The following is a 41,528-nucleotide window of genomic DNA, read 5'->3' on the forward strand; positions in this document are numbered from 1 at the left end:
TGAGTTTTTTTACAATACCGTCAAATCCTTTTTCTGCTAAGTTTTTATAGCTTTTAGGAAGATATCCTTTTTTTGCTCCTTTCGCAAATGCGTAAACAAACATCTCAGAACCTGAAGCTTCAAGATAATTTCCTTTTTTATTTCCAGCATCTGTAACTTGATACCATAATCCTGATTTATCTTGATATTTTGCCACAGCTTTCGAAATGTCATTCAAATATTGAATCAGTTCTTTTCTTTTTGGATGGTCTTTTGGCATATAATCTAAAACATCTACCAAAGCCATCATATACCAGCCAATAGATCGAGACCAAAAATTAGGTGAAGTTCCCGTTTCTTTATTCGCCCAATCCATTTTTTTGCTTTCATCCCAAGCATGAAAAAGAAGTCCTGTTTTTGGGTCTAAAGTATGCTGGTGAACCTGCTCAAACTGTTTTGCAATATCGTCGAAACCCTTTCCTTGTTCAAACTCAGCTGTGTAATGCGCATAAAAAGGAGTTCCCATATACAAACCATCCAACCACATTTGATTTGGATAAATCTTCTTGTGCCAAAATCCTCCCGAATTTGTTCTCGGATGCGTTTCTAATTGTTTTCTTAAAAGCTGCATCGCTTTAAGGTAACGTTCATCTTTTGTCTGTTTATAAACTTCAAAAAGCCCTTTACCAGCATTTATATAATCAATATTATAATCTTCTAATTTATAGTTTAGAATATCACCAGAACTGTTTATCGCTGTTTCATAATACTCTTTAACGTAATTGAAATAAATCGGATTATTTGTTTTATTGTATAAATTCTCAAAAGCAGTCATCACAAGACCTAGCTTATAATCCCATTTTGGTTTTTCGTTATTATCGATCTGCCAAGCTTTTGGATCACGTTTCATAATAGAAAGAGCCATTCTTTCAGACCACTTCAAATCTTTAGAAATAGCAATTGTTTTTTCTTGAGCCGTTACATTCAAAAATGAAAATAACAGACATCCCATCGCAATCAGTGAACCAAAATATTTTTTCTTTCTATCCATTATTAAACATTTATTTATCTGTTATGAAATTGAACAAAATATAATTTCAACACATAGAAACATAGATTTTATTGTTCTGCGTTTAAGATTACCAAAAAAGCAAGCTTTAACACATAGTCTATGTGTATTATTCTAAGTGAAACGCCTTTAGTAAATTCCTAAAAACTATGTTTCTATGTGTTTAAAAAATTCCATCAAACCATTTTTATTTATCCAATTCGATTGCACTTAATAAAAATGCTCCCAAACCTATTGCACCGTTATCTTTTGTTTTTGAAGCTAAATAATAACTGTTTGTTCCATCGCGGAATGGTTTTCCACCCAAACCTACATTTGATGAAACATTTAAAACATTTACTTCTCCCTTTTTATCTACTTTCACAAATTCTTTTACAAAACTGTCAAATGATTTTTTGGCTGTTGATTTATAGCTTGACGCTAAATAACCTTTATTCGCTCCTTTTGCAAAAGCATAAATAATCATTCCAGAAGCTGATGGTTCTACGTAATTTCCGTACAATTCTGGTTTATCAGCAACTTGATACCAAAGCCCATTTTCACTTTTAACCTGATTCACATTTTTTGCAATCTGATTCAAATACTCTACCAAAACTTTGTGCTTTGGATGTGATTTCGGAAAATAATCTAACGTTTCGACCAAAGCCACCATGTACCAACCAATTCCTCTCCCCCAGATTGTTGGCGAAGTTCCCGTTTGTTTATCAGCCCACGCAATCTCTTTACTTTCATCCCAAGCTTGGTAAACCAAACCTGTTTTTTTATCTACAATGTGGTTTTGAACCAATTCAAATTGTTTCGCAATATCATCCAGATTTTTTCCTTTTTCGTATTTAACGGTAAATTGCGCATAAAAAGGTTCTGCCATGTACAAACCGTCAATCCACATTTGATTTGGATAAATCTGTTTGTGCCAAAATCCTCCACTTGGTGTTCTCGGCTGGCTTTCTAACTGATTTCTCAGTTGTCCGAGAATCTTCTGATAGCGAGAATCTTTTGTTATATCATATAAATTAAACAACAGTTTTCCTGGATTCAAACAATCGATATTGTATTCTTTAATATCATATTTTTTAATATTTCCCGTACTATCAATCATTCCATCAACATATTCTTTGATGTAATTCAGGTATTTTTTATTGTTTGTTTTTTGATATAATTTCTCAAAACCAGATAATACAAAACCCATTTTATAATCCCATTTTGGCTTTTCATTTCCATCAAGCTGCCAAGCATTTGGATATTTATTTAAAATAGAAAGTGCTGTTCGTTCTGACCATTTTAAGTCGTACGGAATTACGCTGTTTTCCACATCGGCTTGATTTTGCGTGCTAACTTTATGAGTGTCATTCTGCGCATTTACGGCAGTTAAACCCGCGAAAAATAAAATTGCCGTGGCGATTCTTGCTTTCATTTTTGTATTCTAAATTATTTAAAAATTTTATCTAAAAATTGTACGCTGTACGAAATTGTCTGTGTAAACCAAGGATCGTAAAACCAAAATGAATGAGGCGAATCTGGAATGGTTTGCACTTCATTGTAGATTTTATAATTGTTCAAAATCTTGATCATGTCATCTCTTCCTGCATGAAATCTCGGAATACTGCTGCAGATGTATAAAACGGGCGGCGTATTTTTGTCCGTATTGCTTAATGCCGAAGCGTTTTTCCAATTCTCAGGTATTTCATCTGATTTTCCTCCTAACCAAAAAGCTGCCATATCTCCTTCTGAAGATTCTGGATGTTTGAATGCTAAAACTCCGTCAACATCTATTATCGCGTGAACTTTTGACGAAGATTTGCTTTTAAAATTTTTATCTTCAAAAAGCGGATTATTATTTGTTGTACCAATCAAAGCTGCCATTTGCCCTCCTGAAGAGCAGCCTAAAACTGCAATTTTGTTTGGATCTACATTAAATTTTGCCGCATTATCTTTAATAAATTTTATCGCATTCTTCACATCAATAACGCCTTCTGGATATTTTGCCTCTAATGATAATCTGTATTCGATTGCAAAACAAGAATAGCCTTTTGCAGCAATTTCTTTCCCTATAAACTGCATTTGACTTTTATTTCCTGATCTCCAACCTCCTCCGTGGATCATAATTACGGCAGGATTTTTTTTCTTTTTTGTATTGACAAAAGCATCAAAATGCAAAGCACGATCTTTTTGATTGTAAGCTACATCGAACGTTTCTTTAACCTCTGGATTGGCTTTTACTTCTGGAATTGTAATAAAGGGATATTTCTTAACTAATTTAGTATAAGTACTTTTTATAGTATACGAAGTATCAACCTTGTATTGCTGGCTTTGCATTACAATGACATTAAAAAACAATACTAAGATTAATTTAAATTTTCGCATTTTAAATTTTCATTTTTTAGTTAAGAAAGGAGTTCGACTTATAGTCAAACTCCTTTTTAACTACTTCAAAAAACATAGTTCTCAAAAAACTAACAAATTACTAATAACCAGGATTCTGAGGAAAATCTTTGTTTTGGTTTAAATCCAAAACTGTTTGAGGTATTGGTCTTAAAATTTTTTGTTTACCATCAATACCAACAAAATTTGCTTCTTTTATTTTATAGTTATGAGCTGAAGCTCTAGCAACCAAAGTTCCAGTACGTTTCAAATCAAACCAGCGTTTGTATTCACCTAATAATTCTCTACCTCTTTCGTCTAAGATATAGTCGATATTAAATTGAGCTAAAGTCGCATTAGCAACACCTGCTCTTCTTCTTACTTCATTTAAACGGTCTAATCCAGTTTGTGGATTTCCTGCTTTTAAATAAGCTTCAGCAGCTACCAGATAAGTTTCTCCAAGTCTAGAAACAATAATGTCTCTTGTGCTTACAGGTCCAGTGCTTGATGGCGTAGTCGGATCTGGATCATCAAATTTCTTAACTGGAATAGTATAACAATCTAAGTTTTTGATTAATGTATGTGCAGCAGAATATTCTCCCCATGGATGATAAACAAACGTCGAAGCTAATCTAGAAGCATTTGTTGTCATGTAAGTAGCTTTATCTGCAGATGTATACCATTTTGGCTCATAAAAATGTCTCACTTTTAAAGTCGAAGGATTTGAACTTCTGTAATACGGATAATATAAAATAGTTTTTGTTACTCCGTTTGTTGTTTCAGGTCCTTCTACAATTTCTGTCATAAAAGTTGCATTCCATCTTGCATCGCCTTTTTCGTATAAACCTAAAGCATAATCAGTTGGACACAAATTATAGCTTCTTAATGGAGCTCCTGTTTCAGCACCTCCTAAATATGAACTGAAATAGTAAAACTGGTTGTTACCCAATTTTGTTGGATCTGTACTTGTTGACGCTTTATCGTATTGAACAGAGAAAATAGTTTCTGCATTTAAATCGTTTCCAGGTTTAAATAACTGATCGAATGCAATAGCTAAAGTCTGACCTCCAATTGCAGCATCAGCATAAGTGGCAGCTTTTGAAAAATCATCTGGTTTTGCAAAACTTTCGTATCCTCTTGTTAAATATACTTTTGCCAATAAATCATTTACTGCTCTTTTGTTTACTTTCCCAGCTGTACTGTAAGCGGCAGTTCCAACATTCGCTAAAGCGAAATCTAAATCGGCAATGATTTGCGTGTATACTTCTTCGGCACTATTTCTTGTGAAAGATAAAACCGGAGTTGTAATATTATCTAAAACAATCGGCACACCACCATACGTTTGCACTAATAAGAAATAAGCATTTGCTCTTAAAAAACGTGCTTCACCAACAAGTGTATTTATGTTTGATGTTTGTTCTGTAACTGTAGAATAATATACGGTCTTGTTTACTGCTTGAATTTGCTGGTAGCAAGAATTGTACAAATCTGCAACGTTGTCTGAAGAAGGAATCAAAAGTGTATATTGACTTAATCCTGCTGGTTCCGGAGTTCTTCCTTCAGCATACATATCTGTTCCTGCTTCAAAAAGCCACGGATTTCCTCCGTAAATTCCTTTTAACCAAGCATAATTTGTATTTACCAATAACTGAAATCCTGTTGCTGTTTTGTATGTTCCATCTGCCGGTACAAATGAGCGGCTATCTTCTTCAATATATTCACTGCATGAACTTACAGATGCAGCAATTATTCCTAGCATTACTATTATTTTTTTCATTTGAATATCTTTATTAAAATTTAACACTTAATCCTAATTGTGTAGTTACTGCAGCTGGACGGTTTACTCCAAAAGCAGAACCTGCCCATTCTGGATCGTAACCATCAAAATCTGTAAACACAAACGGATCTAGAACGTTTACATAAATTCTGAAATTAGAAATTTTTAATTTTTTCAATAATTCAGAATCTAAAGTGTAACCTAAAGATATATTTTTGATTTTCACATAAGAAACATCTCTGTAGTAACCAAATAAAGAAGTCCAATAAGCTCCTGCACCTGTTGCAACTGGTCCTGGTCTTGGGTTTGTAGTGTTAGCATTTGCCTCGATTCCAGCACCGTTGGTTGGAATAAAGTAATCCATTGCTAATTTTTGACGTCCTCTATCACTTACATCGGCAAAGTTTTGGTGGAAAGTACTTAGAACTGTTTGTCCTTGGCTTGTTAAAACTGAGAAATTAAAATCAAATTGCCCAACAGTAAGTTTTGAGTACAAACTTCCTTGCCATTCTGGATTTGGATTTCCAATAACAGTTCTATCGTCTTGGTTAAATTTACCATCTCCATTTAAATCTTTTGGTCTTGCTTGTCCAGGAGCCATTCCGTAAGATGCTGCCTGAGCTGCTTCGCTTTCTTGCCAAACTCCGTCATAAACATAATTGTAGTTCGGATTTAATGGCGCTCCAAGAATTAATTTATTACCAATATCACTTACTTTATCTTGATTGTAAATTGACTCTAATTTGTTTACGTTTTTAGTAAACGTAAAAGTAGTTTCCCAAGTTACCTTTCCAGATTTAATGTTTTTCGTAGTTAATAAAGCCTCGATACCTTTATTACTTACAGAACCAACGTTTGCAAATGTATTTTTCCATCCTGATTCTGCTGGCAATTGTTGTTTGTAAATTAAATTATCTGATAATCTATCATATACATCAACAGTACCTGTAATTCTGTTGTTTAAGAATCCGAAGTCAATACCTAAATTGTATTCTCTTGTTTTCTCCCAAGTTAAATTTGGATTAGCTAAATTCTCTGACTGCCATCCTGGAACCACATTTGGACCCGCAGCGTAAAATGTCTGCTGGTTTAATAATGCTTGAGAAGTATAAGGTGCTACGTTGTCGTTTCCTGTGTAACCAATACTTGCACGTAGTTTTAAATCTGAAACAACTTTGCTGTTTGCTAAAAATGATTCTTTGCTCAATTTCCATCCTAAAGCCAATGATGGAAAACTTTCCCATTTATTGCCTTCAGATAATACAGATGAACCATCCCATCTTGTAGAAGCTGTAATCAAATATTTGTCTTTAAATCCGTAGTTTATACGTACTGCATACGAGTTCAAAGTATTTTTTGCATAAGCAGATTTGATTACATAGCTCGTTTGTGCTCCAGAACCCATGTTGTCAGTTCCAACATCAAAAGGCTGATTATTAGAATATAAGTATGAACTTTCATCTGTATTTGAATACAAACTTTGTAATAATAATACGCTAACATCGTGAACTTCATTAAAAGTATGTTTCAAATCAACTTGATTATCCCAAGTATAGTTGAAGTTGTTTATGTTTTCTAAAGTAGCTGAATTTTTTCCGTTTAATGTTACCCCAGCATTTGTTTGTGCCGTGTAAGCTTTAGAATTTTGTGTATCCATAATTCCTGCCGCAAATGTCGTTTTGAATGAAAGCCATTTTAGCGGTTGATATTGGAAATAGGCATTTCCTACTGTTTGCCATGTTTTTTCTGTTTGAGAAGAATTAGCAATTTCCATTAAAGGATTCACAGTAGACGTTTTGTTGATTGCCCAATCATTATTAGGATAAGTCAATTTTCCTGGCAAGAAAAATAAAGTTCCAACTTTCTCATTTCCTTGTGCATCAATAGCCCATGGAGACATAAGCGGACTTAATCTGAAAGCATCTTGCATGGCTAAATCACTTCCTAATTGATTGTCTAATCTTGCAATTGTAACGTTTACTCCTGTAGAAAATTTGTCGTTTATTTTATGATTCAATCCTAATTTAAACGAATATTTATCTGTCGCATCATTTTCAATAAGTCCGCGATCGCTCTGAATTCCGAATCCTAAGTTATAGCTTAAGCCAGAATCTGCACGTCCTGAAATATTTAAATAATTATTCTCTGTCATTCCTGATCGAAGTACAGCATCATACCAGTCAAAATTGTAACCGCTGTTTGCACGAGAAACTAATAACGGGCTTTGATTTCCTGCCAAAGTAGCCAATTGCGCTGGAGTTTGTGTAAGAGGCGTTGCGCTCATGTAAGCAACTTGGTGAAATTTCCACCACTCTTCTCCTGTCATCATTTTTGGCAATCTAGTTGCTATTTTATTTCCGTAAGAAGTATCAAAAGTTACGCTGATACCTGCTTTTGCACTAGTACCACTTTTTGTTGTAACGATAATAACCCCGTTTGATCCTCTAGAACCGTAAATAGCTGCAGATGAAGCATCTTTTAAAACGTCCATTCTCGCAATATCCTGTGGATTTAAGAAATCAATTCCATCCATAGGAACACCATCTACAACATATAATGGAGAAGATCCCACTACGTTTGGATTGCTAGAATCTGCAATTAGAGAGTTATTTCCTCTAATTACCACTTTAAATCCGTCTCCTGCACGTCCTGATGAAGATGAAATCTGAACCCCTGGTGTACTACCTTGAATAGCTTCTAATGCATTTGTTGTATTTCTTTCTGTAATTGTAGCCGCGCTGATCGTACTAACCGATCCCGTAAGGTCTGTCTTTTTTACAGAACCATATCCTACAACAACAACTTCGTTTAATGAATTTGATTGTTCAGCAAGACTAACATTGATTTTTGTTTTTCCAGCTACACTAACTTCTTGTGACTGAAATCCTAAATAGCTTATTACTAAAATAGCCTTACTATTTGATACGTTAATTTTGAAACTTCCCTCAAAGTCTGTTGAAGTTCCGTTTTTAGTTCCCTTTTCATTAATGTTTACCCCTGGCAGCGACATTCCAGTCGCATCGGTAATCTTCCCTTCAATTGTGGTTGACTGTGCATTTATAGTACTGCACAGCAAAAAATTCAGGAAAAAGAAAAATACAAACCCGTATTTATCTTTTTTCTCAGATAATTGTTTAATACTCATGTGGTTTAAAGTTTGGTTAATTGATAGTGTTTTTAATTCTTAATAGATTCTACTTTTTTCTCATTGATATAGGTGTTTACAAAATTTATGTTTTTTACGTTTTTTAATAAATAGACAGAATCTACCTTCTGAATTTTTACATTTTTCAAAGTAATATTCTCAACTGGAGACTCCTTATAACCTTCTGCCCAAACGCTGTATTTTCCGCCGTTTTTCACAGTTACATTCTCTAAACTTACATTTCTAATGACCGGAATAAAATTTCCTGTCTGAGATCCGTACACATTGTAAAACATGTTTAGTTTCAAAACACATTCTTTCACCGTTCCCACTTCTAGATTTCTCACATAGATATTCTCAATCACTCCGCCTCTTTTCGAATTGGTTTTGATACGAATGGCACGATCCAAATGCGGACTATCCATTACACAATTTTCTACAAAAACATTATTCACTCCTGCAGAAATTTCGCTTCCAATAACAACACCGCCGTGACCATCAACCATTTTACAGTTTTGAACAATGATATTTTTACTTGGTATTGCAACTCTTCTTCCGTCGCCATCACGTCCCGCTTTTATTGCGATACAATCGTCTCCCGTATTGAAAGTGCAGTTTTTGATTAAAATGTTTTGCGAATATTCTGGATCACAACCATCATTATTGGGACCGTGGCTGTTCACTGTCACTCCATCAATAATCATGTTGTTTGTTTTTATTGGATGTAAAATCCAAAAAGGAGAATTAATGATTGTTACATCTTTTACTAAAGCTGTGTTACATTCAAAAAATTCAATAAAGTTGGGTCTTAAATAACGTCCTTCACCAAAAACTCTTTCTGATACTGGAATCCCTTTTTCGGCCATATCAACCAAAACTTCACGATTCGTTGGATCATTTTGAGATGGAATCCCTTTTTTCCAGCCATAATCTTTTCCGCCAGACCAAATCCACCAATTAGTGCTATCTGCTTGACCGTTTAAAGTTCCTTTTCCTGTAACTGCTATATTGGTTTTGTTTTTTGCGTAAATAAGCGGTGAATAGTTCATTACTTCTGTTCCTTCCCAAGAAGTATGAACAATAGGATAATCTTTTGGATTTAAACTGAAAAGAATCTCTGCATGATCGTCTAAATGCAGATTTACATTACTTTCTAAATGAATTGCTCCAGTTAAATATTTTCCATTTGGCACCAAAACTTTTCCTCCTCCATTTTTTGCGCACTCTTGAATTGCTTTTTGGAAAGCCAAAGTGTTTAACATTTTACCGTCTGCAACAGCGCCAAAATCATTAATATTATACGTTTTATTCTGAAAGTTTGTTTTTGGAAGGTTTTTCACCGTTAATTCCATCGTTTTCCACGGATCATTTTCAGCTATAGCTGTAATTTTTTTCGAGCATGATATAGTCAAAATTACTATCATGCTTAAAAAAACAATTGATTTAAACGCTATACTCTTATTTGTAATCATTTGAGTGGAATTTCTAGTTGAACTGGATGAAAACGGCAATAATTATGTAATCGATTACACGAAAGTAGAAAAAATGTTCTACTAGACCAAATTAATTTAGAAAAAAATTATATATTTAATTTTTATTACAAAAATTAATTACATTTAATGCAAAAAATTAGATAATTTATTATCATTGTAGAATCTAAAACGTTTGAGTTTTTAGATATGGTAATCGATAACAATTTTTATTACATAATGAAAAAAAATGTACTTTTGTCTAAAAATAATCCGATAAACTTTTTTTGAATGAGTGAAAAAGTAACTATTTACGATATTGCCGAAAAATTAAACATCACAGCTGCAACTGTTTCCAGAGCGTTAAACAATAATCCTAAAATAAAGGAAGCGACGCGCGAATTGGTTATTAAAACTGCCGCTGCGATGAATTACAAGCAAAACAAATTGGCACTAGCTTTAAAGAGCGGTCGAAGTAATAATATCGGAGTTATTGTACCGCGTATTGACAGCAACTTTTTTGCTTCAGTTATTCGAGGAATCGAAGAAGAGCTTTATCCACATGGCTATCAAGTAATTATCTGTCAGACACACGAAAGCATTAAAAGAGAAAATGAAAACCTTCATACATTAGTAGATGCACAGGTTGACGGAATTATGATGTCGGTTACGGGTATTTCAGATGAAAACGATAGCGCTTTCAGAAATGTATTAGAAAAAAATGTACCTCTGATATTTTTTGATAGAAGCAAACATATTGATGGCGTAAGTTCTGTCACCATTAATGACTTTAAAGGTGGTTATTTAGCAACTAAACATTTGATTGACGAAGGCTGCCGACATATTGCACACCTTTCAGGAGATCAATCTTTAGACATCTTTAAAAACAGGTTTTTAGGCTACAAACAAGCCTTATTAGATAACGGATTGGAATTTAAAGAAGAATATGTTATTCATGTAAAAAGTAGCGTTGAAGCTGGAAAAGAAGCAACTAACACATTACTGGCTTTAGCAACTCCACCAGACGCCATATTTTCTTCAAGTGATTTCGCTGCTTTAGGCGCAATTCAGGAACTTCAAAACAGAAATATCAGTATTCCAAATGAGTTTTGCGTAGCAGGTTTCAGTAATGAGCCTTTTACCAAATTTATGGAATTATCTATCACCTCTGTAGATCAGTCGCCATTAGAAATGGGAAAAATGTCTGCTCGCGTTTTCTTAGAACAAGTAGACAAAACAGATACCATTAAAATCGAGAAAAAGGTCGTCCTTGCACCAGAATTACACATTCGTAAATCTTCTACAAGAACCAATTTCTAGCAAATAAAAGATATTTTTTAACCATATAAGTTATATAAGCTCATTTAATCGTGAGCTTATTTTTTTTGCCCTAAACACAAATATGTCGCTCCTCTGGAGCTTTTTTTTCGAATGTCTATTTTGTTGGCTATAAATATTTAGCTCCGCTGGAGCTTTTATCTTAATTATAACATATCGATAAAAAAGAAAAGACGCATTACTGTGCGTCCTTCATATAAACCTTTCTTACTTTGTCCCTTTGTAACTTTGACCCTAAAAAAATTAAATGAACTTATATAACTTATATGGTTCAAAAAAAAGACGCACTAGTGTGCGTCTCTCCATATAAACCTTTGTTACTTTGTCTCTTTGTAACTTTGAACCTAAAAATTTAAAGCGAAACTCCTCTTTTCCAAGGAATAAAATCGTTTTGATTTAAAATCGCAGCTTTAGTTTTTACCGTACCGCTAGCAATATCGATAATAGTTTCAAGCATATCATCAGCCATTTCTTCGATAGATTTTTCACCTTTGATGATTCCTCCAGTGTCAATATCGATAATATCAGACATTTTTGCGGCCAACTCAGAGTTAGAAGATATTTTTACTACTGGCGCAATTGGATTTCCTGTAGGAGTTCCTAAACCTGTTGTAAACAATACCATATTCGCTCCTGAACCTACCATTGCAGTTGTACATTCTACATCGTTTCCTGGCGTACATAGTAATGTTAATCCTGGCTCGTTAATATATTCACCGTAATCGTAAACACCTGCAATTGGAGATGTTCCTCCTTTTTTAGCTGCTCCTGCAGATTTCATAGCATCAGTAATCAAACCGTCTTTGATGTTACCTGGAGAAGGATTCATGTCAAATCCTGAACCAGCATCAACAACTGTTTTTTCGTACCATTTCATCAAATCTAAGAAACGTTTTCCGTCTTCGTCATCAACGCAACGATTTACTAATTCTTGCTCAACACCACATAATTCAGGGAACTCAGAAAGAATTGTCGTTCCTCCTAATGCTGCCAATTTATCAGACAATACTCCTAAAGTTGGGTTTGCAGAAATTCCAGAGAATCCGTCAGATCCACCGCACTCTAAACCAATTCTTAATTTAGATAATGGAGCTGGTTCTCTCTTAATTTCGTTTGCTTTTTTAATGGCTTCAAAAGTATCTTTTACCACACTGCTCAACATCGTTTCAATTGTTCCGATAGATTGTTGATCGTAAATTAAAACAGGCTTTTTACTGTCTGGATTAATTGCATCTAAAGCTTCTTTGAAAATTGAAATCTGAAGATTTTGACATCCTAAACTCAATACCGTTGCTCCAGCTACGTTTGGATTGTTCACATAACCCGCCAAAAGTTTCGCTAAACTATGAGAATCCTGACGAATTCCACCGCAACCACCTTGGTGTGTAATGAATTTAACTTCAATATTATTGAACAAGTTAGCGTCGTTTGAAGCTTCTTGATTTCCTGCTCCACCTGTTTCTGATTTCACTAAAGAACGTAACAATAATTGATAATCGTTTTCTTTAGGTTTCATCAACTCTTTCTCAAAAATATCTTTTAAGATTTCGATGTTTCTGTTTTCACAAAAAACCAATGGAAAAAACAACCAAACATTTTCTGTTCCAACCTGTCCATCTTCTCTGTGATAGCCCTGCCACGTTCTATCTTTCCATTTATCTACATTTGGAGCTGTCCAGCCAATAGTTTCAGTTTTACCTGTAACTTTATCACTCTCGTGTTTTACGTTTGCAGTAGAAAGCAATCCTCCTTTTTCGATTCTTGCACTCGCCTTACCAACTAAAACACCATACATAATGATTCTGTCTCCTACATTAAAAGGAACCATTGCAATCTTATGTTTCATTTTCACATCAGACTCAACAGCAATTGATTGTCCTTCAAAATCAATCACTTCGCCAGCTGACAGATTCACTAAAGCCACCGCTACGTTATCTGTAGGATGAACTTTTATTAATTTTTTCTGCGTTGCCATAATTAACCTTTGTTCTTTGTTCTTTTTGTTTTTTTATATTTTAAACAGTTGAGTAAAATTATATTTCGTCGATTTTACTCAACCTCATAAATTTAAATCTGCTTTGATCTGTATAAATCTGCGTGAAAAAATCGACGCGCAAAAAATATTTCACGCAGATTTTAAAAGATTTTAGCAGATCAAATTGGATTTTTATTATTGATTCAATTGCTTTTTCTTATTTTATTCTTTCTTGAAACTTAGCAAAACCAGTTTCAATTCCGTTTGAATCTATTTCTTCTAAAGCAATTGTAATCGCTCTTGTTAATCCTGGAATTTCAGTTAAATCTTCATCCCAGAATGATTTGTTTTGTAATGTTAAACGAGCGATTTTCTCGTAGTCGTCAGATTTCCAAAGTCCGTTGAAAAATGTTGTAATATCTTCACCATCTTTAACAGGTAAACTTTGATCATTCCAAGTTCCTTTATAGAAACGAATTAAACTCGCAAATGAAAAAGTCAAATTAACAGGTAGTTTTTTATTAACCTTAATATATCCTAATAAACTAGGCAAAACTCTTACTTTGAATTTCGATACAGAATTTAATGCAATATCTGCAAGTGCATGTTTGATAAATGGATTTTTAAATCGGTCCATTACTTCCTCAGAATAGGCCGTAATTTCATTTTTGTCCATATCAAGAGTTTCACTAATTTCACTAATAACACTATTTACAAATTTTCCGGTAAAATCTCCGTTAACAGTTTCCATTACCAATTTATTACCATGCAAAAGTGAAAAAGGAACCATTGCCGTATGCGCACCGTTTAAAATACGAACTTTAATCATTTTAAAAGGACGTATATCATCAACGATTTTTACATTCAAATCTGTTTTGTGAAAAGGCAATTTTGCCTTTAAATCATCTCCACCTTCAATAGCCCAAAGGAAAAAAGGTTCAGCCGCAACAATTAAATTGTCCGCATAATCTAATTTACTATTGTATTCTTCAATTTCAGCTCTTGGATATCCAGGAACAATTCTGTCAACCAAAGTACTATGATAGGTACAAGCATCTGATACCCAAGTTTTAAATGCATCTTCTAATTTCCATAAATCAACATATTGTAAAATATATTTTTTAAGTGTTTCAGAGTTATAATCAATTAATTCGCAAGGAATTATTGTAACTCCTTTAGAAGCATCTCCATTAAAATGTTTAAATCTTTCATATAATAAAACCGTCAATTTTGCAGGAAATGACACTGGCGGCTGCATCTCTGGAGTATCACTTTCAATAAATTCAATTCCAGCTTCTGTAGTATTAGAAACAATAAACTGAAGTTCTTCTTCTTTAGCTAAAGCCAAATAATTTGTAAATTCAGTATATGGGTTTACCGTTTTTACGATATTATCAATTAACTCAATATCTTGTATCTTTTCACCTTTTTTAATTCCGTTCATAAACAAGGTATAAAGACCGTCCTGATCATTAATCATATTTACCATACCGTCTTTCAAAGGTTGAACTATTGCAATACCGGCATTAAAATCAACTTCTTTATTTAGTCTGTAAAAAGCATAATCAACAAAGGCTCTTAAAAAGTTACCTTCTCCAAACTGAACTACCTTAATTGGCTGTAACTTTTCTAATCCTGTATTTATTCTATTTAATTTTTTCATTTTGAATTCTAAGTTAGTTGCGTTATAAATAACCATTTATAAACCTTATTTCTTCATTTCTGCCTTTAAAATTGTAAAAGAAACATCACACTCGATTGGGTAAAATAAAATCTGCTGTGAGGAATGGCGGACTCATTTTTCAAGCGTAATGCTCTATTACAATCTCTAAAAATCTAAAAAAAACTTATAAAACAAGGAGTTTGGCATGATTACTCCTTAATCTATTTTCTAATATCTTTTATAATGTCAAGAACCTGTTTCACTTTTGCAGTCAGGCCATCAAAGTCTTTACTGTCTAATATATCTTTTGAGATTAATTGCGAACCCAGACCAACACAAGTTGCGCCAGCATTCAGCCAAGAACTCAAACTTTCTACCGTTGGATAAACGCCGCCTGTAGGCATAATGTTTGTCCAAGGACATGGACCTTTTATTGCTTTAATAAATTCTGGTCCGTAAGTATCAGCTGGAAATAATTTTACGATTTCGCAACCTAATTCTTCTGCTCTTGCAATCTCTGTCAAAGTACCACAACCTGGCGACCAAAGCACTTTTCTTCGGTTACAAGCTATAGCTATATCTTCTCTAAAAACCGGTGTTACAATAAAATTTGCTCCTAAACTCATGTATAATGAAGCCGAAGCTGCGTCTGTTACAGAACCAACTCCTAGAATCATTCCTGGAAGTTCTGCCAAAGCATATTTGTTTAAAGCTCCAAAAACTTCATGTGCAAAATCACCACGACTTGTAAACTCCATTAATCTGGAACCTCCGTCGTAACACGCTTTTAAAACTTTTTTACTTAGCTCGATATCCGAATGAAAAAACAAAGGAACCATTCCGTTATCTTTCATTGTCTGAGCTACTTCAATTCTTGAATATTTTGCCATTTTCTTTTTAAAATTATCTTGATACTAATGCAGAACCATCACCATCAATCATATTCTCCACTTCTTTTAAGGTAACCAAGTTGTAATCTCCTGCAATAGTATGTTTTAAACAACAAGCAGCTACTGCAAAATCTAATGCTCTTTGGTTATTATTTTGATATTCTAATAAACCATAAATTAGTCCGCCCATGAAAGCGTCTCCACTTCCTACGCGATCTACAACCGGAGTAACTTCTTTAACAGCAGCGCTGTGAATTGCTTTTCCGTCGTATAAAATTCCGCCAATTCTTTGGTGTGAAGCACTTACAGAATAACGAAGTGTTGTTGCTGCAATTTTCAAATTCGGAATCAATTCGAACAATTTATCGTAAACTGCTGGAAGCGATTTCTCATCCTGATAATTTGGGTTTACTTTTGGAATTCCTAACATGAAATAAGCCGTATCGATATCTCCTAAAATTACATTGCTGTATTTTAGCATTTCTGGCATTACTTCACTTGGCGTTTTTCCGTATTGCCAAAGTTTTGATCTATAGTTTAAATCGCATGAGATTTTAACTCCCAATTTATGAGCGACTTTAATTGCTTCTAAACAAGCTTCTGCTGCACTTTCTGAAATTGCTGGTGTAATTCCGCTCCAGTGAAACCATTCAGCTCCAGCTAAAACTTTTTCCCAATCCACCATACCTTTTTGAATAGTCGACATGGCACTATGCGCACGATCGTAAACTACATTACTTCCGCGAGTTCCTGCACCAGTTTCTAAGAAATAAATCCCTAAACGTTCTCCTCCATAAACCATGTTTTTAGATTCGACATTCATTTTTCGCATTTCTTTTAAAGCCGAAAAACCAATTTCGTTTTCAGGTAATCTAGATACAAATTCAGCATTAATGCCATAATTTGCCAACGAAACGCACACATTGAATTCTCCACCTCCGTATGTAGCACCAAATGCTGTAGATTGTGAAAAACGTAAGTGTCTCTCCGTCGAAAGACGAAGCATGATTTCTCCAAATGCAACTACTCTACTCATATTATTTTTATATTTATTTTTACCATTAAGGCATTAAGAAAATTAAGTTTTACTATATGTTTTCTTTGCTAGTAAAAGTTAAGCTTATTAAGCCTGCTTGCTTAATTATCTTTATTTAAGTAAATCATTTATTACCCCAAAAACTTAATTTTCTTAATGTCTTAATGGTTCCAAAAAAACTTTTTGTTAGAATTTGAAATACTCTTTTGCGTTATTGTATGAGATATCAGAAACTAATTTTCCGATCCATTCCATATCATTTGGCAATTCTCCTCTTTTGATTTCGTCTCCAAGAAGATTACATAAAATACGTCTAAAATATTCGTGTCTTGGGAATGATAAGAAACTTCTAGAATCTGTCAACATTCCAACAAAACAGCTAATTAAGCCCATGTTAGAAAGTGCATTCAATTGTTTTGTCATTCCATCTTTTTGATCTAAAAACCACCATCCTGATCCGAATTGCACTTTTCCGCGAACGCTTCCGTCGTTGAAGTTTCCAATCATTGTTGCCATAACTTCGTTATCAGCAGGATTCAAGTTATAGATAATAGTTTTAGTCAATTTATCTTTACTATCTAATGCATTTAAGAATGCAGATAATTTTTGAGCTTGTGGATAATCTCCAATAGAATCCCATCCTGTATCTGGACCTAAAATTCTGTGCATACGAGCATTGTTGTTACGTAATGCACCTAAGTGAAATTGTTGCACCCATCCAAACTCATGATACGTTTCTGATAAGAAAACTAAAATTGCACTATGGAATTTTAAAACTTCTTCTGGAGATAATTCGCCGTTTTCTCTTTTCTTTTTGAAAATAGCGTTTACTTCACTTTCTGTAAAGTTTTCAAAATCAATTTGATTTAATCCGTGATCACTTAATTTACATCCGTTTGCATTAAAGAATTCGATTCTTTTTCTTAAAGCAGACTGTAAATCAGCATAAGTATTAATTGCAACTCCGGACACATCCCCTAATGTGTCCAGATATGCATTATATCCATCATTAGCAATTAAGATGGCTTTATCAGGTCTGAAAGCCGTACTCATCTTGATTCCAGTTGAGTTGTTCGCGAACTTTTGGTGAAATTCTAAAGAATCAATTGGATCTTCTGTAGTACAAACTAATTCAGCATTTACTTTTTTAAGAAGGTTTTGCGTGCTGTACGCTGGAGAATTAATTTTCTCAGAAGTTTCGATATAGATTTTCTCTGCAGATTTCTCATTCAATAAATCGTAAATATCAAAATAACGAGCTAATTCTAAATGCGTCCAGTGGTATAATGGGTTACGCATTGTATACGGAACTGTTTTTCCCCAGTTTAAGAACTTATCTTTATCAGATCCGTTTCCTGTTACAAACTGTTCGTTAATTCCTAATGTACGCATTGCACGCCATTTGTAATGATCTCCGTTAATCCAAACTTGAGTAATATTTTCAAAGATTTTATCTTCAGCAATAAACTGTGGGTTTAAGTGATTATGGTAATCTATAATTGGCTGATTTTTTGAGTAATTGTGGTACAACTCTTCAGCATATTTATTTTCTAATAAAAAATTATCGTGTATGAATGTCTGGCTCATTTCTTTTAAAATATAATTTGAAAATTATTCTTCGTTTGAAGGTTTTCCGATTGTTGCAAGAATTCCTCCATCAACATATAAAATGTGACCGTTTACAAAATCACTCGCTTTTGATGATAAAAATATCGCTGCTCCGGCTAAATCGCTTGGATCTCCCCATTTAGCCGCTGGTGTTCTGCTAATGATAAAATCATTAAACGGATGTCCATCAACTCTAATTGGTTTTGTCTGTTCTGTCGCAAAATATCCAGGACCGATTCCGTTGATCTGAACATTGTATTTTGCCCATTCTGTTGCCATGTTTTTCGTAAGCATTTTTAAACCGCCTTTTGCAGCAGCATAAGCAGAAACGGTATTTCTACCCAACTCACTCATCATAGAACATATATTGATGATTTTTCCTTGTCTTCTTTCAATCATTCCTTTTGCAACGTGCTTAGAAACGATAAACGGACTTACTAAATCAATGTCAACTACTTCTCTGAAATCTGAAACTTCCATATCTAAAAGCGGAATTCTTTTAATAATTCCAGCGTTGTTGATTAAGATATCGATTGGCCCAACTTCGCTTTCAATTTTCTGAACAGCTGCTTTTACTTCTTGCTCTTCTGTTACATTAAATTTGTAACCCACTGCATTGATGCCTTCACTTTTTAATTCTGCTACAGCATTATCAATTTTTTCTTGAGAAGAATTTCCGTTTACAACAATTGTTGCACCCGCCTGACCTAATCCTTTTGCCATTGCCATTCCCAGTCCGTGCGTACTTCCTGTGATAAGGGCAACTTTTCCTTTTATATCAAATAAATTTGTCATTTTCTTATCTTAAATCAGTGATTTTACAAACATCCATATCTCCGTAATCTAAGTTCTCACCAGCCATTCCCCAGATAAAAGTATAGTTACTAGTTCCTGAACCTGAGTGAATTGACCAAGGCGGAGAAATAACTGCTTGATGATTGTTCATCCAGATATGTCTTGTTTCTTGCGGTTGTCCCATAAAGTGGCAAACTGCCTGATCTTGTGGAATATCTAAATAGAAATAAACTTCCATTCTACGATCGTGAACGTGTGCTGGCATTGTATTCCAAACACTTCCCGGTTTTAATTCCGTCATTCCCATTTGCAATTGGCAAGTCGTAACCACGCTTCCAATAATCATTTGGTTTACAGTACGGTGATTAGCTGTTTCCATTGTTCCTAACTGTAATTTATTAGCTTCAGCTAAACTTACTTTTTTAGTTGGGTAAGTAGTGTGAGCTGGTGCAGAATTCAAATAGAATTTTGCTGGATTACTGCTGTCATCACTTTTGAAAACCACTTCTTTATTTCCAGCTCCGATATACAAAGCATCTTTAAAACCTAACTCATAAGTTGTTCCTTCAACAACAACAGAACCACTTCCTCCAACATTGATAATCCCTAATTCTCTACGCTCTAAAAAATATGGAGCTTTAAGCGGATCTATAGTTTCTAAAGCCAAATCGCCTTTTACAGGAACTGCAGAACCTGCAATGTATCTGTCGTAGTGAGAATAAACCAACACTACTTCATCTTCCTGCATTAAATCATCAATTAAGAATTCTTCTCTCAATTGCTGTGTGTCATACTTTTTAACAGCTTCAGGGCTTGACGCGTATCTTGAACTATATTTTGTCATAATTTTAAATTAATGTAATCGATTGCACAAAATTATATTTTTATATTTAAATAGCATAATTGAAACGAAAAAATTATTTCAATTTGGCTAATTTTTCTTTAAAGATCAGTAATCGGAGCATATTTAGGAACCAATGATTTCATTACAATCCAACCTGTCAAGTAACAAATTGCACAAATTGAGAAAATAATAAAATATCCTGCCTCAATTCCTTTGAATCCCATAAAAACCATATTCGTTTCTTTTGCATGGTCAAATAACACTCCAGATCCTTTATTGATTAAAGTTGAACCAATTCCACCTGCTAAACCTCCAATTCCTGTTATCGTTGCAATTGCTTTTTTAGGAAACATATCTCCAACAGTTGTAAAAATATTTGCCGACCAAGATTGGTGGGCCGCACCTGCAATTCCGATGATAATTACTGGAACCCAGTAACTGATATATCCTAAAGGCTGTGCGATCAAAGCTAATAGTGGGAAAAACGCAAAAATTAACATTGCTCTCATTCTTCCTTCGTACGGATTCATTCCTTTTTTCTCTACGAAATAAGTCGGAAGCCATCCTCCAATAATTGACAATAAAGTGATCATATAAAGCACAAATAAAGGAAGTGCCGCTTCTGTAGAATCCATTCCGTAAACAGAACTTAGGTAAGCTGGTGTCCAGAATAAGAAAAACCACCAAACTCCGTCTGTCATAAATTTACCGAAAGCAAATGCCCATGTTTGTTTGTATTTAAAACATTCAATTAGAGACACTTTACCTTTTGCTTCTGGTTTAAAACCTATTTTACTATCTGCAATATCATCTTGCTGAATATAAGCTAATTCTTCTGCAGAAACTTTTGAATGCTTCTCTGGTTTATCGTACATAAACATCCAGAATCCCATCCATACAAAACCTAAAGCTCCAATGATGATGAATGACATTTCCCAACCGAAAGATTTTGCGATGAAAGGAATTGTAATCGGCGCCGCTAAAGCTCCAACTGTTGCTCCTGCGTTGAAAATACTAGTTGCAAATGCTCTGTCTTTTTTAGGAAAATATTCTGCTGTTGTCTTGATCGCTGCCGGGAAGTTTCCTGCTTCTCCAACTGCTAAAACGAAACGAGCAAAAATAAATAAAGCTACACTCACATTGATTACCAATGCTGTATCGCTTATTGTACTGATTATTTCTTTTGAACCATGAAAACCTACAAACCAATTGCCAGTAATAATTCCTGAAGTTGCAATACCGCAGAATGCATGAAGGCAAGCTCCTACAGACCAAATTCCGATTGCCCAAAGAAATCCTTTTTTAGTATCTAACCAATCCACAAATCTTCCTGCAAACAATAATGAAACTGCGTAGAAGATTGAAAATAAAGCGGTAATGTTTCCGTAATCGTTATTAGTCCAATGAAATTCTGGCGCGATAAAATCACTCCAAGTTAACGAAAGTACTTGTCTATCAAGGTAATTGATTGTAGTTGCAAAGAACAGCAAGGCACAAATACTCCAACGGTATTTTCCAGTAGTTGTAATGCTTTGATTTGCTGCAACAGTTTCGGTTTGATTCATAGTAAGTGGGTATTATAGTTCGTAATTTTTGGTAATCTTCAAAGACTATATTTACTGCTTTCTAAAAATATTAAAATCAATAAATTAACAGCTTTAAAGAAAATTAATGTAATCGATTGCACAAATATAGTTTTTAATCTGTACAATCCAAATAATATTGTATAAAAAATTATTTTAACTCCTTAAATAAACATTTTATATAAAAAAAAGAATACAAAATTACACATTAAACAATATATTTGTTAAAAGCTAATAGGTTAAATTCATACTTTTTATGGGGTAAAATTGTCCTGAAATCTTTGTTTTGAGAGCCTGTATTGATGTATTTTTATCTTTTAAAGTAAGCTTTTGAATTTCTTTCAGCAAAACCAAATAAACAATTGTAAAACAATTAATTAAAATCAAATTGAAAACTGCAAAAACACAAACGATAAGAAGAATTGCCTTTGGTTTTCTTCTTTTTACAGGAATATTTAGTGCAAACGCACAAGATCAGGTGATTCCGCTTTGGAACAAAATCCCAGACGAAATAAAAGCGCCAGATTATAAAGAAAAACCAGAATTAAAAGATGGGAAAATGCAAAGCACAAGTCAGGTTTCTATTCCTACTTTAAGCATTTTTATTCCGAAAGAAACAAAACCAAATCAGACTGCTGTAGTTATTTGTCCTGGAGGTGGTTACACACATTTGGCATTTGACAAAGAAGGAACAAAAGTCGCAGAATGGTTCAACAGTATAGGAATTGCTGCATTTGTTTTAAAATACAGAATGCCAACCGATTTAACAATGAAAAATAAAAATGTTGGTCCATTGCAAGATGCTCAAGAAGCTATTCGATATGTAAGGCAAAATGCAGTAAAATGGAATATTGATCCTAACAAAGTTGGAATTTTAGGTTTTTCAGCCGGAGGACATTTGGCTTCAACTGCATCTACTCATTATGATGATAAAGTTTATGAATCGGCTTATAAAGTAAGCGCTCGCCCTGATTTTTCATTATTGATTTATCCTGTAATTTCAATGGAAAATGAAATTACGCATAAAGGTTCGCAAACTAATTTACTTGGCAAAAATCCTTCAAAAGAGTTGATAGATTCTTATTCGAATGAAAAGAAAGTGACTTCTAAAACGCCTCCTACTTTCTTAATTCATGCTACTGATGATACTGTTGTGATACCAGAAAATAGCATTAATTATTATTTGGCTTTAAAGAAAAATGGCGTTTCTGCAGAAATGCATATTTATGAAAAAGGCGGCCACGGATTTGGATTAGGAATAAGTGACACCAACAAATTCTGGACTCGAGATTGTACTGAATGGCTAAAAGCAAACGGTTATAACTAAAAATAAGGAAAGGCAAAACTTTTACAAGTTTTGCCTTTTATCAAAAAAAAAAAAAACAAAAAAGGAATTATAAAAACCAATTTTATATGTTTAAGCAGTAACTTCTTGTTCTGCTGTATTTTTCAATTTAGGAGCGGGAATTGCTTTACTTGCCACTTTTGGTTTTGCAGCAGGTTTCTTTTTACCAAATTTCTGTTTTCCCCACCAAATAATAAATCCGGTAATTGGCAAACTGGCAGAAATTAAACTGGCCAAAAATGCAATAATTTTACCCGTAAGTCCGAGAACACTTCCTACGTGAATATCATAATTCATTCTTCGGATTTTGTCTGGAATATTAGCTTCGATATACTTTCCTGAAAAAGGTGTTTTAATCGATATTTCTTTCAAACTCTGCTGATCAAAACTATATCGATCCATGTTATAAAAAGTGTGTCTTTGTTTGTAAACAAAAGCACCAATTGGATCTGCAGGTTTTCCCGGAATACTAATCATAATTCCGGCCGCCTGAGGATTTTCTTTTCTTAAATTCAATAAAACTTTATCGGCTGTTGTGATATTGAATGTTTTAACGTTTGTCGTATCAGATTTTGGAGACTCGCGATTTTCTGTCAACGGTTTTCCTCCAGAAGTGACCCAATACAACGATTTACTCCACCATCCAAAACTCCACACTAAACCTGTTACGGCAATGAAAAACAGGAAAATACAGCTGTAAAAACCAAGTACATTGTGCATGTCATAATTGACACGTTTAAAGCTGGCATCCCATTTTATTTTAAAACTTTTATCAATAATGGATTTAATCCATTTTGTTGGCCACCATAAAACGATGCCCGAAATTAATAATACAACGAAAATTAAAACTGCAACTCCAACAATCGGTCTTCCAATATCATAAGGAAGCCATAAAGCACGGTGTCCGTTTAAAATCCATCTAAAAAAATCTGGTGAATCTCCTCTAGAAAAAGTCTTTACATTTAAAACTTCACCCGTATACGGATTCATGTAAACACTAATAAAAGTACCATTTCTTCTTCCGCCTTTACCTTTTTTTCCCTTTTCTCCTTTGCCTTTTTCTCCAGGTTTTCCTTGAGGTTTCAGTTCAGATTTTGACTTTTCTTTGTTTTGAGCTAAATCTTTTTTACGCTCTTCTCTTTTATTTTTGCCTTCTTCACCTCTGCCGCCTTCTCCTTCTTCTTTTTTCTCCACAAAATAACCTACAATTGCAGCTTCATCTTTCGCACCAAAAGTTACACTTGTAGCTTTCTTATCTTTCATTTTTTTATCTGCAATCGAAACCAATTGAGACGGCAATAAAAATGCTTCTTTCTGAGGTTTTACAAAACGCCAGTCTTCAATAAAATCTTTTATTTCATTTTCGAAAACATAAATACAGCCTGTAAGACTGACAATAACGACAATAATTCCAGATGCCAAACCAAGCCACAAATGCAGCCAAGCCATGATGCGTTTAAAAAGCGACTTTTTACTTTTTTTCTTAGGGGTATTAGGTTTTGGTTTTGAAAAAGAAAACATATTCGGATAGATAAATAGGATAAATAAAAAAACCGCGAGCCCTCAGAGAAAAGGACTCACGGCAAAAAAAATTAGTATTTTAATTTTTGGATTGCAGTAACTTGTCCGCCTTCAACTTTCATACCTCTAGTTGCAACACCAGTTGAACCATTAACAGTATAAATCCAGTTTCCTTGAGGTGTATTCAAACCGATAATCGCTGAACTACCATCTTCTGTAGCAATGTTGTAGCGGCTTGTAGCCATAGTAATTGTTTCAGGAACATTTGTAGCCCATTTGAAAGTCTGGTTGTAAACATCAACAACAGCCAATTTAACAGCTCCAGCTTTTTTACCAGCTTCTCCGTACATTAACAATAAGAATTTACCATTTGAAATGTATGAAGTAGAAGAAATTTTGTATCCTCCAGATTTTTCTTCAACATTAAAGAAATAAGACTGATCAAACTCTGTAGTTCCTTTTTTGATTCTTACTACAGCAGAAGGTTTTTTAGAAGCTAAAACAGAATTGCTTTGCGCAACTGCTCCAGAGAAACCGTAAGCATCTCCGTTTTCATCCTGAAATAATCCGTTTGTGTAGTACTCTCCTAAATAACTTGTACGGTTATCTTTGATTACTTTTTCTAATTTCAATTCTGGATAATTGTACACAGCAACCCAAGTACTATCTGGATTTGCAGTTCCGAAATTGTCGCTTCCATCTCCTTTAATGCTCATGTAAGGCATGTACACTTTATCTCCAACTTGAGTAGCCCATGTAAAGAAAGCTCTTTCTCCATTTCCTGCAAGCACTTTTGTATCTTGTTGCGCTTCACCTACAATAATAGATTTTTCAGCATCAATTTTATACATTGAAGCGATAGAAGCACCACTTCTTGGAACTTTAATCGTCAAAATATCATTGTTAACAGCAGCAAATACGTGTACCGTTTCTGCTTGAAAGTTTGATTTTTTAACTAATTTTCCTTCTGAATTTAAGTTATAAGTTGTTACAGCACCAGGATTTCCTTGTCCGTAAAGCAAGCTGAAGAAATTGTTTTTTGCAGTGATGTAATAACGGTAAGTTCCATCCTGCTCCAATCCGTTTCCTGTCGTAGTGATAGCTCCTGTAGAAATATCATCTGTAGTAAGCAAATAATCAGCAATTCCTTGTGCTCCAGTAGTTGCCGTAATGATATATTTAGTTTTTCCTGTATCGCTTCCTCCTCCTGTATCTGCAGGTTTATCAGAATCACTGCTGCAAGAAAAAGCTGTAAAAGCTAAAACAGCTGATAATAAAGCTAATGTTGTACTTTTTTTCATTGTATTATGGTGTTTGTATTAAATTAATTATTCGATTTACTGAAATAATATCTCAACTTGATATAGAAAGCTCTACTTGGTTTTTGCAATGAAAAATTATCGTAAAGCTTGTTATCTAAAAGGTTTTTACATTCTAAAGCAATGTTGTATTTTCCGTTTGCCATTGTATAAACGGCATTCAAATCATGGCTGAATTGTTGTGGAATTTCTAATTTACTGTCCTTGCTTCCCATACTTGGCCAAGACAAATAATAGGTATGAACATAAAGCAGATTATAACCTACAGACAGATTGTTTCCTTTCTTCCAAACATTATTAAAAAACATTGTAGCATCTGCATTACCAAACAGATAAGGCATATTTGGAATTCTATCATTATAAAATGCAGAAACATAATCCTGATTAGGTTCGTACTTTGTTTTGTTTCTAATATTCTGGTAGGTAGCGTTGAAACCTGCCGTAAAACGATTGTCGTATGAATATCTAATTTCTCCGTCGATACCATAATTGGTCACTTTTCCCTGATTCACATTTGTGGTCATGGTTTGATTGTTATTCAAAGTTGGGCGAATAAAATCGACAGCATTTCTATGAAGAAGATTTACATCAAATGATAAAGCATTTTTGACATTAAAACTCGTCTGATAACTTGCTCCAACATTATAATTGTTACTTGTTTCAGGTTTTAAAGCAAGATTTCCTTCCAAGTTGTCATTTACGTTACCAAAAATCTCTTCTGGAGTTGGAAGTCGGTACGTCTTTTCATAAGAAGCTTTCACTTGCAAATTTGGACGCAAATAATAGCTTGTCGCTCCACCATATCCTGTTGCTGAAGTCTTGTCAATATACAATTGATAAGCAATATCTCCAGCATTTCCTGACGGATTGTAACTTCTTGTATAAGTAGTTTTTAACGAATAATCTTTTAAGAATACAGACGTACTCCATTTTGAAGTTAAATCCAATTTATAACCTAAACCTAAAACATTTTTCTGCGTTTTTTTAGGCTGTTTGTAAACCAATGATTCTGGAACTAATTCGTCACTTTCTTTTCGATCGAACGTATTGAAAGTATTGTTAAGCATGAAAGAGTGCTTTTCTCCAAGCGAATAGGTCGCGTTTGCTGTAGCAATTCCGTTATTGTTGTAAAATTTACGTAGCGTACGGCTTCTTTCTCCCCCTGCTCCTTCATACTCCTTATAATCGCCAAACCAATTGTATCTTCTAAAAACAGTATCAATATTTTGTTCGTAACCAAAATTGTAATTTCCTGTTACATTTACGTTTAATCCTTTAGTAAATAAATCTTTTACCTGATATTTTAAAGTTGGCATAACGATGCTTCCTTTTCTGTAAATCTTCCCAAAAACACTTACCATCCTTGCACCAGTCTGAATATCTGCTTGATTTTCTCCACCTGTAAAACCAATCATCAATTTATCAGCATATTTTTTTCCAGTTATACCAACATTAAAAATTACCGTTTCGTTACGATATTTATCATGAAAACGTCTCACTCTTTGATTCGGAAAATAAGCTCCAGTAGTTAGATCTGCCACATCTACATTTACCCAATAATCATTGTCTGAATAATTCTGAAAAGCATTAATTTCTGTTGTAAAACCACTTTTTGCCGTATAACCCGCATTTATGCTAGAACGATGCGTATTAAAAGATCCGAATGAATAAGAAGCATCTACAAAAGTTCTTGGTTTGCTGTTGGTTACAATATTTATTGCACCTCCCAAAGCATCTCCTCCAAGCCAAATTGGCACAACGCCTTTATAGACTTCTACACGATCGGCAAGATTGATTGGAATATTGTTCATTTGAAAAGAAGAACCAAAATTGTCCATCGGAACTCCGTCAATAAAAACCTTAATCTGATTTCCTGAGAATCCATTAATCGAAAGTTCCGATCTTGACCCCACTCCACCTGCTTCACGGTTACGAACTCCAGAAACACGGTCTAAAGCATGCGATAAATCTAAAGTGGAATTGTGCAGTTTTTTAGCATCAATTGCAGTTACACTATAAGCTTGTTTATTTACTTTATCCGTTTGCGATCTTCCTAATACGGTTACACTTTCTAATTCCTGCAACTCACTTTCCATTTTGATCGAAACATCCAAGTTACCCGAAACTTCAATCTGTTTTTTCTGAACTGCAAATCCCATTGCTGAGATTTTTAATGTATGTTTTCCTGATGGTACATTTTTTAAAATATATTTTCCGTTTTCATCTGAAATAACACTTAAACCTGTTTTTTCGATAATGACTGTTGCAAACGGAATTGTTTCTCCAGAATTTTCAACAACTTTTCCAGACACTTCGAAGCCTTGATTTTGCTGGGAAAATGATAAGAACGTGCTTAGAAAAAATAAACTGGCAAATAAAAATTTTTGAGTTGACATATCTTTAATTAGACTAATTATAAATAACTTTGTTGCAAAAGTACCATCAACGCCTTCAAAAAAGATAGGGAAAAACGGATTATTATTTTGTAAAAACGGATTATATTTTGAAAATCAAAGCCACACTTCTAAACTCTCAAACGCCTATAATTAAAATTCAAATTGGAGATAAATATTATCCAAAAAGTATTTTAACCGAAGAAAATGTCCATATTCAAAATAATGATTCTGAGCAAATAATTAGCCGGCATCTCATCACTGAAGGTTTAGTTTTGCTTGATACTCAGTTGAATTTTTCGAGCTCTAAAACTGTTCTTTTTGAAATTGATGAAGAATCGATTGTCATGAATTTTATTTACAGCAGCAATGTAGAAACACATATCGATCAATTGGAAAGCGAAAAATATTCTAAAGAAAACACGCATAATATTTTTTACACCAATAATTTTAAAGGCTCGTTTAAAATTCCAGCTCACAAACATGTAAACTATCTGTCGATTATACTTTCTAAGGAATTCTATTATAACATTATAAACGAAGACTGGCAGCTGCATGAAAAATTTTCAAAAAAAATTCTTCAGCAACAATCTTGTTATTTAACGTCTAAATATCTTCCTTTTACACCAGCAATTCAGTGGGTAACATCCGAAATAAAAAACTGTACGAGAGAAGGTCTTTTAAAAAGAATTTATATTGAAAGTAAAATTAAAGAGCTGCTTATTCATCAGCTTGAAACATTAATTGTCAAACCTTTAGCTTCAGAAAAAATTAACGATGAAGATTACAACAAACTTTTAGAAGCAAAAAAAATATTAGAAAACGATTATAGAAACACACCTACTCTACCGGAACTTTCCAGACTTATTTCGCTTAACGAATTCAAATTAAAAAAAGGCTTTAAAGCTTGTTTTGGAACAACTGTAAAAAGCTATATCATTAAATTGAGAATGGAGCACGCTAAAGAATTATTTCAAAGTAAAACCGCTACAGTAAGCGAAACGGCGTATAAATGCGGTTATAAAGATGTATCGCATTTTTCGGCTGCCTTCAAAAACTACTACGGATTTTCGCCTCAAAAGTTCAAAATCAACACCGACATCATTCAATTTTGGCTGTTTGCCTTTTCATTTATATTCTAAAAAAAAGGGTTTTAAAATTCAGTCCGTCGACTTCCTTTCAAAACCCTTAAAAATTAGACATTAATGTATAGTGCAAACTCTTATACAATTACCCACGATCAAATGAATATGTCAAAATTTAATTCAAAAAAAATGTTTCTCCAAAAAACATGAATGTTAAAACTTAAAAAATGGTATTCTAAAAAAGGTAAAAACAACATTTGTTTTCAAATTTCAACATGCCAAAAGTAAAGCCCTAAAAAGACAATACCTTACGGTTTTCCTCATTCCATGAAAATTTTAACAACATTAATCGCAGTCAAAAACCTTAAGTAATTGTAATGCAAAACAGTATCAAAATATACTTTAACTAAATTTTAGCAAAATAAAATATCATATTCGTACATAAACTCTCTAAAAAAAGTTCAAAAAATATATTTCTTGTCCTAGATTAAGTCTCTTTTACCAAAACCCTACTTATTTTTGCGAATGATTCAAATTTGATAATGTGACAATTAGATAATTAAAAGCTTAGAAACTTAGAACCTCAAAGAATATGAAAAAGTTAGAATTTTTATTACTCGGAAAAAACGAAGCAATTTTGGCAATTCTACTTCGTCTGGTTAATGCCTATGAAGAATGGAATGCAGTTGCTTTTAATAATGAAAAAGAAGCAAAAGAATACTTTCAAAATAATAAAATTGATGTTGTTCTTTTGAGTTCTGCAATCGAAGATCATGTCGAAAAAGAATTTACTTCTTTCTGTCTAAAAAACCAGCCAGATGTTGAAGTTATCGAGCATTTTGGAGGCGGAAGCGGTTTATTGAAATCTGAAATTCTACATAGACTACATTTGAAAGGAAAGCTTTAAATTTGTATTTCAAAGCCTTAAAAATGGAGAAAACGTATTCTGTAGTATTCTACTCAAAACCAGTTGTGGACACTGTCAAAGAGATGAAAGATCTTTTGAAAAGTAAAGTTTACAAGAATTGGTACAACAGCTGCAATTCTGAAGCACATATTACGATTTGCGAATTCCAAATTGACGATTCTCAACTCAATTCCATTAAACAAAAGCTTACTAAAATCTGCGATACTTTTACACCTTCTCAAGTATATTTAGATCATTTTGGTTCTTATGAAAATGCTGGAGCTTTTTTTATTGCTCCAAACGAAGAATCTAAAAACAATCTAAAACCCATAATGAAAAAGATTCACGAAACACTGAAATCTTTAAAACTCAAAAAAAGCGACGATCCGCACATGTCAATCGGACGACGCTTAACTCCCGAAAATCTAAAAATAGCCTCTCAGCTTTTTACTACCATTGAAATTGATTTTCTATGCAACGAAATTATTTTAAGAGAATTTGATCCTGTAAACAAACAGTTTTTTGTCATTGATTCAATTGAATTTGGGAATAATCCTGAGCCTGAGTTTGTGCAGGGAAGTTTGTTTTGATTTGGTTTTGCCACAAAGGCACAAAGACACAAAGTTTTTTTTAAGTAATATCTAAACGCATCATTTGTGATTTCTCATTCCTCGAAATGACAAAAACATGAAAAACTTTGCGTCTCAGCGACTTTGCGAGAAACTCTCAAGCAAGATAAAAAAACTTCGTGCCTTAGCGCCTTCGTGGCAAAAAACTTTTTTTTCGTATATTTGAATTTTACAATTCACTACAATATGAAATCTCTAGATTCATTTTATCAGGACATTACAGAAGGATCAACAGTTGATCCAAATTCTTTGCTTCCAAATGACATTCAAAAAGAAATTGGACATTTTAATGTGTTTGATATCAAAGAACTTTTGGAACGCATGAAAGGAAAACCTGGAATGCCTTATGACCGCAGAGCTTATTACAAAATAAGTTTGATTCGAGGCCATAATAAAGCAGAATATGCCGATAAAGTAATCGAAATTGAGAAACAAGGATTGTTATTTGCAACCCCTAAAATTCCATACAATTATTTACCGCAAGACACCAATCAAGGCGGGCAGTTTTGTGTTTTTACAAGCGAGTTTTTATCTAAAAACAAAAGCGGAATCGATTTGGATGAACTTCCTATTTTCGCTTCAGACGGATATCCAATTTTTCAGCTTTCTGATGAAGAAGTTGATGAAGTTAATTTGATTTTCAACAAAATACAAAAAGAAATAAATTCCGATTATATATATAAGTATGATTTAATTCGAAATTATGTTGCAGAGTTAATTCATTTCGGACAAAAATTACAACCCATTACAGCATTATATTCTAAGCATAATTCGGCTGCGAGAGTCTCTTCTTTATTTGCTGAATTGTTGGAAAGACAATTCCCAATCGAATCGCCAAATCAGCGATTAGAATTGAGAACAGCAAAAGATTTCGCTGCACGTTTATCTGTGCATGTCAATCATTTAAATAAGGTTTTAAAGGAAAACACCGGAAAAACCACCACAGAATTAATTAGCAACCGACTAACAAACGAAGCCAAAATACTTTTGAAGCAGACAGACTGGAATATTTCTGAAATTGCCTATTCTCTTGGTTTTGAAGAACTAGCGCATTTCTCTAATTTCTTTAAAAAACAAACTACTTATACGCCCTTAGCTTTCCGATCTTAATTGTCATTGCGAGGAATTGAAGCAATCTCACTTGCTGAATCAAACTTGCAAATTTTACTAGTGCGGTTGCTTCGTTCCTCGCAATGACATAAAATGAGAAATTTGAATTTTACAACTGATTTGAATTTCGCAAACATCGGTTTGATATTTACAATTCTCCAGCGCTGCTTCGTTCCTAACTTTGTCTCATCAAATTAAAAGATCGAAAAAATGAATTTATCAAACAACAAAATCTTAATAACTGGCGGTGCAAGCGGTATCGGACTTGGACTTACAGAACGATTCATTCAAGAAAATAATACGGTAATTATTTGCGGAAGAAGAGCTTCTCTTTTAGAAGAAGTAAAAGCAAAATTCCCAACTGTTATTACTAAAGTATGCGATTTGTCTTTAGAAGAAGAACGAATTGCGCTTTACGAATGGACGGCAGCAAATCATCCAGACTTAAATGTATTAGTAAACAACGCTGGAATTCAAAATTGGATGACAATAACGGATGCTGATTTTTATGAAAACATGAAAAATGAGCTTACTACAAATATTGAAGCTCCATTACATTTAACTTCATTATTTATTCAGTTACCATCTCTTAAAACCGTAATGAATACGACTTCTGGATTGGCATTTTCTCCTTTTGCAAAAGTTCCTGTTTATTCAGCTACAAAAGCGTTTTTCCGTTCGTTTACACTTTCGCTACGTCATTTATTAAAAGAGAAAAATATTGAAGTAATCGAAATTATTCCACCCGCATTAAACACAGATTTAGGCGGAATAGGACTTCACGACGCGCATCCAAGCGTGAGCAGTTTTATCGAATCTATTTTCGAACAATTGAAAGAAGGCAAACAAGAACTGACTTTCGGTACAAGCGAAACCAGATTACACGCAAGCGCAGAAGATTTGAGAAATCATTTTAATGCAATGCATTCATAAATTAAACGCATAGAAACATAGATTTAGAAACTTAAAAAAAGACGTTTCACTTATTTAAATACACATAGCTATGTGTTAGAAACTAGTTTCTTTCTTTCTTTACTCTTTTCAGCGTAATAAATTCTATGTTTCTATGTGTTAAAAATATTCACAAATAAGACTCAACGATTATCTTCTTGAGCAGTAGAAGGACAAACATTCATAATTAACAACTCACAATTAACAACAAAAAAATGGCAGTAAATACAAAAATAGCTCTAGTTACAGGCGGTAGCAGAGGTTTAGGAAAAAACATGGCAATTGCAATTGCAAAAAAAGGATTGGATGTAATTATCACATACAACAGTAAAAAAGACGAAGCTGACGCTGTAGTTTCAGAAATTGAAAGTTTGGGTCAAAAAGCGGCTGCGTTGCAATTAAACGTTGCAGAATCAAGCACTTTTGATTCTTTCTTCGAACAAGTAAAAACCGTTTTGAAAGACACTTTTAAAACAGACAGATTTGATTTCTTAGTAAACAACGCTGGAATCGGAATTCACAATTCTTTCATCGGAACAACTGAAGCAGAATTTGACACGTTGACTAATATTCAATTTAAAGGTCCATTTTTCCTTACACAAAAAGGATTGAACGCAATGAACGACGGCGGTGGAATTGTAAATATTTCTACTGGTTTAGCTAGATTTTCGTTCCCAGGTTACGCGGCTTATGCATCTATGAAAGGTGCAATGGAAACTTTGACAAAATATCAAGCAAAAGAATTAGGCGCACGAAAAATTAGAGCCAATATCGTTGCTCCAGGTGCCATAGAAACTGATTTTGGAGGTGGTGTCGTTCGTGATAATGAACAAATGAACCAGCAAATTGCTTCTGTAACAGCTTTAGGAAGAGTTGGTCTTCCTGACGATATTGGAGGTGTTGTTGCCTTTTTATGTTCAGAAGATGCAGGCTGGGTAAACGCTCAAAGAATTGAAGTTTCTGGCGGAATGATGCTTTAAAAGTTTCAGGTTTCAGGTTTCAGGTTTAACCGCAGAGAACGCTAAGGTTTACGCAAGGTTCGCAAAGTTTTTCACATAAAGCTTTGCGAACTTTGCATTTCTATTCGTATAGTTTAAAAAACTTGCGCTCTTTGCGGTTAAAAACACACAAAGAATATCAACCTGAAACTTGAAACCTGAAACAAAAAATAAAAAAACAAAACCCGATAAGCTTTTAAACACTTATCGGGTTCGTCATTTCAAATAATATTTGAATTAGTAATGCTTTTTAATTCTTTTCGATAGAAACATCAAATCCTCCATCTTTATCGAAAACAACATCATAAAATTTGGTGTCTTTGGTTACACCAACTTCGTACGTTGTTTTGTTTTTATCATCTACTACTCTTGCGATTTCTAAAACTTCTTTTGCTTTATAATTCTTTTTCAGATAAGATTGGGCTTTTATTGGAAGATCTCTAAACGGAATCTGCAATTCAAAAGCTTTCATGCTTCCTAAGTTATCGTAAATCGCAACTGCTTTGGTTATATCAGTTACATTAAATCGTGCTTCAAATCTAATTTCATCTGCATCGTCTCCTACATATTCTTCAGACCAGACAGGCACTTTTCCTGGGTATTCTTTTTCAAAAGCTAATCGAACCAGTTCTGGAGGTGTGATTACTTTTTTCATATTCGTTCCTTCTTGCGCAATTAAAAAACTACTGCATAAAAAAGCAAAAGACAAAAGCACGTTTTTCATAGTTTCATTTTTTTAATTAAACTTCAAATAACGTATTAAAATTAACACTTTTTTTATTACAATAACAAGAAGAGAAAATGATTTTATAAAAAAATAAAATCCCTTTAAAATTAAGCTTTAGAGTAAATTACGTTTACAATTCAAGCTTTTTCAATCTGTCTGTCAATTCTCTTTTATAGGTAATTCCGATCGGGATTCTTTCGTTTTTAATAACTACAAAATCTTTTTCAGTTCCATCAATTTTGTCTAAAGCAACGATGTATGATTTATGAATGCGCATAAAACTCTTTTCTGGCAAACATTTTTCAAATTCTGTTGTCGTTATAGAAGCCAAATACGTTCTTTTGGTCGTATGAAGCTTTACATAATTTCCAAAACTTTGGGCAAACAAAAGCTGATCCAATTCGATATTCATCAAATAACCATCTACTTTTACATTCACAGAATTTACTGTTTCTTCTGCTTTTTGCTTGACACTTTCTGTAGCAAAAAAACGATCAATTGCCTTCAAAAACCTTGGAAAATAAATCGGTTTCAGCAAATAATCAATTACACCATAATCATAACTTTCTAAAGCAAATTCAGAATAAGCTGTCGTTAAGATCGTTTTAGGATGTGTTGGAAGAATTTTAAGCAATTCCATTCCTGAAATCTCAGGCATATTGATATCCAGAAACATTAAATCGACTGTGTTTTCTCTGAGATAATTCATTGCTTCGATGCCATTATAGCCCTGAAAAACCAACTCCAACTGCGGATTCTGTTTGATATAATTAGCCAAAACATAATGCGCAGCGGGTTCGTCATCTACAATAATGCATTTCTTTGTTTCTCTCATCCTACAAACTTTTTAAGTTGTATTTCTAAATCAACAATATAAACTTGTTTATCGTCTTGAACTTCTAATTTATAGTCTTTTCCATAAATTAAATTCAAACGTTCAATCGTATTTTTTAAACCGATTTTAGTCGAAATCACATCATTTTTCTTCGGAATTGAATTCGCCACATGAAGATGCAGCAATCCGTTTTCTACAGAAATATTTATTTTTACAAAGCAATTTTCGATAGCGCATGTTCCGTGTTTAAAGGCATTTTCGATAAATGCAATTAGCAGCATCGGAGCTATTTTATACGTATATTCAATATCTACTTTACTTTCAAAATTAATCTCACAACGATAACCCACACGTTCTTTTTCCAATTGAACGTAACTGTTTATAAACTCCAATTCGTCTTCTAAAGAAACACATTGTTTACCGTTACTTTCTAGTTGGTAACGCATTAACTGCGAGACTTTCATAATTAAATCGGGTGTTCTTTCTGGAAATTGAAGACTGATTCCGTAAAGTGTATTAAACGTATTAAATAAAAAATGCGGATTTAATTGTCCTTTCAATGAATTCAATTGCATTTGATTGAACAATAAAGCCGCGTCGGTTTGTTTTCTGTGAATACGATAAAATTTAAACACAATAATCGGACTCAGAATACAGACCAAAGTTCCTAAAACGCTTGCCAATTGGTAGGCATAACTTCTTTGATGTGAATTTTGGTACAAATGACATTTAGCAAACATGTCCATCATTGTAATTTCATAAAGCAAAACCGAAAAAACAAAAACTCCAAACAGCGTTAAAATGATATAAGTAAAAGGTTTATTGGCTTTGAATAAAATTGGAAGTAAAAAGAAACGGTTAAACTGTGCGTGCAGGTATAAAATGCAATAGAAAAATACCCCCATTAAGATAGATGTGAATGAACTAATGAGCATCCAATCGTTTTTTAAGGTATAAATGGTAAAGGAAAAAAGGATAACAGCAACTTCTTGCCACCATTTGTTATCCAGTATATTATCATTTTTTTTGTTCATTCTTAATTGTGAAATAGGTTACAAAGTACGAACAAATATTTAATTATTTTTTTCAAAAAATGACCAATTCAATTCGTCATTTACTAGTGCAGTACATCACTTAACCTGACTTTTATCAGTATAAGAGAAATAAATTTGTTCCATCAAAACATTCTATTTCACACCTTGAGTTTATGTATTTCAAAAAAATTACCTTTTTATTTTTATTGATTTTTGCCTCAATCGGTTATGCTCAAACCCTGTCTTTAAAAGAAGCAGTAAAAACAGGTCTTGAAAACTACGGTTCTATCCGAGCAAAAAACAATTACACCAATGCATCAAAAGAGACTCTAAAACAATCTCGCCGTGATTACCTGCCGAACTTAAATTTATCGGCTCAGCAAGATTACGGAACTGTAAACGGACAAAACGGACCACTTTACGGATTTGGAGGTTTAGGAGTTGCTTCATCTGGTTTACCTCTTCCAGAGCAAAACTGGAATTCGGCGTTTGGTGCGCTTTATTTAGTCAACATGAACTGGGATTTTTTCACTTTCGGAAAAACACAGGAAAAAATCAATTTATCTAAAATTGATGTTCAGGCTAAAGAAAAAGATTTGCAGCAGGAGAAATTCCAGCAGGAAATCAAAATTTCAGCTGCTTATTTAAATTTATTGGCCAGCCAGAGATTAGTGATTTCGCAACAAAAAAACTTAGACCGCGCAGAAGTTTTCAAAAAGACTGCTGCAGCGAGAGTTAAAAACGGATTATTAGCAGGAGTCGATTCTACTTTGGCAACTGCAGAAGTTTCTAAAGCTAAAATCGCTTTAAACTTGGCAAAGAACTTCGTTAAAGAACAAAACAACAAATTAGTCGATTTAATGGGCGTTGCTCCTCAGGATTTCGTTACAGATACTTTATTTGTAACTCAGATCCCGAAAGAGTTAGTAACGAAAGAAACTGCTACAGACGGTCTTCACCCTTTATTACAATTCTATAAAACGAAAATCGATTACAGCAACCAGCAAGTTAAATTGTATAAAAGATTTTATTATCCAACGATGAGTGCTTTTGGCGTTTTACAAACCAGAGCTTCGGGATTTGATAATACGTATGCAACCAATCAAAATGCTTTTACGAGAAACTATTGGGATGGCGTAAATCCAGATCGTACCAATTACTTAGTTGGAGTTGGAATTACTTGGAATTTAACCACTCCATTCCGTTCAAGCAAACAAGTAAGCGCTCAGAAATTTGTTTCTCAAGCCATTCAGGAAGAATACAATCAGGCTGATAGAGAACTAAAATCACAGTTGAATTTTGCCGAAGATAAAATCAAAATCACTTTGGAAAATTATGCCGAAGCGCCAATTCAGGTTGATGCTGCGAAAAGAGCTTATGTTCAAAAATCAACTTTATACAAAAACGGTTTAACTGATTTGACTGATTTAACACAAACGATGTATGTTTTAAATCGTGCTGAAATCGATCGAGATATTGTCAATAATAATGTGTGGCAGTCGTACTTATTGAAAGTCGCTGCAACAGGAAATTTTGACTTATTTATAAATGAATTTTAATTATAAATCCTAATGAATTTAATACGTTTTGCACTCCGCAAACCCATTTCCATTTTAGTATTGGTTGCGGGTCTATTTTTCTTCGGAATTGGTGCCATCAAAGACATTAAGGTAGATATTTTACCAAAGATGAATTTGCCGGTTATCTATATCGCGCACCCGTTTGGAGGTTATACACCAGACCAAATGGAAGCTTATTTTGCCAAAAACTACGTAAACGTTTTACCTTTCTCGAACGGTATCAAATCGGTAGAAACTAAAAATATTCAAGGGTTAATGATTATGAAATTAACCTATTACGAAGGAACAAACATGGCTCAGGCTGCTGCCGAGTTGAGTGCGCTTTCGAACAGAATCCAGGCAGCTTTTCCTCCGGGAACACAGCCTCCGTTTATCATTCGTTTTGATGCTTCTTCACTTCCAATCGGACAATTGGTTTTGAGCAGTAAAGTAAGATCAAACAACGAATTACAGGATTTAGCCAACGTTTATGTTCGTGCTTCGTTTACCGCAATTCCTGGTTTATTATCTCCTGCGCCTTTTGGAGGAAGTCCAAGAACGATTGAGGTTAACGTAGATCCAGATTTATTGCGTTCTCACAATATGACGCCAGACCAAATCGTAGATGCGATTCGTTTGAACAACCAAACGGCTCCTTCTGGAAACGTGCGTATGGGCGACAAAAACTATATTACTCCTACGAATAATACCATTAAAGAAGTTAAAGATTTTGAACAGATTCCGTTATTCAAAGGAGGAGTTCAAAACTTAAAATTAGGAGATGTGGCATCTGTAAAAGATGGTGCCGATATCACAGCAGGTTATGCTTTAGTAAACGGAAAACGTTCAGTTTACATCAGTATTGCAAAAGCAGGAGACGCTTCTACTTGGGATGTGGTTCAGAAATTAAAAGCTGAATTGCCTAAAATTCAAAGTACACTTCCTGAAGACGTAAACATTGCCTATGAATTTGACCAATCAGTTTATGTAATCAACTCGGTAAAAAGTTTGATTACAGAAGGTATCATTGGTGCGGTTTTAACTGGATTAATGGTAATGCTTTTCCTTGGTGACCGTCGTGCAGCTTTAATCGTAATTATGACGATTCCGATTTCGATTATTTCTGGGGTTTTATTCCTGAAATTATTCGGACAAACAATCAACTTAATGTCGTTGTCAGGATTAGCGCTTGCGATTGGTATTTTGGTGGATGAAAGTACTGTAACCATCGAAAATATTCACCAGCATCTCGACATGGGAAAACCAAAAGCACTCGCCATTTGGGATGCCTGTCAGGAAATTGCTTTGCCTAAATTATTGATCTTACTTTGTATACTAGCCGTATTTGCACCAGCATTTACAATGGTTGGTATTCCGGGAGCATTGTTCTTGCCTTTGGCTTTAGCAATTGGTTTCTCAATGGTTATTTCATTCTTATTATCTCAGACTTTTGTTCCTGTAATGGCGAACTGGATGATGAAAGGACATGAAAAACACGCACACGAACCAAATATTACAGATGACGAAGCAGAATTTAATGCCTGCGGATTAACGCCTGAATCTGAGCAAAATTTAATTGGTCAGAAAAAAGATTTGGTTGAAAGAGAAGATTTCAACGATGACGGAAAAGTTTCTGGCTTCGAAAAATTCAGAAATCGTTTCATGCGACTTTTAGATCGTTTGTTTATTCATAAAAAAATAACAACAGTCACTTATTTGGTTGGCGCAACACTTTTGGCTGTTGTCTTCCTTACTTACATCGGAAAAGATGTTTTCCCAAGAACCAATTCAAGTCAGTTTCAGTTGAGAATGCGTGCTGTTGACGGAACGCGTTTGGAAAGAACAGAAGAACAAGCAAGAATTGTCTTGAAAGAATTAGAAAAAATGGTTGGAAAAGAACATATCGGAATTTCATCTGTTTATGTGGGACAACACCCTTCTCTATTCTCGATCAACCCGATTTATTTATTCATGGCAGGTTCTCACGAAGCGGTTTTCCAAGTGAGCTTGAAAGACTATGAGGCAGACATGGATGACTTTAAAGATGAATTTAGAGCAAGACTTAAAAAAGTGTTGCCAGATACTAAACTTTCTTTCGAGCCAATCGAATTGACAGATAAAGTGTTAAGCCAAGGTTCTCCTACTCCAATTGAGATTCGAGTTGCCGGAAAAGACAAAAAGAAAAACGAATTGTACGCTACTCAAATTGTAGATAAATTAAAAGCGATTTCGTATTTCAGAGACGTACAAATTGGTCAGCCAATTCATTATCCAGCAATGAATATTGATATTGACAGAACTCGTGCTGCTGAATTAGGAGTTGATATGAATGATATTTCTCGTTCTCTTGTAGCTTCAACTTCTTCTTCTCGTTATACAGAAAAAAACAACTGGGTTGATGAAAGAGCTGGATTATCGTATTCTGTTCAGGTTCAAGTGCCTTTAAATAAAATGAAAAGCAAAACTGATATTGGAGAAATTCCAGTATTGAAAAACTCGCTTCGTCCCGTTTTAAGTGACGTTGCTAAAATTACACCAGGCTTTGTAAGCGGTGAAAACGACAACTTAGGGGCTATGCCATACATTACCGTTACTGCCAACATCTACCACACCGACTTAGGTACGGCATCAAAAGATGTGAGCAAAACAATTAGTTCTCTTGGCGAATTGCCACGTGGATTATTCGTAACGCCAATCGGATTAAGTACTGTATTGACTGAAACATTAAGCAGTTTACAAACGGGGTTATTGGTTGCCGTATTCGTAATCTTCTTAATGTTGGCCGCTAATTTCCAATCGTTCAAAGTTTCGTTAGTAATCTTAACAACGGTTCCTGCGGTAGTTTTAGGATCATTATTAATGCTGACTTTAACTGGTTCTACATTGAACTTACAATCATACATGGGAATCATCATGTCGGTTGGTGTTTCTATTGCCAACGCCGTACTTTTGGTGACCAATGCCGAACAATTGCGTAAAATAAATGGAAATGCCTTAGAATCGGCTCGTGAAGCTGCTGCGTTGCGTCTTCGTCCAATTATCATGACTTCTGTTGCGATGATTATGGGTATGTTGCCAATGGCAATCGGACACGGCGAAGGAGGCGATCAAGTTTCTCCGTTAGGAAGAGCGGTTATCGGTGGACTATTATTTTCTACATTTGCCGTTTTATTGATCCTTCCGCAAATATTTGCATGGGCACAAGAAAAAACATCGACACAATCTGTTTCTTTAGATCCTGAAGACGAAGAAAGCATCCATTATATTTCATCAATCAGTAAGTCGAAAGTTGGAAAGTCATAACTCATTGAGTATAATTATTTTTTTAACACATAGAAACATAGATTTAGTTTTAAATAAAAAAGGCAAAAGAAAAAACTAGTTTTCACACATAGCTATATTTTTTATTAAAAGTGAAATACCTTATACACGCAAAGAAAAGCTATGTATCTATGTGTTAAAATAATTACTCCCAAAGAGTTAAAAATATATTCATTATATAAAACCAAAAAATGAAAAGTAACATTATAAAATCATCTGCATTATTATTTACAGCATTAGTTGTATTAAGCGGTTGCGAAAA

At 34.0% G+C, this 41,528-nt stretch carries 30 protein-coding genes; 10 read left to right on the forward strand and 20 right to left on the reverse strand.

What is annotated here, in order from left to right; all coding sequences use genetic code 11:
* The 6 genes from ACE01P_RS21305 to ACE01P_RS21330 all read right to left on the reverse strand — a co-directional run.
* Positions 1-1,030 (reverse strand): glycoside hydrolase family 105 protein (locus ACE01P_RS21305; RefSeq protein ID WP_379701060.1); only part of this gene is annotated, 1,030 nt, incomplete at its 3' end.
* 205 nt (positions 1,031-1,235) lie between these two features.
* Positions 1,236-2,462: a glycoside hydrolase family 105 protein gene (locus tag ACE01P_RS21310; RefSeq protein WP_379701061.1), complete on the reverse strand. Its 1,227-nt coding sequence runs from the start codon at positions 2,460-2,462 to the stop codon at positions 1,236-1,238.
* 14 nt (positions 2,463-2,476) lie between these two features.
* On the reverse strand, positions 2,477-3,412 hold the full coding sequence (locus ACE01P_RS21315) for an alpha/beta hydrolase fold domain-containing protein (protein WP_379701062.1): 936 nt from the start codon (positions 3,410-3,412) through the stop codon (positions 2,477-2,479).
* Between the two features lie 100 nt (positions 3,413-3,512).
* Complete coding sequence (locus ACE01P_RS21320) at positions 3,513-5,186, reverse strand: RagB/SusD family nutrient uptake outer membrane protein (protein WP_379701063.1); 1,674 nt, start codon at positions 5,184-5,186, stop codon at positions 3,513-3,515.
* 13 nt (positions 5,187-5,199) lie between these two features.
* A complete protein-coding gene (locus ACE01P_RS21325) occupies positions 5,200-8,331 on the reverse strand; it encodes a SusC/RagA family TonB-linked outer membrane protein (RefSeq protein WP_379701064.1) in 3,132 nt (1,043 codons plus the stop codon).
* A 32-nt stretch (positions 8,332-8,363) separates the two neighbouring features.
* On the reverse strand, positions 8,364-9,803 hold the full coding sequence (locus tag ACE01P_RS21330; RefSeq protein ID WP_379701065.1) for a glycoside hydrolase family 28 protein: 1,440 nt from the start codon (positions 9,801-9,803) through the stop codon (positions 8,364-8,366).
* Positions 9,804-10,091: 288 nt separating this feature from the next.
* On the opposite strand from ACE01P_RS21330, the gene ACE01P_RS21335 reads away from it, so the two are divergent.
* Positions 10,092-11,120 carry a LacI family DNA-binding transcriptional regulator gene (locus tag ACE01P_RS21335; RefSeq protein ID WP_379701066.1) on the forward strand — a complete coding sequence of 343 codons (1,029 nt, stop codon included), beginning with the start codon at positions 10,092-10,094 and terminating at the stop codon, positions 11,118-11,120.
* Positions 11,121-11,490: 370 nt separating this feature from the next.
* On the opposite strand, the gene ACE01P_RS21340 is transcribed toward ACE01P_RS21335, so the two are convergent.
* From ACE01P_RS21340 to ACE01P_RS21375, 8 genes are all read right to left on the reverse strand, one after another.
* Positions 11,491-13,113: a UxaA family hydrolase gene (locus ACE01P_RS21340; RefSeq protein WP_379701067.1), complete on the reverse strand. Its 1,623-nt coding sequence runs from the start codon at positions 13,111-13,113 to the stop codon at positions 11,491-11,493.
* Between the two features lie 217 nt (positions 13,114-13,330).
* Positions 13,331-14,776 (reverse strand): tagaturonate reductase, encoded by a 1,446-nt coding sequence (locus ACE01P_RS21345; protein WP_379701068.1) that lies wholly within the window; start codon positions 14,774-14,776, stop codon positions 13,331-13,333.
* A gap of 221 nt (positions 14,777-14,997) precedes the next feature.
* Positions 14,998-15,666 carry a bifunctional 4-hydroxy-2-oxoglutarate aldolase/2-dehydro-3-deoxy-phosphogluconate aldolase gene (locus ACE01P_RS21350; protein WP_379701069.1) on the reverse strand — a complete coding sequence of 223 codons (669 nt, stop codon included), beginning with the start codon at positions 15,664-15,666 and terminating at the stop codon, positions 14,998-15,000.
* Positions 15,667-15,679: 13 nt separating this feature from the next.
* Positions 15,680-16,702: a PfkB family carbohydrate kinase gene (locus ACE01P_RS21355; protein ID WP_379701070.1), complete on the reverse strand. Its 1,023-nt coding sequence runs from the start codon at positions 16,700-16,702 to the stop codon at positions 15,680-15,682.
* 186 nt (positions 16,703-16,888) lie between these two features.
* Positions 16,889-18,289: a glucuronate isomerase gene (gene uxaC / locus ACE01P_RS21360; protein WP_379701071.1), complete on the reverse strand. Its 1,401-nt coding sequence runs from the start codon at positions 18,287-18,289 to the stop codon at positions 16,889-16,891.
* Positions 18,290-18,313: 24 nt separating this feature from the next.
* Positions 18,314-19,105: a gluconate 5-dehydrogenase gene (locus tag ACE01P_RS21365; RefSeq protein ID WP_379701072.1), complete on the reverse strand. Its 792-nt coding sequence runs from the start codon at positions 19,103-19,105 to the stop codon at positions 18,314-18,316.
* A 4-nt stretch (positions 19,106-19,109) separates the two neighbouring features.
* Positions 19,110-19,949 (reverse strand): 5-dehydro-4-deoxy-D-glucuronate isomerase, encoded by an 840-nt coding sequence (gene kduI / locus ACE01P_RS21370; protein ID WP_379701073.1) that lies wholly within the window; start codon positions 19,947-19,949, stop codon positions 19,110-19,112.
* A 98-nt stretch (positions 19,950-20,047) separates the two neighbouring features.
* A complete protein-coding gene (locus tag ACE01P_RS21375) occupies positions 20,048-21,514 on the reverse strand; it encodes an MFS transporter (RefSeq protein ID WP_379701074.1) in 1,467 nt (488 codons plus the stop codon).
* A 406-nt stretch (positions 21,515-21,920) separates the two neighbouring features.
* Between ACE01P_RS21375 and ACE01P_RS21380 the strand changes: the two genes are divergently transcribed.
* A complete protein-coding gene (locus ACE01P_RS21380; protein WP_379701075.1) occupies positions 21,921-22,859 on the forward strand; it encodes an alpha/beta hydrolase in 939 nt (312 codons plus the stop codon).
* Between the two features lie 90 nt (positions 22,860-22,949).
* Here ACE01P_RS21380 and ACE01P_RS21385 read toward each other — a convergent pair whose 3' ends face one another.
* The 3 genes from ACE01P_RS21385 to ACE01P_RS21395 form a co-directional block, all read right to left on the reverse strand.
* Entirely contained in the window at positions 22,950-24,326 is a 1,377-nt protein-coding gene (locus ACE01P_RS21385; RefSeq protein WP_379701076.1) for a PepSY-associated TM helix domain-containing protein, read from the reverse strand.
* Between the two features lie 143 nt (positions 24,327-24,469).
* Positions 24,470-25,699 carry a DUF4374 domain-containing protein gene (locus ACE01P_RS21390; RefSeq protein WP_379701077.1) on the reverse strand — a complete coding sequence of 410 codons (1,230 nt, stop codon included), beginning with the start codon at positions 25,697-25,699 and terminating at the stop codon, positions 24,470-24,472.
* Positions 25,700-25,722: 23 nt separating this feature from the next.
* Positions 25,723-28,113, reverse strand: a complete 2,391-nt coding sequence (locus ACE01P_RS21395; RefSeq protein WP_379701078.1) for a TonB-dependent receptor — start codon at positions 28,111-28,113, stop codon at positions 25,723-25,725.
* Positions 28,114-28,220: 107 nt separating this feature from the next.
* Between ACE01P_RS21395 and ACE01P_RS21400 the strand changes: the two genes are divergently transcribed.
* The 6 genes from ACE01P_RS21400 (at position 28,221) to ACE01P_RS21425 (ending at position 33,772) form a co-directional block, all read left to right on the forward strand.
* Positions 28,221-29,252: a helix-turn-helix domain-containing protein gene (locus ACE01P_RS21400; RefSeq protein WP_379701079.1), complete on the forward strand. Its 1,032-nt coding sequence runs from the start codon at positions 28,221-28,223 to the stop codon at positions 29,250-29,252.
* A 535-nt stretch (positions 29,253-29,787) separates the two neighbouring features.
* Positions 29,788-30,102, forward strand: coding sequence for a hypothetical protein (locus ACE01P_RS21405; protein WP_379701080.1), 315 nt, complete (start codon positions 29,788-29,790; stop codon positions 30,100-30,102).
* Positions 30,103-30,125: 23 nt separating this feature from the next.
* Positions 30,126-30,692: a 2'-5' RNA ligase family protein gene (locus ACE01P_RS21410; protein WP_379701081.1), complete on the forward strand. Its 567-nt coding sequence runs from the start codon at positions 30,126-30,128 to the stop codon at positions 30,690-30,692.
* Positions 30,693-30,917: 225 nt separating this feature from the next.
* Positions 30,918-31,841 (forward strand): helix-turn-helix domain-containing protein, encoded by a 924-nt coding sequence (locus tag ACE01P_RS21415; RefSeq protein WP_379701082.1) that lies wholly within the window; start codon positions 30,918-30,920, stop codon positions 31,839-31,841.
* Positions 31,842-32,051: 210 nt separating this feature from the next.
* Positions 32,052-32,774, forward strand: a complete 723-nt coding sequence (locus ACE01P_RS21420) for an SDR family oxidoreductase (protein ID WP_379701083.1) — start codon at positions 32,052-32,054, stop codon at positions 32,772-32,774.
* Positions 32,775-33,007: 233 nt separating this feature from the next.
* Complete coding sequence (locus tag ACE01P_RS21425; protein WP_379701084.1) at positions 33,008-33,772, forward strand: SDR family NAD(P)-dependent oxidoreductase; 765 nt, start codon at positions 33,008-33,010, stop codon at positions 33,770-33,772.
* Positions 33,773-34,040: 268 nt separating this feature from the next.
* Here the strand turns inward: ACE01P_RS21425 and ACE01P_RS21430 are convergent, their stop codons facing one another.
* The 3 genes from ACE01P_RS21430 to ACE01P_RS21440 form a co-directional block, all read right to left on the reverse strand.
* The gene (locus ACE01P_RS21430; protein ID WP_379701085.1) at positions 34,041-34,514 is read right to left on the reverse strand and encodes a hypothetical protein; all 474 of its coding nucleotides are present in this window, start codon (positions 34,512-34,514) and stop codon (positions 34,041-34,043) included.
* Positions 34,515-34,647: 133 nt separating this feature from the next.
* Positions 34,648-35,352, reverse strand: a complete 705-nt coding sequence (locus ACE01P_RS21435) for a LytR/AlgR family response regulator transcription factor (protein ID WP_379701086.1) — start codon at positions 35,350-35,352, stop codon at positions 34,648-34,650.
* Positions 35,349-36,386 carry a sensor histidine kinase gene (locus tag ACE01P_RS21440; RefSeq protein ID WP_379701087.1) on the reverse strand — a complete coding sequence of 346 codons (1,038 nt, stop codon included), beginning with the start codon at positions 36,384-36,386 and terminating at the stop codon, positions 35,349-35,351. The genes ACE01P_RS21435 and ACE01P_RS21440 overlap by 4 nt, the downstream gene beginning before the upstream one ends.
* Before the next feature lie 173 nt (positions 36,387-36,559).
* On the opposite strand from ACE01P_RS21440, the gene ACE01P_RS21445 reads away from it, so the two are divergent.
* Complete coding sequence (locus ACE01P_RS21445; protein ID WP_379701088.1) at positions 36,560-37,945, forward strand: TolC family protein; 1,386 nt, start codon at positions 36,560-36,562, stop codon at positions 37,943-37,945.
* A gap of 12 nt (positions 37,946-37,957) precedes the next feature.
* The gene (locus ACE01P_RS21450) at positions 37,958-41,248 is read left to right on the forward strand and encodes an efflux RND transporter permease subunit (RefSeq protein ID WP_379701089.1); all 3,291 of its coding nucleotides are present in this window, start codon (positions 37,958-37,960) and stop codon (positions 41,246-41,248) included.
* Positions 41,249-41,528 lie beyond the last annotated feature (280 nt).

Origin of the sequence: Flavobacterium sp. HJSW_4 (assembly GCF_042436695.1) — a bacterium.
Classification (GTDB): domain Bacteria; phylum Bacteroidota; class Bacteroidia; order Flavobacteriales; family Flavobacteriaceae; genus Flavobacterium.

What these genes read in the sequence shown, in the direction of transcription:
- uxaC (WP_379701071.1), bottom strand. Translation starts at nt 18,289, where the DNA reads ATGAGCCAGACATTCATACACGATAATTTTTTATTAGAAAATAAATAT.
- ACE01P_RS21335 (WP_379701066.1), top strand. Translation starts at nt 10,092, where the DNA reads ATGAGTGAAAAAGTAACTATTTACGATATTGCCGAAAAATTAAACATC.
- ACE01P_RS21325 (WP_379701064.1), bottom strand. Translation starts at nt 8,331, where the DNA reads ATGAGTATTAAACAATTATCTGAGAAAAAAGATAAATACGGGTTTGTA.
- ACE01P_RS21430 (WP_379701085.1), bottom strand. Translation starts at nt 34,514, where the DNA reads ATGAAAAACGTGCTTTTGTCTTTTGCTTTTTTATGCAGTAGTTTTTTA.
- ACE01P_RS21395 (WP_379701078.1), bottom strand. Translation starts at nt 28,113, where the DNA reads ATGTCAACTCAAAAATTTTTATTTGCCAGTTTATTTTTTCTAAGCACG.
- ACE01P_RS21315 (WP_379701062.1), bottom strand. Translation starts at nt 3,412, where the DNA reads ATGCGAAAATTTAAATTAATCTTAGTATTGTTTTTTAATGTCATTGTA.
- ACE01P_RS21390 (WP_379701077.1), bottom strand. Translation starts at nt 25,699, where the DNA reads ATGAAAAAAAGTACAACATTAGCTTTATTATCAGCTGTTTTAGCTTTT.
- ACE01P_RS21355 (WP_379701070.1), bottom strand. Translation starts at nt 16,702, where the DNA reads ATGAGTAGAGTAGTTGCATTTGGAGAAATCATGCTTCGTCTTTCGACG.
- ACE01P_RS21410 (WP_379701081.1), top strand. Translation starts at nt 30,126, where the DNA reads ATGGAGAAAACGTATTCTGTAGTATTCTACTCAAAACCAGTTGTGGAC.
- ACE01P_RS21445 (WP_379701088.1), top strand. Translation starts at nt 36,560, where the DNA reads ATGTATTTCAAAAAAATTACCTTTTTATTTTTATTGATTTTTGCCTCA.
- ACE01P_RS21345 (WP_379701068.1), bottom strand. Translation starts at nt 14,776, where the DNA reads ATGAAAAAATTAAATAGAATAAATACAGGATTAGAAAAGTTACAGCCA.
- ACE01P_RS21320 (WP_379701063.1), bottom strand. Translation starts at nt 5,186, where the DNA reads ATGAAAAAAATAATAGTAATGCTAGGAATAATTGCTGCATCTGTAAGT.
- ACE01P_RS21375 (WP_379701074.1), bottom strand. Translation starts at nt 21,514, where the DNA reads ATGAATCAAACCGAAACTGTTGCAGCAAATCAAAGCATTACAACTACT.
- ACE01P_RS21415 (WP_379701082.1), top strand. Translation starts at nt 30,918, where the DNA reads ATGAAATCTCTAGATTCATTTTATCAGGACATTACAGAAGGATCAACA.
- ACE01P_RS21435 (WP_379701086.1), bottom strand. Translation starts at nt 35,352, where the DNA reads ATGAGAGAAACAAAGAAATGCATTATTGTAGATGACGAACCCGCTGCG.
- ACE01P_RS21450 (WP_379701089.1), top strand. Translation starts at nt 37,958, where the DNA reads ATGAATTTAATACGTTTTGCACTCCGCAAACCCATTTCCATTTTAGTA.
- ACE01P_RS21365 (WP_379701072.1), bottom strand. Translation starts at nt 19,105, where the DNA reads ATGACAAATTTATTTGATATAAAAGGAAAAGTTGCCCTTATCACAGGA.
- ACE01P_RS21330 (WP_379701065.1), bottom strand. Translation starts at nt 9,803, where the DNA reads ATGATTACAAATAAGAGTATAGCGTTTAAATCAATTGTTTTTTTAAGC.
- ACE01P_RS21385 (WP_379701076.1), bottom strand. Translation starts at nt 24,326, where the DNA reads ATGGCTTGGCTGCATTTGTGGCTTGGTTTGGCATCTGGAATTATTGTC.
- ACE01P_RS21340 (WP_379701067.1), bottom strand. Translation starts at nt 13,113, where the DNA reads ATGGCAACGCAGAAAAAATTAATAAAAGTTCATCCTACAGATAACGTA.
- ACE01P_RS21350 (WP_379701069.1), bottom strand. Translation starts at nt 15,666, where the DNA reads ATGGCAAAATATTCAAGAATTGAAGTAGCTCAGACAATGAAAGATAAC.
- ACE01P_RS21440 (WP_379701087.1), bottom strand. Translation starts at nt 36,386, where the DNA reads ATGAACAAAAAAAATGATAATATACTGGATAACAAATGGTGGCAAGAA.
- ACE01P_RS21405 (WP_379701080.1), top strand. Translation starts at nt 29,788, where the DNA reads ATGAAAAAGTTAGAATTTTTATTACTCGGAAAAAACGAAGCAATTTTG.
- ACE01P_RS21310 (WP_379701061.1), bottom strand. Translation starts at nt 2,462, where the DNA reads ATGAAAGCAAGAATCGCCACGGCAATTTTATTTTTCGCGGGTTTAACT.
- kduI (WP_379701073.1), bottom strand. Translation starts at nt 19,949, where the DNA reads ATGACAAAATATAGTTCAAGATACGCGTCAAGCCCTGAAGCTGTTAAA.
- ACE01P_RS21425 (WP_379701084.1), top strand. Translation starts at nt 33,008, where the DNA reads ATGGCAGTAAATACAAAAATAGCTCTAGTTACAGGCGGTAGCAGAGGT.
- ACE01P_RS21420 (WP_379701083.1), top strand. Translation starts at nt 32,052, where the DNA reads ATGAATTTATCAAACAACAAAATCTTAATAACTGGCGGTGCAAGCGGT.